Origin of the sequence: Ensifer sp. Root278, assembly GCF_001429285.1 — a bacterium.
Taxonomy (GTDB): domain Bacteria; phylum Pseudomonadota; class Alphaproteobacteria; order Rhizobiales; family Rhizobiaceae; genus Ensifer.
In genome coordinates, this window is sequence record NZ_LMJJ01000012.1 from 222155 (window position 1) to 278452 (window position 56298).

Below are 56298 nucleotides of genomic sequence, written 5' to 3' on the forward strand. Positions count from 1 at the left end.
ACGGCGACACCTTCAACCACTGCAAGACCATGTGGCGCAAATACGCAGTCAGCCGCGAGCTCTACCAGACCCGACGCATGATCGCCCGCACGCACGGGCTGCTGTGGGGTGCCTACCATCTCGCCCGTCCCGGCAATCCCGTCGACCAAGCAAACCATTTCCTCGACTACGCCGAGCCGCGCGACGACGAGTTGATGGTTCTCGATCTCGAGGGCATCGATGCCGAGAAATACATGTCGCTAGAGGATGCCGCGATCTTCGCCGGCCACGTCAAGACCCGCACCGGACGTTATCCGATCCTCTATACCAACCACATCACGGCCAAATATATCGCCGCGCACCGCGCCAAGCACCGGCTGCTGTCGCGCCTGCCGCTCTGGTACGCGCGCTACAAGCCGGATATCCGCCAGGTCTTCCCGATGGGCAATTGGGAAAGCTATGCGTTGTGGCAGTTCTCGTCCGGCATCAATTGCGGCAAGCGGCGTTGCCCCTACCGGGTGCCGGGGACGCTCGACGATATCGACGTGAATGTCGCTGCAATGTCGCCGCTGGCGCTGAAAGCGATTTGGGCGCAGGGTGCCTTGCTGCCTGAAAAGCCATTGCCGCTCGCCCTCGTCGCTCAAGCCGAGCAAGGGACGGGCATGCACGCGGTCGCACGGGCGACCGCAACGCTTAGCGAGCCGCTGCTTGTCAGCCGTGCCGGTGCCACGAGCGGCGCCGGCAGCGGCGTCGACATGTTGGTGACAGGCTCGATCGACTTCGCTCGCCACGAGCGCGCCCTACAGGTGGCGGTCGCCGCCGATGACGCGGCACAGGGCGGTTGTGGCAGCGCAGTTGCCAATGCCGACACGCTACGGCGCGTTGCAATCAAGCCTGCGCCCTGCAACACGCCCTGATCCTTCAGGCTTCGATCTGGACATCTCCCAGCGGCCGCGAGCAGCAGGCGAGGATGTAGCCCTCGTCGATCTCGTCATCGAGAATACCGCCATTGTGGTTCATCTCGACCTCGCCCGCGACCTTCATCACCCGGCAGGTGCCGCAGATACCGCCCTCGCAGGCAGCGCCGATCCTCACACCATTGGCACGCGCCGTCTGCAGGATCGTTTGGCCGGGTTTCGCCTCGACCTCCTTGCCGCTCATGGTGAAGGCGACCTTGGCCGCCTGAACCTCACCATCATCGCCGGCACCGGCGCGCACGGCGATCTCTTCCGCGGCAGGTGCTGCCGCCGGCTGGAAGCTCTCCTCGTGATAGCGGGCCATGTCGAAGCCGGCTGCCTTCAGCATCTCGCGCACACCGCGCATGAACGGTTCCGGACCGCAGCAGAACACCGTGCGCTCCTGGAAGTCGGGAGCGAGCAACGGTAGCTTGGCACCGTCGATGCGGCCGCGCAGGCCATGCCAGCCGTGACGCGCCTCGTGCCCCTCGACGATGAAGCCGAGGTTCAGCCCGGACATCTGTGTCGCCAGAACCTCGAGCTCCGAGCGAAACAGAAGGTCGTCCGGCCGGCGAGCACAGGAGATGAAGGTGACATCGGTCTCCGGCACGCAGTCGGCCATCCAGCGCGTCATCGACATCATCGGGGTGATGCCGGATCCGGCGGAGATAAACAGGTACTTTTCGCCGGGATGACGGACGAAGCTGAAATCTCCGAGCGGTCCAAAAGCCCGGAGCTTCATGCCCGGCTTCAGGTGATCGAACATCCAGCGGGTGCCGACGCTGTCGGCCTGCGCCTTCACCGTGACGGCAATTGACAGCGGTCGCGATGGCGTCGACGACAGGGTGTAGGTGCGCATGACCGGTTCGTCGGCGACCGGCAATTCGAGGGTGACGAACTGGCCGGGCAGATAACGAAACCAGGCGGGCTTCTCCGCACGGAAGGTGAAGGTCATGACATCGGCGGTTTCGACAACCGCCGATGTGCATTCGAGCATCTGCTGCCGGTCGATCCAGACATGCAGTTCGTCGAAATGATGGAAGGAGGACGCCATCTGCATGTCAGGCGACCTTTGAGAGCGGAGCCGCATCGCCCTGCAGGCGCTGCTCCATGAACTTGCAGTACCATTCGACGAACTGCATCACGCCACCCTCGTGCTCCGGCGAATACGGACCGGGCTCATAGGCCGGCGAGCGGATGCCGAAGGCATTTTCCTCGACGATCTGGCGATCCTGGTCGTTGGTCTCGGTCCAGACATGAGTCAGATCCTCGAGCGTGTAGTCGACACCTTCGACCGCGTCCTTGTGGACCAGCCACTTCGTTGTCACCTGCGTGAGTTCCGGCCCCAGCGGCAACACGCGGAAGGTGATGGCGTGATCCGAAAGCACGTGGTTCCAGGTCGTGGGGTAATGGAACATCAGGAGCGTGCCGATCTGCTTCTGCCTGACATCGGCCGACAGCGCCCTTTTTACGGCGGGCGCACCCGACATGGTGTAGCTTTCGGCATTATCGACCAGCGGCATGCGCGCGGCGCGGAACTGGCCGGTCGGCGACATCCGGAACTCGCTCGGCAGGCCCTCGGCCTCGCACTTCGCCCAATGGGCGGCAATCACCGGATCGTCCTTGGCGCCCTGCACCCCGGTCGCGGTCGGCGCTTCCGGATAGGTCCGGCAGAGTTCGGGGTGATTGGCGGCGCAGTGGTAGCACTCGCGGTTGTTCTCCCAGACGAGCTTCCAGTTGCCCTTTTCGATGATGGTGCTTTCGAAGGCGACCTTGGTCTCTCCCAGCCGGTGCGGCGCGAGGTAGGGGAATGCCAGCTCGCGGAAGGCGGCGAAATCCGCCGGCGTCTCCGACAGGTTGATGAAGATGTAGCCGCCGACCGTTTCGCAATGGATCTGCTTCAGGCTGTGGGCTGCCTTGTCGAAGTCTTCGCCCATCTGGCGTGCGAAGAGCAGCGAGCCGTCGAGCTCGTAGGTCCATTGATGATAGGGACAGACGAGCTTTGCCGAAGAGCCCTTGTGCTGCGTGCAGACGCGGGAGCCGCGGTGGCGGCAGGAGTTGTGGAGCGCGCGGATCGTGCCCTGGCGATCGCGGGTGATGACGACCGGATAGTCGCCGACCTGGACGGTGAAATAGTTGCCGGCCCGCGGGATTTCGCAATCGTGGCCGATGAACAGCCAATCCCGATACCAGATGTTTTCCAGGTCCTGCCGGTAATAGTCGGGGTCGATGTAGAAGGCCCGATCGAGGCTGTAGCCGTCACGCCGGCCCTTCAGCTTGCGAAGCATATCGGTCTTGGTATCCATGTCCTGTCCTCATGCGCCATGTTTCGGAGAGGCAGGACAGGAACCCGCATGGGCGCACGCCCATGCGTTTTAGGCTCCGATCCGGCTGCCCGCCGCAACCCGTTACGGTTATGTCTGTCAAGGCTGGTTTCCGGGCTCAGGAGCCGTCCTTCGAAGGACCAGCCCGGCGCCTTCCCGGACGGAAAACCGTCCAGTGGCCTTTTGCCGAGGCTTTCGCTCCACCACCGTTGCGGGGGCAGCGCCGGGATTTGACCGGCTTCCCAATTCTCCGCCTTCCCCTTTGGAAGACGACACCTTGAGTAAGGATATGTAAGCGCGGAAGGCGCCTCGGCAGGCGCCGGATAGCGACATTCAATTCCAGAATGACGACACGATCGAAACCGCCTTTTGGAAACGGATGCGAGAATTTTTCACTTTATAAACATATAGATAGATCAAAAATTGGGCAGATGCCGTCTTTTGTGACTGACATGACGCAGACACAGGAAGGCTTCGCCCGTTTGCGACATTCCCATGAATGTGCAGGGGCATCTTCCGCGAACGAAAGGAAATCCTTCATTAACCATAAGCCACTAGGCTTGCCGGCGGACGAAGATGTCCGGCAGGCAGATGGCACACTGACGATCATGGCAAAGTTCAGATATTACGACGCTGCGGCCGAGAAGCCGCCGGCGGTCATGCCGAAGACGGCCGTTCACACCGAGTTTCTGCGCACCGGCAGGATCAACCGCCGGCAATGGCTGCCGAGCGAGCGACGGTATCTGAGCTACGAAGAAGTCGCGGACAGGACCGGCAAGAAGCTCGCGACCGCCGGTGACACGACGCACAAGCGGATCAACGGCTTTCATGCCTCGATCCAGTTTCCCAAGCTGATTTTTCACCGCACGCTCGTCGGCAAGCCGCATCTCGGCTATTGCCATGTGACGGCGGCGCGGACGGCGGTCACGCCTTCCAAGGACATCACCTGGTCGTTCTACTTCGCCAATTTCTTCAGCGACCTTGGTGATGAGACGCATTTCTTCGACCGTATCCAGAGCGGCTATTCCCGCATGTATTTCGCGGTCGCGATCGAGCCGAACGCCGAAGACGGACAGATGGTCATCAACCGCAACGTCCGCGACAACGGGCTCCTCTTCCGCACGGACGACCCCAAGGTTGCTCTCAAGAACGTGCTGATGCTGGGTGCCCGGGACTCCGCGCTGCGCCGCATTATCCGCAGTCTCTGAGGCAGCAACCGAACGCCCCCAAAAAAATCGTTCTGTTTTCCCGGCACGTCCGTTAAGGAAGCGTCGGAAAGGAAACGGCATGGCAGAGATCATCGACACAGGCAGGGAACCGGACCGGGCGATCGAACGCGCCTGCGCCGTTCTTGCCGAAGGCGAACCGGTCGCCATTCCCACCGAAACCGTCTATGGCCTTGCCGCCGACGCCACCAATCCCGATGCGATCAGCCGCATCTACGAGATGAAGGGCCGGCCGCGCTTCAATCCGCTGATCTCGCATGTCTCCGACATGGCGATGGCCGAGGCCCATGTGCGCTTCGACCCGATTTCCCGACGCCTGGCGGAAACCTTCTGGCCCGGACCCCTGACGCTGATCTTGCCGCAGCGGCCCGATAGCAGCGTGCATGCGCTGGCCTCGGCCGGCCTCGACACGCTTGGCATCCGCATGCCCGACGGCTTTTCGCGCCGGGTGATCGCCCGCTTCGGGCGGCCGCTCGCAGCGCCCAGCGCCAACACCTCGGGCAAGATCAGCCCGACCAGTGCGGTCCATGTCGATGCGGATCTCGGCGAAAAGCTGAAACTGATCCTCGACGCAGGCCCGGCCGAAATCGGCTTGGAGTCCACGATCATCAAGGTCGATGGCGACGAGATCCGGCTGCTCCGCCCCGGCGGCCTCGATGCCGCAGAAATCGAGCGCCTGCTCGATCGTCCGGTGATCCGACCGGAAACGGCGGGAGCAACGATCGAGGCGCCGGGCATGCTGGCCTCCCACTACGCGCCCGGCGCGGCCGTCAGGCTCGATGTTGCCGATGTGCGTGCGGGCGAGGCCTTGATCCGCTACGGCGGCGGCCGGATCGCCGGCGAGGAACAGGCGGCCATCGTTCTCGATCTCAGCCCGACCGGAAATCTTCACGAAGCGGCAGCCAATCTCTTCGACTACATGAAGCGGGCCGACGCCAGCGGCGCTGCGACGATCGCCTTCGGGCCGATCCCTTCGGAAGGATTGGGAGAAGCGATCATCGACCGGCTGCAGCGTGCGGCGGCGCCGCGAGGGTGAGATCGCGTGCGGCTTCTCCTCCGCACCCCGCCCTCACCGGACGGCCGCGATTGCGGTTATGATCGCAGCCGATAGGAACCGAGGATCGTGTCTTCAGATCGACCGATCCGATAGCGCGCTCAAGCGCAGTGCGAAGGCAGACTCATGACGACCCTTCCCTCTCCTGAACTCATCGCCTCCTTCGTCGAGATCGTCGGCAGCGCCAATGCGCTCACCGCCGAAGCGGACAAGGCGCGCTATCTCGTCGAATCCCGCGGGCTCTTTCGCGGCACGACGCCGATGGTGCTTCGCCCCGGTTCGGTCGACGAAGTCTCTCGCATCATGAAACTCGCCAGCGCGACCCGCACCGCGATCGTACCGCAGGGCGGCAACACCGGCCACGTGGCCGGACAGATCCCGCGGGAAGGCAAAGCGGACATCGTGCTTTCGCTCGAACGGCTGAACCGGATTCGCGACGTGGATCCGGTCGGCAACGTGATCGTCGCGGACGCCGGATGCATTCTCGCCGACATCCAGAAGGCGGCGGACGATCACAATCGCCTGTTCCCGCTGTCGCTCGGATCGGAAGGCTCCGCGCGTATCGGCGGCAATCTCTCCACCAATGCCGGCGGCACGGCGGTGCTCGCCTATGGCAACATGCGCCAGCTCTGCCTCGGCCTCGAGGTCGTGTTGCCAACCGGCGAAATTTGGGACGGGCTGCGCCGGCTGAAGAAGGACAATACCGGCTACGACCTGCGCGACCTCTTCATCGGCGCCGAGGGCACGCTCGGCGTCATCACCGGCGCGGTGCTCAAGCTATTCCCGAAACCGCTTGGACATCAGGTAGCCTTCGCCGGTGTCGGCAGTGTGGAGCATGCGCTCGCTCTCTTCGAAAAGGCCGCCAGCCTTTGCGGGCCGGCGCTGACCGGCTTCGAGCTGATGCCGCGCCTCGGCGTCGAATTCACGACGAAACATATTCCCGGCGTTCGCGACCCGATGGACACCGTCCATCCTTGGTACGCGCTGATCGACATCTCGACCTCGGATTCGGCCGAAAGCGCCGAGCGCATGGTCAACGACCTCCTGGAACAGGGCTTTGCCGCCGGTCTCGTCGAAAACGCCGTGATCGCCGCCAACGAGACGCAAGGCAAGGCGCTGTGGCATATGCGCGAAAGCATGTCGCCGGCGCAGAAACCCGAGGGCGGCTCGATCAAGCACGACGTCTCAGTGCCCGTTTCCAGCATTCCTGCCTTTATGAAGGAGGCGGACGCCGCCGTCATGAAGGCGATCCCAGGCGCGCGCATCTGCTCTTTCGGCCACATGGGCGACGGCAACATCCACTACAACATTTCGCAGCCGGTCGGCGCCGACAAGCAGGCCTTCCTCGATCGCTGGCGCGAGATCAACGCGATCGTGCACGGTATCGTTCTGAGATATAACGGCTCGATCTCGGCCGAACACGGCATAGGCCAGCTGAAGCGCGACGAGCTCGCAGAAATCCGCGCACCGATCGAGATCGAGCTGATGCAACGGATCAAGCACGCCTTCGATCCGGCGGGCATCATGAACCCTGACAAGGTGCTGCGCGCCGACCGGTGAAGCGGGCAGTCTTCTGCGGCAGGCTTAAGCACCTGCCGCAAAGGGCTCGCTGCACTTTACGCAACCTGACTCAGCGACCGCCTGCGCGCAACTGCGAGAGAGACAGGAGCGTCTCGGCGCTGACGCCGCCTCCGCCGCTACCGCTGAGGATCGCCAGCCCCGGTGATACGTCCGTGTTGTTTTCGACGTCATAAAGTGCCGTGAACCGCTGCAGGAGCTTCTCGAGCTTCCCGGGATCCTGCAGATCCTTGATGTTGACGACGCGCTCGATATAGGCGGCCTGCGCCTCGATCTTGGCGTTCTGCAGCCCCTCCGGCATGCTGTAGGCCGTCTTGATAACCTGGAACAGGGCGGTCTCGGCCAGGATGTCGTAAGCCGTGTTGATCTCCGGGGCCTTGCGCTTGAAATAGAGCGCCAGGCGAACGCCGCCGTTGTCGGCGCCTTCGGACTCCTCGAGCGACTGATTGAGATAGAGGTCGACCGTGGTGATCAATCCGCGCCGGGTCTGGATCTGGCCGGCCTCGCCCCGGACGATCTTGCCGTCTGTGTCGAAGTTGAAGGAGGCGACGATCCCGCGGTACTTCAGCCCGTTCGGATCGGTATTGATGAAGCTCTTGGGATCGTCCAGGTTGGACGTGAACATGTCCTTGAGGTATTCGGTCTTGACCGTTCCCGGATCGATGCCGGACCCGACGAGCACGAAATCGACCAGCCGCCGGTTCGCCAGGAAGGCGTCGAGCGTCTCGATCTTCTCGATCTCGGCCGTGTAGTACTTGGCTTCCTCCTGCGCCTTGACCTTGGCGACCTTCTTCTCTTCATCCGTGCCGAACCGGGACTTGGCGATCACATAGGCCTTGGCCGTATTCATGATGTCGGCTTCGCTCTGCGCCAACTTTGGTGCGCCGAGCGTGCCGTCCGGATTGAAGTTGAATGCCTTTACCAGCTTGACGTAGCGCTCATCGCGCAGCGTGTTGGCATAGCTTCTGGGATCGTTGAGGTCGCTGGTCAGAATCCGCTTCAGCGTTCGGCTGCTCAGATCCTCATTATCGAGGCCGAAGGCGCGCAGCATGAATTTCTTCATGTCATTGTTGGCGAGCAACTCGTCGACCGATTTCATCGTGCCGATCAGGAGTTTGAAGCGTTTGACCAGCGCTTCGTCCTCGGCATCACTCTTGTCGTTGTAGCGCACCATGTAGCCGTCGGACGTCGTCTTCATCTGGTCCGCATCCTGCGCGGTCTTGCCGGCTGGCAGCGTACCGTCAGTCTGGAAGTTGAAGGCGGCAAGCATCTTCTTGTAGGCGGCGTTGTATTCGCCGCCATATTTGTTGACGTAGCTCTCCGGGTCGTTGATGTCGCTGGTGAGGATGTTTTCGACCGTAGAGGGCATCGTCGTCGCGGACGGCAAGCCGAAGGCGGTGATGATGTAGTTGAGCAGGCGGTTATCGGCGATCAGGTCCGAGACCTTGGTAATGCTGCCGATCTTCTGTTCGTAGTATTCCTTGTTGAGCAGCGCCCCGGCGCCGGTCAATCGTGCAGCGCCCGACGGTGTGACGCCGGGCCGCAGGAAGACATAGGCCTCGTTGAGCAGCGCCTTCTGTTCGTCGCTGATCGCCTTCTCACCGGCAGGCACGCTGCCGTCGGCATTGAAATTGAATGTCGAGGCGAGCTGGATATAGATATCGAGACTGCTGATCTGCCTGGCAAGCGTGTTCACCTCCAGGGAGAGCTGCGTCTTCAGCGCCGGCGCCTGGTCGCGCGGCGGCAGCCGTGCATCGAGGTCGGTGACAATCGCGTTCTGCTCGTCGATCTTCGTCTGGATGGCAGGCTTGTCGGCATCGGGCGCCGCGGCCAGTTGGGCTGTCAGGCTGACGATCTGGGCCAGGGCCGTGTCGCGCGCGCCGAGATCCGTCAGCTGCTTGTTCGCTTCGGTCAACCGCGTCTTGGCTGCCGTCTGGCTGGCGGTCAAGGTCGCGGGATCGCTGGTCAACGCATTGCGAACTTCCGTGTACGAAAAGGTCTTCGGGTTCAGTCCGAACACGGTGAAGGCAAAGGAGCGCAGCTTTTCGTTGCCCAGGAACTGGTCGACATCGGTGACCAGATCCATGGCCGCGCCAAAATAGGCCATCTCTTGCCGCATGACTGTATCGAGATCGTTGATGCGGTCGTTGTAGAGGCCGATCAGCGCATCCTGCTGTGCGCTGGTTTGAGCCACCGCGGTTGCCGAACTGAAGTTGAAGGCCTGCGCAAAATTGCGGTAGCGTTCATCCGTGAGACGGTTGGCAAAACTGTTATCGTCCTTCAGGTCACTTTCCAGAACCTTGCGCATGAAGGCCTTGGCATAGGTCATGTCCTCCAGGCCATGCGCCTTCATCGCGTAGGAGTAGAGCCGGTAGTCGTCGAGGAACGCCTCGACGGTTTTCACGCGGTCGATGTTTTCCCGGTAATATTGGGCCTCGCGCGCGATCTGCGGCTGCTGGGCAACACGATTGAGGCTGCTGCGCAAATCACGCGTGATGCGACTATAGTCGAGATAGGTCGATACCATGCCTGGCCCCGTCGGTTACCCATGGGGCGGCCGAACCAACCCCGAAACAGAATTCTGACGCGTCATGATTGCAGCACTGGCTTGTGTGTGGCTTTTCGCCGGCCGCCGGCAGGCCGCTTGTTGCGTCCGATCGGAACAAGACCGTCCGACCCGTTGACGAAACGGAAACCCTGAGCGGTCGGCTTTTGCTAACCATCGAAAAACGCAAAGTTTTCTTAACCGCGATTCTTAAGCCGTTCGGAAAGGGGGGCGCCTATTCTCAGCCCATAGAGGACGAAAAGGTCCCGACGAGAAGACCGGAAACGGCTCTCAAGGAAAAACAAGGGCGATTGAAATGCGCAACACACTCTCTCAACCCGCATGGGTCGAAAACACGCTCCGTCTTGATCCGAAGCGCTTTCCACAGCAGGCAAGCTACGCCTTGCGCGGTCACACGGGGAATGTCACGATCAGCCTGGACGAGCGTGGCGCAGTTCTGCGCAAGGTGCTACCATCGAGCGGCCTGCCGCTTTCGATCGCACTGCCGGCGCGGGCATTCAAAGGGGTCGCGGCTCGCGCGATCGATCACGGCGACGGAGACGTTACAGTGACGCTGGAACTTCATCACGACGACCCGGACCTCTGCGTTCCGCTGCTCGTCGCACACGACCTGTCCGACATCGCGGCCGACTGGCGCGCCTGGGCGGAGGCCTATCGCATTCCCATGCTGATGGTCGAAGCGGATGGCGTCGCAAGGCCGCTCGAAGAGCATCTCGGCGATGTGCGCACCGCGCCGGTCAAGCCGCGGCGCCGCCACTCCTTCTTCGCCGAGCGCCGGCCGCGTTTCCTCGTGCGCCGTTCCACCGGCACGCTTGGCGTTCACATGAAGATCGACGGGCGCGAGATCATCGCCCGCAGCTAATCCGCAGCAGCACCTCCAGCGCGACAGCCGGCCGTTCCCTGCGGCCGGCTGTTGTCGTTTGATCTCCGCGCTGGCGATTTTGGGGCTGCCGATTTTGGGATGCCGTTGCGGACGGCAAGCCATTTCACAGGTTTTCTGGGATTGCTCGAGATGTTCCCACGGAAACAGCTCCGCCGCCTTCTTCGTGCCATATCGGGTTCATAGCCAAGATCACGAAAGAAGGAGAAACCTGATGCGCAAGCATATCGTCGCCGCCGTTGCTGTCATCCTGTCCAGCTTCCGTGCGCGTCACGAGGCGAAGGAGCGCAAGGCCGCCCGCGAGATCAGCTGGGCCTGAAGCTTCTGCGGCCCGCCACTACAGCGCCGCGCGTCTTTTCAGACGCGCAAAGGTCGCTGTAGCACTTTCAGGGCTGCATGTTTTTACCCTTAAACCGGCTAGGATTTAAGGAAACATGCAGAAGCGGGACGGACCGAATGCATGAAGAGGATCCTCCGCCGCGACGGAGGATTTTTCATATCAGGCGAACAAGAAACGCCAGCACCAGGCCGACAAAGATGATCAGGCCCACGACCCCGTTGAACTTGAACAGCGCCAGGCACTGTGCCGGATCGTGGATGTTCAACACCAGGATCTGATAGGTCAGCATCGCCGCGGCAATCAGAAGTCCGATATAGGCAATGGTGCCGGCACCGGCAGCCACGAAGGACAGCAGCAACAGCAGCGTCGCGATGCCATAAAGGCCGATCAGCCACGGTCGCGGATTTTCGCCGAACCGCCTTGCCGTCGAACGCACGCCGATCAGCTCGTCGTCCTCTCTGTCCTGGTAGGCGTAGATCGTGTCATAGCCGATCGTCCAGGCAATGGCCGCACCGTAGAGCAGCACGGCTGCCAGCGACAGCGTGCCGAACGCGGCTGCCCAACCCATCAGCGCGCCCCAGGAGAAGGCGAGGCCCAGGAAGAATTGCGGCCAATCGGTAAACCGCTTAGCAAAGGGGTAGATCGCGACGATCGCCAGCGACAGGATGCCGAGCACGATCGAGAACGTGTTGAACTGCAGCAACACGACAAGGCCGACGAGCGCCTGCAGCACCATGAACACTTTCGCCTGAAGACGCGAAACGCGCCCCGACGGAAGCGGCCGCGAGCGGGTGCGCGCAACCTCCATATCGATGTCGTGGTCGACGATGTCGTTGTAGGTGCACCCCGCGCCGCGCATGGCAATCGCGCCGGCGGTGAACAGGAAGCAATGATACAGGAAGCGGCCGAACGAGAATTCTTCGGTGCCCGCCGCTGCGCCCGTCGCCAGCGCCACGGACCAGAGGCAGGGCAACAGCAGCAATTGCCAGCCGATCGGACGGTCCCAACGGGCAAGCTGGGCATAGGGCCAGAGCGCGCGCGGCAGGACGCGATAAACCCAATTGTTGGACGGCGCGTCGTGGACGCGGCCGGAATCGGCGGAAAACGTGTTCATGCCCCTGTTTGACGCCGCAGGTCCGGCCGGTCAAGCGGCGAGATCGCCGCGGCGCCCAACCAGCGAACGTCAGGGAAGAGTGAAGTCGAAGCGGTAGGTCGCCGACAGACCGACCAGGACCTGGTTGCGGCTCCCGCGCTCTTGAACGAGGCTGGAATCGGCAGCAGGGCCAAGCAAGCGCCGATACTCGGCATAGGCACTCGTCTCAAGCTTCTCCGTTGCCTGCCAGGTGATCGCGGCACCGACGCCGGCGGATCCGACGCCGCCATGTGGACTGTAGGTGCTGAGCCCGGATGCAGCCGACTCGCGATCGTTTACGCCGTAGTAGGCCGAGTAGTAGCCGCTCGTGGCCGCACTCAGGCGCGGGCCGCCGGAGATGCGGACATTGCTGCTGACATCGGTGAAGGCGTCGGCCGCGACGTCTGCGACGACGCCGTGGTGGCTGCGAATGCCCTGGCGGACTTCGGCGCGCACCCGCAGCCAGTCCGTCGGATAGACCTCCGCAAAGCCGCCGACTTCACCGCCGAACTTGATCGGATCGAGGCCCTTCAGGTCGCTGGAGGTGCTGGCGTCGCGCTCGAAGATCAGCTTGCCGACGAGACCGGCACGGAAACTTCCCTGGTCGACGAGCGCATAGGACATGTTGTCGTTGCGCGAGGAGAAGCGGACCGAGCTGCCGGCCTTGCCGAGCGAGATCAGGGGCGCGGCCTGGAACATGCGCTTCGAGGCGCCTTCATACTTCGGGCCGAGGAAGCCGGTGGCACCGACCTTCAGATACCAGTCGCCGGACCAGAAATACTGGCCGTCAGCGGCAGAGGCGGCGTTGGCCGACAGCAAAAGGGTTCCAGAAAGGAGGACGAGAGAACGGATACGCAAGAAACAACTCCGGAAGAATCATTCGCCGGGGCGAAGTTTGACCGTGCCGCTGCGCCGAAGGAGGGAGGTGGGCAGGAACGACACGAGGGCGGTTTATTGCGGCTTGTTCCTACGATTCCGTTAACCAGGTCAATTCAACCTTCCTTTGCCATACCCGGTTGGCGAACCCCGGTCACTGGCCAAGATAGGTCTTGAGATAGACGCTCGGCGGGCTGCCGAGCATGCGGCGAAACATGGTGGTGAAGGCCGCGACATTCTCATAGCCGGCATCAAGGGCCACATTGGTGATTGGCTCGCCATCGGCAAGGAGCGGCAAGGAAGCGAAGATACAGGCCTGTTGGCGCCAGGTGACAAAGCTAACGCCCGTCTCCTTGCGGAAGAACCGCGTGAATGATCGCCGGCTGAGGCGCATGCGATCCGCCCACTGGTCGATGCTCGCTGCCGCCGATGGCGCCTGCAGGAACTGTCGGCACAGCGCCGCGAGCTTCTCGTCGCGCGGAAACGGCAGGCCGAGCGGGCGTTCCTGCAGTCGGCCGATTTCTTCCAGAAGCAGATCCGTGACCAGTTGTTCGCGCCGCTCCGACATCGTCTCGTTCTCGACGCTGACGAGCGCATCGACAAGGCTGCCGGCGAGCGGATTGATTTCCATGACCATCGGCCGTTCGGCGCGCAGCAGTTCCGGCGCGAAGTAGATCGAGTGCATGCGCACGTCACTGATCATCTCGGCCGAGTGCTCCATACCGGCCGGGATCAGCAGGGCATGGCCGGGCGGAACCATCCACCGCCCGCGCTCGGTGCGCATCAGCACGACGCCGCCACGCGCCCACCAGAGCTGCGTGCGCGTATGGCTGTGGAAGGGAACCAGAAGACCGGCGCTATAGTCTCGTCCGAGCGCCAGCACCGGGGCGTTTCCCGTCTCGACCCAATCGAGGTTCCGGAAGTGATCGTCATCGGGAAGCTGCGGCAAGGGATATCGGCGGATCGGCATTTGGCCCACTCACGAAAGAAATCGACCAGATCACAAAAGCAGGCCAATCGCAACCTCAGTACAGATAGCCCTTGCCGCATACAACCTTCGAGACGGCAAGGAATCACCCATGTCTACCGTGACCTCAACTTCCGGGATTTCGCCGGAAAAGACGGCTTTCTCCGTCATCCTGGCCGTCAGCTTCTGCCATATGCTGAACGACATCATGCAGTCGCTGCTGACCGCGCTTTATCCGCTGCTCAAGGCGAACTATTCGCTCGATTTCGTGCAGATCGGCCTCTTGACCTTTACCTTCCAGCTGACGGCGTCGATGCTGCAGCCGGCCGTCGGCATCATCACCGACCGCTGGGCGCTGCCCTATTCGCTGCCGCTCGCCATGCTTTCGACCTGCAGCGGCCTGATCCTGCTGGCAAATGCGCATGACTTCTGGGTCCTGCTGGTGGCAGCGAGCCTGATCGGCATCGGTTCGGCGATCTTCCATCCGGAATCGTCCCGCATCGCCCGCCTCGCCTCCGGCGGTCGCCACGGATTGGCGCAATCGCTGTTCCAGGTGGGCGGCAATGCCGGCAGCGCCATGGGTCCGCTGCTTGCCGCCTTCATCGTCATTCCCTTCGGTCAGGGAAGCCTCAGCTGGTTCTCGATCGTCGCGATCATCGGCTTCTTCGTGCTCTCCTGGGTCAGCACCTGGCATGTGCGCCATCGCCGCACCACGATGAGCCGGCCGGCGCCGAGCCGCGCCCTTCCGCTGCCGAAGGGGCGGGTCATGTGGGCGGTCGCCGTGCTCGTGCTCCTGACCGCCACCAAGAACGTCTACATGGCGAGCATCTCCAGCTACTTCACCTTCTTCGTCATCGAGAAGTTCGGCATCGACGTGCAGCAGGCGCAGCTCATGCTGTTCCTGTTCCTCGGCGCGGCCGCGGCCGGAACCTTCCTCGGCGGTCCGATCGGCGACCGTTACGGCGCCCGCTTCGTCATCTGGTTCTCGATCCTTGGCGTCATCCCCTTCGCCTTGCTGCTGCCCTATGCGAACCTCTTCTGGACCGGCGTCCTGTCGATCATCATCGGCCTGATCTTCTCCTCGGCCTTCTCGGCGATCGTCGTCTTCGCCCAGGAGCTGGTGCCGGGCCGAGTGGGGCTGATCGCCGGCGTCTTCTTCGGTTTCGCCTTCGGCTTCGGCGGCATGGGCGCGGCCGTGCTCGGCATCTTTGCCGACCGGCAGGGCATCGAGTTCGTCTACACCATCTGCTCCTATCTGCCGCTGCTTGGCATCCTCACGATCCTGCTGCCGAAGATCCCCGCGCGATAGGCTCTTCGCGCCGAAATCGCTTCCGTTTTCACCGGGCGCCGCCATGCGGCGCCCGGTTTTCGTCTTGCGCCACAAGCAGCACGCGACACCCCATCCCCGTCGCAGCCCCACGTAATCATTCATCAATTTTTGCGCGCTACGGTCGTCTGACGGGCTTGGGCAGGGGTATAGAATGCAGGGGCGAACGGCGATTCCGGCCTTTCTGGCGACGTTGCTATTTGCAACGGCGGCACCGGCCGAGACCCTGAACCTGCTGATCTGGGAATCCTATATCGACCAGAAGATCCTTGATCGCTGGACGTCGATAACAGGCGTCGCGGTGCACCAGGTCTATTACGATAGCGGCGACACCCGCGACGAGGTGCTGGCCGACCCGAACAGCCGCGTCGACCTGGTGGTAACCGGCGAAAACAGCGCCGCCCTCTTCGGTCGCAAGGGCGTGCTCGAAAAGCTCGACGAGACCAACGTCGCCTCGCTGCGGGACTATGACGAAAGCTGGCGCAAGCGCTGCTCGGGCCGAGGCCTGCCCTATCTTTGGGGCACGATGGGCATCCTCTACCGATCGGACGTCGTTCGGGAGGCGCCGGCCTCCTGGCAGGATCTCATGCGTCCAGCCCCGGCGCTCGCGAAGCATGTCGCCATGTACGACGACCACAACGAGGCCTTCGTCGCGCCGCTGATGCTGCTCGGCCAATCGATCAACACCAACGACAGCGCCACCTTGAAGGCCGCCTTCGACCTGATGAAGGAACAGGCGCCCTCGGTGCTCACCTACGAATATATCATCAGCTCGATCCAGAACCCGACGGTCAGCAAGGACATCTATATGGCGCTGGGCTATAGCGGCGACCAGCACGTGCTGAACGACAAGGCAGGTACGCCCGGCGTCTGGCGCTACGCCGTTCCCAAGGAAGGCACGCTTTCCTGGCTCGATTGCATGTCGGTCGTCGCCAAATCGCCGAACAAGGACCGCGCGCTCGCTCTCCTCGACTATCTCGGTTCGCCGGGCAGTGCTGCCGCGAACGCGCTGGCGCTCAACATGCCGACGGCAAGCCGGGCAGCCTATGCGCTCCTGCCGGAAGAAGTCCGCGCCGACCCCGCCATCTACCCCTCACCCGACATCCTGGCCAAGAGCCAGTATCAACAGGAACTGTCCACAGAGTCGGTGCAATTGCGCCGACGCATCATCAGCACATTGGCGAACTTCCAGTGAATCTCGGCAAACGCGCGCTCATCCTGATCTTCCCCGTCGTTCTCGCTGGCTACCTGCTGGCGGCAGTCTCGGTCCACGTCACGCAGAGCCGCTCCATCCGCGCGCTCGAACACGCCAAACTGTCGCAGCGCCTGGAACATGCGGCCGCCGTGTTCCAGAACGAGATCGGCCGCAGCAAGGGCTTCCTCAATGCGCTCTTGAACGGCAACTCGCTGCGCCAGTATGTGTCCGAAACGGATGAGAACTACCGCGCCAATGCGCTTGGTGTCAGGCTGCAGGAAAGCATCAAATCACTCCTGGACGACCCGACGGGCTACGTGTCGCTGGCGCTGCTGACTTCCGATCTGAAGACGGACTACTATTTCGAAAACAGCTGGGACCCCTTCGCCCAGATCGACGAGGCCCAGCTCAACCTCGCCCGCCGCTTGATCCGCGAAGACACGCTCGCCGACTGGACCTATCTTTACGAAGCGGGACAAAGACCACGCATCGTTTATTCCTTCTTCCTCGATCCGGTCGCCTTCACCCGGCCGCTGCCGAGCAAGAAATCGAGCGCTCTGCTCGTCCAGGTCGCGATCCAGCCGGACCGCTTCCTCGACATGCAGCAGGCACTGAAGAAGGAATACGGCTCCGACATCGTGCTCCAGCCCTGGCCGCTGGCGATTACCGAAGACCTTTCGGCAAGCGTTCATCTCGGGCCCTCGCTCTATGCGACGCTCACGGTTTCGAGCGAACATTTCGATGCGCTGTTGGCCAGGCAGAAGATCCTGCTGGCGCTCGGCGCCGTGGCGATGAGCCTGTTCTCGATCTGGCTGATCATCATGCTGATCCGCCGCTTCATTACCGACCCGATCGCAAGCCTCGACGCCAACGTGATGGCGGTGATGGTGGGCGCGCGCGACGAGATCCGCGACATGGAGGAGAAAGGCGAGATCGGGCGGCTGACGGAAAATATCCGCGAATTGCATCGGCAGTCGGTGCAATCGCTGAAACTCGTGCAACGCAGTTCCTGGACCGACACCCTGACCGGCATCAGCAACCGCGGCCATTTCAACGCACTTGCCGCCGGCGCCGTGCGCGAGGCAATCGCCGCCGGCGAGAAGTGCAGCCTGCTGTTTATCGACATCGACAACTTCAAGTTCGTCAATGACAAGCACGGCCACGAGATCGGCGACGAGCTCCTGAAGACGCTGTCCGTCCGTATCGGCGAGCGCGTCGATGCGATCACCGAGCGGCGCGGCCAGAAGCCGGCCATTCTTGCCCGCCTCTCCGGCGACGAATTCGCCGTTTTCGTGCGATCGCGACCCGGCGACGGAACGGTCCGGGAAATTTCGGCCGCCATTCTGGGATTGTTCGAGGACGGCTTCGAAGTCTCCGACAAGCGCTACCCGGTGACCGCAAGCATCGGCGCGGCGATCTGCCCGGACGATGCGACCAACCTTGCCGAGCTGATTTCGAATGCCGATGCCGCGATGTATCAGGCGAAGACCAGCGGCAAGAACCGTTCGGCCCGTTTCTCGCGCGCGCTTCACGATAAGCGCACGCGGCTGCGCCAGATCCAGGACGAGCTGCGCGCGCTCGATCCGGACGAACAGTTCCATCTCGTCTACATGCCGATGGTCGACACCGAAGGCCGCGTCACCGGCTGCGAAGCGCTGCTGCGCTGGTACTCGCCCGTCCTCGGCAATGTTACCCCGGATGAATTCGTGCCGATCGCCGAAAGCTCCGGTCTCTTCACCAAGATCGACTGGTGGGTGATCAACAAGGCGATGTCCGATTGCCGGCAGCTCAAGGCGCTGTTCGGCCCGGAAACGGTGCTGGCAATCAACATCTCCTCGGCCGAACTGCACTCCAAGGCGATTGCCGACCATTTCTCTGACTGCCTGGAGCGACATGGGCTGGAGGCGCGTTCGATCGAGATCGAGCTCACCGAAACCTTCGCCGTCAAGTTCAGCGACCAGCTTCGCCGCAACATCGACGCCCTGCGCCAGAATGGCTTCCGCCTTTCGATCGACGATTTCGGCGCCGGCTACACGTCCGTGCAGCAGATCATCGAATACACGGCCGATACTATCAAGCTCGACCGGGCGCTGGTCTCGAACCTCACCGCGTCGCAGTCGCTGCCGGTGCTCAAGGCGCTCATCGCGCTCTGCCACGCCAAGGACGTCGCCGTCGTCGGCGAAGGCATCGACACGCCAGAGAAGCTCTCGATGCTGACTGCAGCCGGTTGCGATCTGTTCCAGGGCTATCTCATCAGCAAGCCGCTGCCGATTGAAGATCTCGGCATCTGGGCGCTGACGCGCACCGCCCGCTACGCGCACGACGAAGGGCTGGATGACGTACAAACTCGGCAGGCCATCGCCTGAACGGTGGCGATTGCGGGAATCGCTGCCTGGACTCCCATTTTCCCTTGACCTTGCCGCCCTGCCGTCCTAACCGCAGCGCAGCAATTTCGGGATATCGGGGGCTGCAATGAAGGTTCTTCTCATCGGATCGGGTGGGCGCGAGCACGCCCTTGCATGGAAGATTGCGCAGTCTCCCAAACTGACGAAGCTCTATGCGGCACCGGGCAATCCCGGCATCGCCGAAGAAGCCGTCATCGTCGCGCTCGACACGGACGATCATGCGGCCGTCGCCGATTTTTGCCGCAAGGAAGCGATCGATTTCGTCGTGGTCGGTCCTGAGGGCCCGTTGGTCGCCGGTCTCGCCGACGTCCTGCGCGCAGCCGGCATCGCCGTCTTCGGCCCGTCTGCCGCCGCCGCCCAGCTCGAAGGCTCCAAGGGCTTCACCAAGGATCTTTGCGCCCGCTATGACATTCCGACCGGCGCCTATGGCCGCTTCACCGATGCCGAAAGCGCCAAGGCCTATGTGCGCGCCCAGGGCGCGCCCATCGTGATCAAGGCCGATGGCCTGGCAGCCGGCAAGGGTGTCACCGTCGCCATGGCGCTCGATGAGGCGCTCGCTGCCGTCGACGATTGTTTTGCCGGCGCCTTTGGTGCTGCCGGCGCCGAAGTGGTGGTCGAGGCCTATCTCGATGGTGAGGAAGCAAGCTTCTTCTGCCTGTGCGACGGCAAGACCGCGCTGGCGCTTGCCTCCGCGCAGGATCACAAGCGCGTCGGCGACGGCGATACCGGGCCGAATACCGGCGGCATGGGCGCCTACTCGCCCGCTCCGGTCATGACGGCCGAGATGATCGAGCGCACGATGAAGGAGATCATCGAGCCGACGATGCGCGGCATGGCGGAAAGCGGCCATCCCTTTTCCGGCGTCTTCTTTGCCGGCCTGATGATCACCGCCAAGGGCCCGGAGCTAATCGAATACAATGTCCGCTTCGGCGACCCGGAATGCCAGGTGCTGATGATGCGGATGAAGAGCGATCTGCTGCCGCTGCTCTATGCCGCGGCGACCGGCACGCTCGCCGGCATGGTGGCCGATTGGCGCGAGGAGACGGCGCTGACCGTCGTGATGGCCTCCAAGGGCTATCCTGGCAGCTACGCCAAGAACACGCCGATCACCGCCCTGCCCGTGGCCTCGGCCACCACCAAGGTGTTCCACGCTGGCACAGCGATGAAGGATGGCGCCCTGGTCGCGACCGGTGGCCGCGTGCTCAACATCACCGCAACAGGCGCAAATGCAGGCACGGCCAAGGACAGAGCCTATGCGGCGGTCTCGGCCGTTTCCTGGGACAACGGCTTCTACCGGCACGATATCGGCTGGCGTGCGGTTGCACGCGAGAAAGCGTGATCCGGAGCGGAACTCATTTCCGGATCATTCTATTTTTACCAATTCTCCTGACGGGAAAGTAAGGGAGTGCGCATATTCTCGCCGCTAACAATTGCGGGAGAAAGCGTATGCGCCTGTTGCTGATCACCACCGTCCTCGGGCTTGCCGCCGGCAACGCAGAGGCGTCGTCGATCGAGGCGCTCGCGTCGCGCACGACCGACAACGCCAGTGTCGCCACCGTCTCCTGCGCCGCGTGCCCGCCGCTGCAGTCGAAGAAGAAGGTGACCTATGTGGTACCCACGATCGCTGCGGGCGACGAAACGGTCGAGCTCAAGAAAATCAACGGCGAGATGAAGATGGTGCGCACCGAAGCCTGGCTCGGTGGCTCCCCGGTCGTCTTTGTCAGCAAGCCTTCGCAGGAGATCATCAAGGCGGCTTCCGCCGACAGTGATGCCTCCCCGACGGTCGTCGTCTCGACGAATGCGGACGACCAGAACCCGGTGGCGGACGACGCGAAGATGATCGCGATCGACCAGACCGCAAAGACCGCCGCGGTCACGCCGATCGGTGCCTCCATGGGCGGCTCAGTTGCACCGCCGACCGAAGACGGCTCACAGCAATTTGATCCGTCCACCCTCGAACTTCGGCTAGACTGATCTCCTATCGGGAAAGTTCCCTGCCCCGCTCAGCTGTCCCCTGCATGCAAGGCTGACGGGCGTTTCGCTGCACAGCGAGAGATTGCGCCCCTGAGAGAAGCAGGGGCGCAATCTTTTATTATGGGCCTTCCAATCCTTCGATCCGCGCGACCAGCGCCTCGATCTGCCTGTCCGAATAGACTTCGATGCCATTGCCGGCGAGCAATGCTGCCGTCACACCCTCGCCCGGATGGCGAGCGCCGGAAAAGCTGCCGTCATAGACGAAGCCGGATCCGCAGGACGGGCTGCCATCAATCAGCAGCGCAAAACGACAGCCGGTTTCCTTCGCCAGCGAAAGCGCGTTTTCGGCGGCCCGCACGAAGTCTTCGGTCACGTCGCGGCCGGTGATCTCCACCACCCTCGCCTCGCCTTCGAGCACATCCTTGCCGACGGCGCCTGAAGCAATTTCCGCTGGCGGGCGCGGCACCGGCATGCCGGCAGACATTTCCGGACAGATGGTCACGAGACGGCCTTCGGCGCGCCAGCGATCGATCGCCGGATGAAGGAGCGGTTTCGACTGACCGTCATAACGGACGGCATGGCCCATGAGACAGGCGCTGACGAGGATCTTTGCGGGCATATGCCTTCCTACTCCGAGGCGGGATGGTCATCAAGCGCGATCCCGACCCTACAGCGCCGCGCTGCATGAATTCGTCCTCAAATCGAGGTCGATTTGAGACATGCAGTGAGCAGCCACGCGCGTCAGATCCAGCGATCGTTTTCCGCCGTGCGTTCGCCGCCCTCATGGCCGGTGTTGAGGGTGCCGCGCGGCTCGATCAGCAGCATCTTCACCTCGCGCTCCGCATAGGGCTTGTGCTCGACGCCCTTCGGCACGACGTACATCTCTCCTGGCCCAAGCGTCACCGACCCGTCGTGGAAATCGATGCGCAGTGTACCTTCAAGCACGATGAACGCCTCGTCGGTATCCTTGTGATCATGCCAGATGAAGTCGCCCTCGATACGCACGATCTTGAACTGATAATCATTGAGTTCGGCAATGACGCGCGGCTGCCACTGATCCCTGAAGAGCGAGAGTTTTTCGGCGAAATTGATCGGCTTGTGGGTCCTCGTCGCGGTATCCATCGGCTGTCTCCATCTGCGTGATGGAGACAGGTTATAGGTCGCCTCACGGCGACCCGCTTGAACGTTTGTGCGGGAGCAACAGCGGATGCTTCCGGAGCCGGCAGCCGACCTTTTCGCCTTAGCCTGCGATCTTGGAGAAGTCCGCGACAGTGCCGGTTGCCGAACGGATCAGGCCAAGCAGCGCCAGCCGGTTCGCTCGGATCGCGGCATCGTCATCATTGACCAGCACGTCGTTGAAGAACTGATCGACCGGCTCGCGCAGCCTTGCCAGCGCTTCCATCGCCGAACGGAAGTCTTCCTTGGCGATCGCGTTGCGCGCTTCGCCCGAACCGGTTTCGACCGCCTGGTGCAGCGCCTTTTCGGCATCGAGACGAAAGAGGCCGGCATCGACGGCGTCGGCGACAGTCGTTCCCTTCTTCTCTTCGGCCGCGAGAATCTGCGTTGCACGCTTGGTGCCGGCCAGGAGGTTGCGGCCTTCCTCGTCGGTGATGAAGGCCGTCAGCGCCTCGACGCGGCGGGCAATCATCAGTAGGTCGTCCGAATCCGACGTCAGAACCGCGTCGATCAGGTCGTGACGGGCGCCGAGATCGCGCAGATAGACCTTGAGCCGGTCATGGAAGAAGGAGAGCAGATCGGCGGAAACGTCGCCTGCAAGCGCCGGCTTCTGTGCTCGGAGAGCAACGAGCGCGGCTTCGAAGGCCGGGAGCAACGCCAGGCGCGCCTTGCCTTCCAGGATCAGGCGGATAACGCCGAGTGCCGCGCGGCGCAGCGCATAAGGGTCCTTCGAGCCGGTCGGCTTTTCGTCGATCGCCCAGAAGCCGACGAGCGTGTCGAGCTTGTCGGCAAGCGCGACGGTCACCGCCACCGGATCGGTCGGCACGCGATCGGACGGGCCCTGAGGCTTGTAGTGATCCTCGAGCGCATCGGCGACCGACTGCTCTTCGCCTTGAAGCAGCGCGTATTTGTGACCCATGATGCCCTGAAGCTCGGGGAATTCACCGACCGCTTCGGTGCGCAGGTCCGCCTTGGCGAGCACCACGGCGCGGTCGACGAGCTTCTGATCCGCGCCGATCACCTTGGCGAGTTCAGCGGCCAGCGCCCGGATGCGGGCGACGCGTTCGCCCTGCGTGCCGAGCTTGGCGTGGAAGGTGACGTTCAGCGCGTCGAGCTTGGCCATGCGCTGGTCGAGCGGCTTCTTGAGATCGAGAGCGAACTTTTCCGCGGACGCTTCCAGCGTTTCGAGATCCGGCAGGTTGCCCTGGTCGCGGTGCCAGAAATGGGCGGCGTCCGAAAGGCGGGCGCGCACGACCTTGCCGTTGCCGTGCACGATCTCTTTACCGCCGTCCTTCGCCTCGATGTTCGAAACGAGGATGAACTTGTTGGAGAGCGTTTCGGCGCTAGGTGCGCGGGTGACGAAGCACTTCTGGTTGGTCTTGATGGTCAGACGGATGATTTCCGAGGGAATTTCGAGATAGGCATCCTCGAAGCTGCCCATCAGCACCTGCGGCCATTCGACGAGGCCGGAGACCTCTTCCAGGAGACCCTCGTCCTCGACGAGTTCCAGCCCGTTGGCGAAAGCGACGTTACGCGCATCGGCAAGGATCATTTCCTTGCGGCGCTCGCCATCGAGAACGACCTTCGCCTTTTCGAGCTTCTCAGCGTAGTCGGCAAAGCGCCGAACCGTAATCGCCTCAGGCGCGTGGAAACGGTGCCCATAGGTAACGTTCGAGGCGACGATGCCGTCGACTTCAAACGGGATCACATGGGTTTCCTCGGTTTCCGAGCCGAAGGTGCAGACGATCGACTGCAGCGGGCGGACCCAGCGAAGCGCACCGGGCTTTGCCGACGCCGCGCCGGAGCGCATCGGCTTCGGCCAGGGGAAATTGCGGATGATGCCGGGCATCGCCTCGGCGATGATCTCTTCGGCCGGACGGCCCGGCTTGACGATGTGAGCGACATAGAAATCGCCCTTCTTCGGATCGCTGTGGACATGCGCCTCGCTGATCGAGGAGAGACCGGCGCCACGCAGGAAGCCTTCGATCGCCTTCTCGTTGGCGTCGGTGCGAGGGCCCTTGCGCTCTTCGCGAATATCGGCGGAGCGGGCGTTGAGGCCACGGATATCGAGCGTCAGCCGGCGCGGCGTCCAGTATTCGCGCGCACCCTCATAGGTCAGGCCCGCCTCGACCAGGGCATCGGTCAGCAGCTTCTTGAGGTCGCCGGCCGCCTTGCGCTGCAGGCGGGCAGGAATTTCCTCGGAGCGGAGTTCGATAAGAAGATCGGGCATGGGAGCGACTTTTTCTGTTCCTGACGGTTGCGGCGGACTTAGCAATCTCTGGCAAGAATGTCACCAAGCCCGTCGATGAATTTGGCGGGATGCCTGCGTTTGGGGCCGGTTTCACCAGCCGCCACCGCCGCCACCGCCGCCACCGCCACCGGAGAAGCCGCCGCCGGTCGAAAAGCCTGACGATGACGATTTGGGCGGGGGTGGCAGGGACGAGGTTATCGTGTCGGCCATCGAACCGGCAAATCCGCCGATACGGTCGCCGAAGGTGCTCGAGCCGAAGCCGTCGCCGTGATACCAGCTCGGTTGATAGGCGACCGCCGCCGCCGCTCCCGCCGCGGCGGCGAGCAGCCATCGATCGAAGGTCTCTGTCCACGGTTTCTCGACGCCGAGCGCTACCGCATAGGGCAGAAGCGTCTCGAAATGCCGGGGCGACATTTCAGGCGCGCCCTGCATGTTCATCCGGTCCTTTTCGGCGAGCGTCATGTACTGCCTAAGCCCGTCGATACCATCCATCATCCGCGTGCCGAGCGGCGTCGGCGCACCCATCAGGAAGAAGAACAACACGTTGACGAGGACGATGGCGCCGATCACGAACAACAGCGGCAACTCATCGGTTTCGGCTGCCGAGTAGAAGACGGCTGCGAGGATCGCCGAGAAGATCGTGAAGGCCACGAAGCCGATGAAGGCGACCACCACGATCGACATGATCCGGCTCATCAGGCTCTTCTCACGGCGCAGCGACTTGCCGAATGAGACGGCGAGGATCGACACGAAGAAGGCGATGAAGACGGGAACGATTACCAGCGGCAGGCTGTCTTCGCTGAGATCGCCGAAGAGGAAGACCGCCGCGACCGCCAGGACCGACAGGACGACCCCGGCGACGATGTAGCCGCTGTTTGCCAGGTAGTACTTGCCGCGATGCTCGCGCTCCATGGCATTGCGAAAATCCGCACCGGTCGCCTGCACTCGTGTGCCATGAGCGCGATCGATCGTGAGCGTGCCGCCGGCCGCATTGACCGCCTTCATGACGGCCGCTTCGCCGGTCGGCAGTTTTTCGTTGCTTCCCTTGCCGGTGGCGGCGATGACGATGGCGTTCTTGAGATCTTCGAGAACCACGTGGCCCTTGACCGCGAGGTTGAGTGCTGCCGCCGACAGTGCGGTCCAGCCTTCGCCGGAAAAACCCTTGTTGTCGATGTAGTTGACCAGCGCCGGCGAGATGCCTTCCGGCGGATCCCAGCGCGGCACCATGACGCCGCGGTCCGGGTCACGCCCGACCCGCAACCAGGCCTGGCTGTAATAGATGAGGACGAGGACGAGCCCGGCACCGGCGATGACAAGCGCGAGGTGGTCACGCAGCCACCAGGCGTTCTCCTGGCTGGAGGACGGCCTGATGATGCTGCCCTTCGGCATCTTGATGGCGATCGTCAGCCCTTCGCGCGGATCGAGACGGCGGGTGGTGGCGAAAAAGATCTCGCTGCCGTCCCGCGAGCCTCGGGCGTCCTTGCCGGTCGCGCCGTAGCCGCCGGTGAAGAAATCGAGTGCTTCCACCCTAACGCCTTCCGGCAGGGTCACCGTGGCGCTCGCCTCGTCGATCGGGAAGTCCCACTCCGTGCCGGTCACGTTCCAGTAGAGTTCGTCGTGATCGTCGAAGAAACGGATCTGCCGGCCGGTCTCGTAGGTGAACTGGAAGGTATGCTCACCCGGGTCCAGAAACACCTCGGCAGAACCGGTGTAGATGCGGACGCCGCCGCTGATCGACTCCGTGCGGTAGGGCTCCTCCTCGCCATCGCGCTCGACCGATAGCAGCTCGAAGTCGACCTTGCTGCGCTTGCCCTTCGCATCGGTGAAGGTCAAAGGCAGGTCGCGATAGATGCCGCGGCGGATCTTGTTGCCCTCGACCGTCGCCGTGATCGTCTCCGTCACGGTCATCGTGCCGTCCTTGGCGAGGTCGATGACGGAGCGATAGGCGGAGAAGACCTCCTCCGCCCGCCCGATGCCCGCCGTCGCCAGCAAAAGAACCAGAATGGCGAATGCGGCAGCGAGACGGGCCATGCGGATCAAGCTTTCTTCCGGTTGAGGGTCAAGTTCCGGTTGGGGGTCAAGGCGCGGCGATTTGATAAGTTAGAGCGGGATGCGGGCGGAAAACCGCATACACTTTTCCTCATCCGCTCTCGATCACGGCCGGTCGCCGGTGAATTCGACGCCGAGGGATGCGAGCGCGTCCCAATAGGCCGGATAGGTCTTGGCGACGCAGCCAGGGTCCTCGATGGTGATGCCGCGGATCTTCAGGCCGGCAAGCGCGAAGCTCATGGCGATGCGATGATCGGCAAAGGTGTCGATCGATGCCGGCAGGGTCTGGCCGGCAAGACCCGGGTCGGACGAGACGATGAGGTCGTCGCCTTCCTCATGCGCAAGACCCGGCCGGATCGCTGTCAGGCCCAGCGACAGCGCGCGCACGCGGTCGCATTCCTTGACGCGCAGATTGGCGAGACCGACGAAGCGTACCGGCGTGTTGTTGAAGGCGGCGAGCACCGCAATCGTCGGGATCGCGTCTTGCATCTGCGAACCGTCGATGACAGCAGGCAGGTTCGGGAAGCTTGAGATCACTGCATGAGCGCGCGCATCTGGCTGGGAGAAGGCTGTTGCCGGGACGCCGAGATCGATGGCGCCGCCGGTCAGCACTTCCGCCGCCCAGAGATAGGTTGCAGCCGACGCGTCAGGCTCGATGACATAGTCCGCCGCACGATAGCCGGTCGGGGCGACCTGCCAGACGGACGGGCTCACCTGCTCGACTTCGGCCCCGAAGGCGCGCATGGCGGCAACCGTCAGGTCGATGTAACCACGCGCGCCGATCTCGTCGCCGGCAAGCTCGATGCTGACAGGCCCCTTGGCGCCCGGAGCCGCCATCAGCAAGGCAGAGACATACTGGCTGGAAAGGCCGGCATCGATGACGACGCGGCCGGCCGGAAAGCCGCCGGTGCCCTTGACGGTGACCGGCGGGCAGCCGGTCTCGGAGGTAACCTCGACGCCGAGGGCGCCGAGTGCTTCGACCAGCGGCTTGATCGGGCGCTTGCGCATATGCTGGTCGCCGTCGACGACGACTGTGCCATCGACGAGAGCGGCCGCCGCCGTCAGGAAGCGCGTCGCCGTTCCGGCATTGCCGAGGAACAGCGGTGCAGCCGGCGGGAGCAGCTTGCCCGTGCTGGTCACGACGAATGTGGTTTCATCCGGCTCGCTGACCTCGACACCCATCGCCCTGAGTGCATCCGCCATGTAGCGGGTGTCGTCGCTCTTCAAGGCACCCGTCAATCGGCTCGTGCCTTTCGCAAGGCCGGCCAGCAAAAGCGCGCGGTTGGTGATCGACTTCGAGCCCGGCGGGCGCACATGGCCGCGAAGCGGATGGTCGGTCGGCAGGATGGTCAGCTTCTTCATGGTATCGGTGGTCATCGAATAGGTCTCTTGATGCGAATGAGCTGCGGCGGGAGCCCGCGGCCGGGATGTTCGTGGCGATCGGAACCGCGGATGGGAAAAGCTCAGAACTTGACCTGCGGCACCGCGCGATCGGCTTCGTTGGTGATCTCGAAATAGCCGGCTTTGACGAAACGGAAGGCGTTGGCGATCAGGTTCGACGGGAAGCTCTCGACCTTGACGTTGAGATCGCGGGCAGCGCCGTTGTAATAGCGGCGCGACATCTGGATCTCGCCCTCGATCGTCTCCAGTGAGCGCTGCAGTTCGGCGAAATTCTCGTTGGCCTTCAGATCCGGATAGGCTTCGGCAAGCGCGAACAGCTTGCCGAGCGCCTGGGACAGCGCGCCTTCGGCCTGCGCTCGCCCCTCGACATCGCCTGCAGGCACCGCTTGCGCCCGGTTGCGCATGGCGATCACCTCTTCGAGAGTCGACTTCTCGTGCGCCGCGTAGCCCTTCACGGTTTCGATCAGGTTGGGGATGAGATCGGCACGACGCTTCAACTGCACATCGATGCCGGACCAGGCCTCCTCGGCGATCTGCCGCGCCTTGACGAGACCGTTATAGACGAAAACCAGATACAGGATCACGACGACGGCGATTGCCAGACCGATCATAGGGTGCCCTCCAAAATTGCCCGGCCGAGATTAGCACCGGCTTTCAAGCTGCAAAGGCCTTTCTACCGCAATTGCGCGGAGAAACGCACTCCTCCCCAACTGTCGCTTCAAACGGAGACAATGCGCATTCCCCCTCGTGAACACAGTGTTCGCGTGCGGCGTCCAATCCCTGTTCCAACGGGAACGGCAGCATTGCTGACCTTCAGCCATATTCCAATCCAGAGAGCAACTCCTGGAAAACGAAGCTAAGGTCATGAAAACGTTCGCACCCCTCATCAACGCAATCGCCTTCACGGCGCTTTTCGTTGCCTATGCGAACGTGTCCATCGCAGAGGAAAAGCCGGTCGGTGTTCGTCGCGCCTTACAGACCTATGCGGGTCAGATCTACACCGGCGCCTACCCCACCCTGGACCAGGCCAACAACGCTGCCGCCATCGTCAATGTTGTTTGATCACGCAAAGATACGGCCGGCGATATGCTCGGCGGCCTCATTGGCGCCAAGCGTCGTCACATCGATCTCGACAACCGCATGACCATTGCCCCGCAGCAATCTGTGTCTGGCCCTAAGGTCCAAAAGGATCGCAGGATCGGTCAGCTTGTGTTGCTTTGACCGTCCGGCCCTTGTCAGCCGCTTGAGATTTTCCTCGACATCGCAATCGATGACGACCGCAACGAAGCGGGCGCCGCGCAGGCGCGCAAGCTCGGCGTAGTCTTCGAAGGCGCGGGTGTCGGAGGCGTCATCCGAGAGCGCATCGGTAAAGACGAAGGATTGTTCCCCTGGCGCCCTCGCCAAATGGTCCAACACACTCTCACGGATCGCCGCGCGCAGCGATCGATAGAGCGGTGTGCCCCGCGCAAACAGCGCCTCGGCCGGATTGATCAGCGTGTGGTTGTCGGCAAGCCGCGCGCCCAGCCTTTCGGCCAGATGGCGCGCGATCGTCAGCTTGCCGGTTCCCGGCCAGCCGTTGATGTGAACGACGAGGCCGGACGGTTGCGTGATCAAGCCGCGTCCCGGTTGAAGTTCGCGCCGCCAGCGTCGGTCAGCAGGAAGGCTTCGCCGCAGGCCTTGGCCAGCGCTCGGACGCGCAGGATGTAGCTCTGGCGTTCGGTGACCGAGATGACGCCACGGGCATCGAGCAGGTTGAACACGTGGCTCGCCTTGATGCACTGGTCATAGGCGGGGAAGACGCATTTGTGCAGCTGATTGTTGCTGTGATCGCCTGGTGCGCCGGCGGCCAACAATGCCTGGCACTCCGCTTCGGCATCGATGAAGTGCTGATGCAGCATGGCGGTGTTGGCGTATTCGAAATTGTAGCGCGAATATTCCTGTTCCGCCTGCAGGAAGACGTCGCCATAGCTGATCTTCTCGGCGCCTTCGCGGCCGTTGAAATTCAGGTCGTAGACGTTGTCGACGCCCTGCACATACATGGCGAGACGCTCGAGACCGTAAGTCAGTTCACCGGAAACCGGCGAGCATTCGATGCCGCAGACCTGCTGGAAATAGGTGAACTGCGACACTTCCATGCCGTCGCACCAGCACTCCCAGCCGAGGCCCCAGGCGCCGAGCGTCGGGCTTTCCCAGTCGTCCTCGACAAAGCGGATATCGTGCAGCAGCGGATCGAGGCCGATCGCCTCCAACGAGCCGAGATAGAGCTCCTGCAGGTTGGACGGGTTCGGCTTCAAGAGCACCTGGTACTGATAGTAGTGCTGCAGGCGGTTCGGGTTTTCGCCGTAGCGGCCGTCGGTCGGGCGACGCGACGGCTGCACATAGACGGCACGCCAGGGGCGCGGACCAAGCGCGCGCAGGGTCGTTGCCGGATGGAAGGTACCGGCGCCCACTTCCATGTCGTAGGGCTGCAGGACGGCGCAACCCTTGTCGGCCCAGTAGTTGTGCAAAGTCAGGATCAGGGCCTGAAACGAGCGCTTCGGGTTCATATGATCGGGCAGAGTGGTCATGGATCGCGTCCGGATTTCTTCATAAAAATTGAGCCGGACAGGTGCCACGCCTGATGAGAAGGGTCAAGCAACTACAGCGCCGGCCCGCCAATTAGACGCGCCGGAGCCTCCGCGCCCTTTGATCTCGCTACTCGTCGTCGCGTTTCAGCCTGTACTCACCGGTCTCCGGATCCTGGACCAGCGTGCCCTGCGCCCCGGTCCGCTCCTCGCGGCGGGTCTGTTCACGCTGGCGCGTCAATTTCTGCGCATCGGCCACGAACTTGCGGTAGCCGAGCCAGAAGACGAAACCTGCAATCAGGAGCAGGATGAGTTGCGGCATTTTTCCTCCAAGGACATCACGCGTGAGCCAGGGCGCTTCCGATCAAATTCAGTCGTCGAAACGCCCTATCTCATGTTCTACGCAATTCCGGATGCGAAACCGTCGTACAATTTCGCTGGAATTGCTTGGGCTCAAAGCCCGAACCGCGCCCACAATGCCCTTTCCTCGATTGCTTCGGCAAGACCCGCTGCCGCCGACGCCGCCAAGGGCTCGACAAGGGCGCCGGCAACGGCCGTGCCGGTCTGCCGGCGGCCGAAAAGGCTGCGCACCGGCTGGATGAGTTCGAGCCGCGCCTTGTCGCCGTAACGCTTCTTCACCTCGCCGCGCAGATCGCCGAGACCGTCGATTAGCCCCAGTTCCAATCCGCGCCGGCCAGTCCAGAAAAGGCCGGAGAAGATATCCGGATCATCGGCGAGCATCTGTCCGCGACGCGCCTTCACCATCTGGATGAAGGTATCATGGATGTCGAGCTGCAGGTTCTTCAGAAACGCGATGTCCTGCTCCTTTTCCGGCTGGAACGGGTCGAGCATCACCTTGTTTTCGCCGGCGGTATAGACGCGTCGTTCGACGCCGATCTTCTTCAGCAGCTCCGGAAAGCCGAAACCGCCGGAAACGACGCCGATCGAGCCGACGATCGAGGTCGGATCGGCGATGATCTCATCGCCGGCGAGTGCGATCATGTAGCCGCCGGACGCTGCAACGTCCTCGACGAAGATCAGGACGCGCTTCTTCTTCTCCTGGGCGAGGTCCCGGATACGCTGATAGATCAGGCGCGACTGCACCGGGGAGCCGCCGGGCGAATTGACGGAGATCGTAACCGCAGGCGCTTCCTTGATTGCAAAGGCCTTTTCCAGAAGCGGTGCCGCCGTTGCCAGGTTGAGCGCCGGCCGGAATTGCCCGCCGCCAGCCATGATCGCACCGTGAAGCCGGACAACGGGGATCGTCACGCCTTCCCTGCGAAATCGCCTCGGCAACAACCGTCTCAGGAACGCCTTCATTTCAACTCCTGCCTACTGGATCGCTTTGGAGCAGCGTGAGGAAAACGGCATGGCACCTTTCCTCATGCCGCTCCGATGGCCAAATGTATTGGCCCATCCATGGCATGTATGCACTGCCACGACAAACGCAATGCCGCATACGGTAAATCAGCGGCGGCGATAGGCGGCACGACCGTTGTTGAGATCGTCGACATGATCAGCGAAGCGATGCCCCTCCTCATGCATGACGAGTGGCGCGCGCAACACCAGCCGCTTGCGGCTCTGCTTGATCGCCGTCACCAGGATGCGCACGGCGTTTTCGCCGACGCGCGGATGCAGCGCCGTGATCTCGATGCCGCCGAAGCGGCGGCCGCAGGCGGCGATGATCTCGGCGATCGATTCCGGCCGGGCAATCAACGACAGTTGCCCGCCCGGCTTCATGATCGCGCCAGCCGTCTTCACCCAGACCTCGAAGAGCCCGTCGCTCATCGCATGGGCCTCAGCCTTGAGGCTGTCCGGCGTCTTGCGATCGGAAGCGTCGTTGAAGGGCGGATTCATGATCACGTGGTCGAAGCTGTCATCCGCCAGACCCGCCGCGACACGCGCCTTGCCGGCAAGCGAGACATCGGCCTCCAGCACCGAGACCCGCGAAGCAAAGCGGGCATTCTCAGCCAGCAGCAGGCTGCGACGGGCATACTCCGCCATGATCGGTGAGCGCTCCACCAGCACCACCTCCGCAGCTGCGATCCGCGAAGCGACGGCCATGCCGGCGGCGCCCGCACCGGCGCCAAGATCGGCGATGCGGCAGGGATGATCCGAGGAAACGAGCGATGCCAGCAGCATCGCGTCCATGCCCGAGCGATGTCCCTGCCCCAGCGGCTGAACGACATGGAACTTGCCGCGATGGAAGGCATCGACGGTTTCGGTTGCGGCCGCCAGCACTGGGTCCGAGTTCACGACCGCAACTCCGCCTCGAGCCCGGCGTCGATCAATATCCGCCGCGCGGCTTCCGCGTCCTCGTCCGCGACCAGAAAACGGCGGGGCAGCAGGCCGAGCGAGCCTTCCAGAATGCTCATCCCCTGATCGGCGATGAGACTTGCGATGCCGGCATCCTTCATCAGGCTCTCGGCAAAGGAGAGCACGACGGCATCGTTGGTACGGATCAATTCCTTCATCCGGCGGTTTTTCCTGTCCTATTTCAGCAAGCGGGACAATTCGCCTCTTGCCGCACGGGATACCCCTTCCTATTGTCGAAAGCGACAATGAAAACAGGAGTCCCGGTGTGGGCGTAGTGATACCGCTGGAAGACAGCAAAAACAAACAGGCGTCCGTTAAGCCGCTCGTCGACCTGACAGCGCCGGACATGGAGCGCGCCAACCAGCTCATCCTGTCGAAGGCCGGTTCCGACGTTCAGATGATTCCCGAAGTCGCCAACCACCTGATTTCTTCCGGCGGCAAGCGCCTGCGCCCGATGCTGACGCTCGCCTCCGCCTCGATGTTCGGCTATGAGGGCGACGCCCACGTCAAGCTCGCCACCAGCGTCGAATTCATGCATACGGCGACGCTGCTGCACGACGATGTCGTCGACGAAAGCGACCTTCGCCGCGGCAAGTCCACCGCGCGCACGATCTGGGGCAACCAGGCGAGTGTTCTTGTCGGCGACTTCCTGCTCGGCCAGGCCTTCCGCATGATGGTCGATGTCGGCTCGCTCGACGCGCTCGACGTGCTCTCGACGGCTGCTTCCGTCATCGCCGAAGGCGAAGTTCTCCAGCTTTCCGTCGCCAAGAACATGGAAACGACCGAGGACGATTATCTCCAGGTCATTCGCGCGAAGACCGCGGCACTCTTTGCCGCTGCCGCCGAAGTTGGACCGATCGTCGCCCAGACGAGCAAATCCGACCGCAATGCGCTGAAATCCTACGGCATGAACCTTGGCCTCGCCTTCCAGCTCGTCGACGACGTGCTCGACTATGGCGGCTCGTCGAGCGACCTCGGCAAGAATGTCGGCGACGACTTCCGCGAAGGAAAGATCACGCTTCCGGTGATCCTGTCCTACCGCCGCGGAACGGCAGAAGACCGGGCCTTCTGGCGCGAGGCGATCGAAGGCGGCGACAGCAGCGATCAGAACCTCGAAAAGGCGCTCGGCCTGATCAAGCGCTACGGCGGCTTGAGCGACACCATCGCGCGCGCCCAGCACTACGGCACGATTGCCCGCGATGCGCTGGCACCGCTGCCGGCGTCCCCCTGGAAGTCGGCGCTCACGGAAGTGATCGACTTCTGCATCGACCGGGTAAGCTGACGGGACCTCAACCCTACCGGGACGACCGACAGGATTTTCTTGCCGCATTGCGCCAAAAAAGCCATTCTGTTCCTCAAGAGTTGCGCTGGGCTATATGTGGCTGACTCCGGAAACAACCCTCAGTGGTGCGCAAGACCGAGCAATCGGCACGAAAGGTTTGACATGCGGCAAATGACGATCCTCCGCCTCCTTAGCGGCGCAGCACTGCTGGCTCTCGCCGCAGTCAGCGGCAGCCACCAGGCCTTCGCGGAAGACAAGGTCGCCGCTGTCGAGGAAAGCGAACCCTTTGACATCAAGACGGTGAACACTTTCGCCGGCGCCTTCCTCGCTGCCCGCACCGCCGATACGGACCGCGACTTCGCGTCCGCCACCGAGCTCTACAAGATCGCGCTGCAGTTCGAACCAAACAACAACGACGTCAAGCAGCGGCTGATGATCACCCTGCTGATGGCCGGCCAGTTCGATGAAGGCGCCAAGATTGCCGAGCAGCTGAAGTCAGACCCGGCCGTCGAGCGCATCACCACCGTGATCCGCGCGATCGAAGCGATCCGCAAGCGCGAGTATCGCAATGCGCAGAAACTCCTGAACTACCAAGGCCCCAACGATCTCGACCGGCTGATGAACGGCCTGCTTTCCGCCTGGGCGAAGTTCGGCCAGGGCAAGCCGAAGGAAGCGCTGGCGCAGATCAACGGCCTGGAAGGCCCCGACTGGTTCCGCGTGTTCAAGAACTATCACGCCGGCGCGATCGCGGTTGCCGCGGGCGACAAGCAGACCGCACGGACCAGGCTCAACGATGCCATTCTGGATCGGGAAGGCGGAAGTGCTGCGCCTGACACCTTCATGCGGGCGGTCGAAGCGCTGGCTCGTTTCGAGGCGCGCGAAGGCAACAAGCAGAAGGCGCTCGATACCGTCGCCGTCGGCGAGAACATGGTCAACAACTACACGCCGCTGCAGGCGCTGAGGACCGACATCGAGAACGGTGTTCCGCAAGAACAGCAGGTCAAGAATGCCAGCCAGGGCGCTGCGGCCGTGCTCTTCTCGATTGGTGCTGCGCTCAATCGCGACGGCGCCGAGGATATCGTTTCGCTCTATCTGCAGACCGCCCGCCGGCTCGACCCCGACAGCGCCGACATCCTCGTGATGCTCGGCGGCATCGCCGAAAACCTGAAGAAGCCGAACGAGGCGATCGAACTCTACAAGGCTATCCCGGAGACCTCGCCGATGCGGCGCGTCTCTGAACTGCAACTCGGCCTGAGCTTGGCCAGCATCGGCAAAGTCGACGAAGCGAAGAAGCACCTGAAAGCGCTGATCGACGTCGATCCGAAGAACATCCGCAACTATCTCGCCTATGGCAGCGTGCTCTCCGACGCCAAGGACTACAAGGAGATGGGCACGCTCTACGACCAGGCCGTCGAACAGATCGGACCGGTGCCGAAGCGCAGCGACTGGACCGTGTTCTTCCAGCGCGGCATTGCCTACGAGCGCCAGAAGCTTTGGGACAAGGCCGAACCGAGCTTCAAGAAAGCGCTGGAACTCAACCCGGACCAGCCGCAGGTTTTGAACTATCTCGGCTATTCATGGGTCGACATGAACATCAATCTCGACGAAGGCCTCGAGATGATCCGCAAGGCGGTCGAACTGAAGCCCGACGACGGCTACATCGTCGATTCGCTCGGCTGGGCCTATTTCCGCATGAACCGCTTCGACGATGCGGTGGTGGAACTGGAAAAAGCGGCTGAACTGATGGCCGGCGACCCGACGATCAACGATCACCTCGGTGACGCATACTGGCGCGTCGGCCGCAAGCTCGAAGCGGTGTTCCAATGGACACAGACGCTTGAGCTGAAGCCCGAGGAAGCCGAGATCCCGAAGATCAAGGCGAAGATCGAAAACGGCCTGCCGCCGCTGAAGGAAGAGGTTCCGGCCTCCGCCGATGCCAAGGAAACCGCGCCGAAGAAGGTGACCCCGGAAGCGGAAGCGCCGGCGCCGGACAAGAAGTCCTGATCGATCCATGATTGATGACGGCATCGCGGGCTTCACGCTGACGCGCGCGGCGCCCGCAAAGATCAATCTGGCGCTCCACGTCGTCGGCCAGCGGGCCGACGGCCACCACCTTCTCGAAAGCCTCGTCACCTTTGCCGATCGCGGCGACCGGATCGGCTTTGCATCGGCAGACGCCGACCTCTTTACCGTATCGGGGCCCTTTGCCGCAGAACTGCCAATGGATGCCAGCGCCCAGGGCGGCAATCTGGTCCTAAAGGCGCGAGATGTCCTGCGTGAGGAACTGCGGTCCCGCAACCTCGCCGCTGCCGGCCCTGTTCATCTGCATCTCGAAAAGAATTTGCCCCTCGCTTCCGGCATCGGCGGCGGTTCCGCCGACGCGGCGGCGACGCTTCTTGGGCTTCTCCAACTTTGGCACGCCGCGATCGAACCCTCCCGCCTCGATGCAATGGCATTGGCGCTCGGCGCCGACGTACCGATGTGCCTCGCCGGCATTCCTCTCGTGGCGAAAGGCATCGGTGAGGACATCACGCCGCTTGCCGACCTTCCATCCCTGCCCCTCGTACTGGTCAATCCGCTCGTTGCCGTTTCGACGCCGGTGGTGTTCCGGACGCTCGCGAACAAGACCAATGCGCCGCTCGTTTTGCCTCAGGCTTCGGGAACGCTCGACGCGTGGCTGGCGGCAATGGCAACGATGCGCAACGATCTGCAGCCGCCGGCGCAGCAGCTGCAGCCTGTCATCGGCGACGTCTGCCAGTCGCTGATGGAGGCCGGGGCCCTGCTGGTTCGGATGTCGGGCTCAGGCGCCACTTGCTTCGGCATTTTCGACAACGGTGAGCGTGCGGCTGCGACAGCGCGTACTCTTTCGGAGGCGCAGCCCGGCTGGTACGTTCTCGCCTGCAACACGATAGGAAGAGGCAAGTAGAATGGCTGGCATCGACGAAAAACGCCCCTTCGTTCCCGTCGGAATTGCTGTCCTCACGGTGTCCGACACCCGCACGCTCGCCGACGACAAATCGGGCGACACGCTGGAGGCGCGGGTGCGCGACGCAGGTCATCGCCTGGAAGCGCGCGCGATCGTGCCGGACGATCGGGCGCAGATTTACGACCAGGTGAAGGCCTGGACGCTCGAACCGACGATCGACGTGGTGATCACGACCGGTGGCACGGGCTTCACCGGCCGGGACGTGACGCCGGAGGCGCTGGAGCCGCTGTTCGAAAAGCGCATGGACGGCTTCTCCGAGGTTTTCCATCGGATCTCCTACGAGAAGATCGGCACCTCGACGATCCAGTCACGCGCAACTGGCGGCGTTGCCAACGCCACCTTCATTTTCGTTCTGCCCGGCTCACCCGGCGCCTGCCGCGATGCGTGGGACGGCATATTGAAGCAGCAGCTCGATTACCGGCACATGCCCTGCAATTTCGTCGAGATCATGCCCCGGCTCGACGAGCACCTCAAACGCGGTTAAGCCCGGATCCTCCACGTCCCATCGCACTTTCGGCCCGTCTGTTACCTTTGGAACTGACAGCCATTTTTCGTGCCTTTAGCGTCCGATCATCAGCCCACCGAAGATCGGACGCCGCACGTTTCTCTTCAGGCTGCAAAGACGCCTCCCCGCCGATATCCCCGGGCGGGGAGAACAAGGGGATACGACGTGCAGCCAGAATGCTGCCCGGTAAGAAATTTACCAGACAAGGTCATTTGAGAGCCACCTTGAGGTGCCGTCCCCTGGGACTGGCACCTTTTTAGTGCACAGCGATCAGGAGCGTCCCGGCGTCGGCTTGCTTTCGGTGACGACCCAGGCCGGAACGAGCTCCGTCGAGAGTTTGCGGACCGCCCGGACATTCGTCATGTCGCCGAGGCATCGATTGCCATCGGCCGCTGCGAGCGCATCATGTTTGTTCACCAGGAAACCCGTTTCCAGCGGCTTTCTTCGCCGGATCAGGCGGCGGAAGAACGGTTTGCGGTGCATTCTGGAATCGGAGAAGCGCGCGGGCGCCCTGTTGAGCGAGACGTATTCGGCAAGCTCGTCGATCCACCGGCCGATCGGACGGGCACCGGGTTCGAGCAGCATCAGCCATTCGCCGCGCGCCGAACGCACGACGTCGCCGAGATTCCAATCGACGTGAAAGCGGCAGCCGGCCGCTTCCGCCACACGCGACGAGCCGTCCGTGGAGCCGTGATCGAGGACAATCACATCACTGACGAGGCCCTCCACGGCGCCGGCGACGAGCACCGACAGCGTCTGCACCAGCTCGGCTTCGTTGTCCCGCGTTTCCATGATGATCGTCAGCATAGCCCGTCCTACCGCATCACACTCACAATTGCTACATGCACTGCTGGCTTGGCTGAAAACCAAACCGGGGAGCACGAAACTCCAAACGTACTGCTCCCGCTTTTTGTTCTTGAATTGTTCTCGTATTCGAGATAGGAAAATAATCAGAACAAAACGGGATCAAAGGTCTGATTCCGGGGAGATTCCAATGAACGAGCTGTCTCAGATCAGGCAGGGTGCGCTTGCGCCCGCCAATACGGCAGATGTCGCCGAAGCGATGATGAGCGCAACAGGCTTGCGGATCGATATCGACCGCCGCCGCGGACGCGGCGCCGGGCTCAACACGTCCGGCCGCTTCGAGCCGCAGGCGCGGGAAAGCTTCGACGACGGCTGGGAAAGCCTGGAAGATCTGCCCCCCTTTAAGACCGAAGTCCAGGTCGAGAAGCCGCGGACGGTGATCACCCGCAACGAATCTCCCGATATCTCCTTTGACCGTTCGATCAACCCCTATCGCGGATGCGAGCACGGCTGCATCTATTGTTTCGCCCGCCCCACACACGCCTTCATGGGCCTGTCGGCGGGTCTGGATTTCGAGGCGAAGCTCTTCGCCAAGCCGGATGCCGCGCGGCTCCTGGAGCGCGAACTGGCGCGACCGGATTACAAGGTCAGGCCAATCGCCATCGGCACCAACACCGATCCCTATCAGCCGATTGAAAAGGAATGGCGCATCATGCGCCAGATCCTCGAAGTGCTGAGGGACGCCAACCACCCGGTCATGATCGTCACCAAATCGGCGATGGTCACCCGCGATATCGACATTCTCGCGCCGATGGCCGAGAAGGGACTGGCGCGGGTCGGCATTTCAGTCACCACGCTCGAGCGCAAGCTGGCGAGGACAATGGAGCCCCGCGCCGCAACGCCACCCAAGCGGCTGGAGGCGATGCGTGCCATTGCCGAGGCCGGCATCCCCGCCGGGGTTCTCGTCTCTCCGATCATCCCGGCGCTCAACGACCATGAGATCGAGCGGGTTCTCGAAGCGGCAAGGACGGCCGGTGCGACGGAGGCGAGCTATGTGCTGTTGCGCTTGCCGCTCGAAGTCAGCCCGCTGTTTCGTGACTGGCTTCTGCGCAACTATCCGGACCGCTACCGCCACGTCATGTCGCTCGTCCGCTCCATGCGTGGCGGCAAGGACTATGACGCCGAGTTCGGCAAGCGCATGAAAGGCGCCGGCCCCTATGCCTGGCAGATCGGCCGCCGCTTCGATCTCGCCACCAAGCGCCTCGGCTTCAACCCGACACGCCGCCAGCTTCGCGACGATCTGTTCGTGCCGCCGCTCGGAACGGGGGTGCAGCTCTCGCTTCTTTGAAGGTTTTCCGGAATGGCCTGCGTGATGGCTGTTCCGGGTTTGTGGCCAGCGATAGGCACCGAGGATGCCCGGGCAATGGGGGAGTTTTCGTCACCGCCCCTCAGGCAAGCCGGTGTGAACGCTAGAAGGTCGCAAAACAGTTCCGGTGCCCCGCCCCCGCCTGGGGCATCGGCCATCCCCCCGTCCGCCGCCGCACTCGGACCTGGGGGCTTGAAGAGAATCGGTCGATCATGCGAATTAGACTTATGTCTCGCAGGTCGTCCGATTCTCCCCTTTTTCCCGATATCATCGAAGCACCCGATTTCAGTTTTGAACTCTCGGCAAGAGGTGATGGATTTTGGCCGGTCGCCGGCGCCGATGAAGCTGGTCGCGGCCCGCTCGCAGGACCGGTCGTAGCGGCTGCGGTCATTCTCAATCCCGACGCCATTCCCGAGGGCCTCGATGACAGCAAGAAGCTCAGCGCGCAGGCGCGCGAGAAGCTGTTCGACGAAATCCTCGCGACATCGGAGGTATCGATCGCCTCGGCCTCGGCCGGCACGATCGATGCCACGGATATCCGCAAGGCAAGCCTGGAGGCGATGCGACGCGCAGTGGCGGGTCTTCCCTCGACCGTACGCTTCGTACTCGTCGACGGCCGCGACGTGCCGCCCGGGCTTTCATGCCATGCCAAGGCAGTCGTAAAGGGCGACGCACGGTCGCTATCGATCGCCGCCGCTTCGATCGTCGCCAAGGTTACGCGCGATCGTATGATGGCTCGCGCCGACCTCGCGCATCCCGGCTACGGCTTTGCGCTCCATGCCGGCTACGCGACCGTAACCCACCGGCGCGCCATAGAAACGCAAGGTCCCTGTGCCCTGCACCGCATGAGCTTCCGGCCCCTGCGGCAGGATTAATGGCGGCTGAACGGTTCTTGGGAGCGCCGATTCTAGCTCGCCAGCTTGCAGAAGAAATCTTGTCTGACTCAGCAGCGCGTGCCCATAGGGCCACGCGCCGATGAATATGCGCGCGTAAAGTTTTATCGGCGTCACCGGCGCCTCGCGAGGCGCCCGCCGTGAAGCGGGGGCATGCGCATTGTTGTCTCAGCGATCGCCCAGCGTATCGCCGGCAAGCCAGTGCCTGCAGCCAAACCCGGTGCATGGCCCAAACAAAAAGCCCCGCACAGGGCGGGGCTTTTCAAATCCGGAATGTCCTGAGGCTTAGTTCAGGCGTGCCTTGACTTCGCCAAGCGCCTTCGTGAACAGATCACTCTGTGCACCGGCGTCGGCCTTGGCGGCGACGACCTTCTCGGCAGCGGCAATCGCCAGATCGACGGCAGCGGAACGGACGGCGTTGATCGCGTCGCTTTCAGCCTGCTTGATCTTCTGCTCCGAGAGAGCCGTGCGACGGGCAACGTATTCCTCGGTCTTCTGCTTGGCTTCCGCCGTCAGCATTTCGGCTTCGCGCTGAGCGGCAGCGACGATACCGGCAGCTTCCGCTTCGGCATCCTTACGCTTGCGCTGGTACTCGGCGACAAGGCTCTGTGCTTCTTCGCGCAGACGCTTGGCTTCGGTCAGCTCGTTGCCGATCTTTTCGGCGCGGGCGTCGAGCGCCTTGCCGATCATGCCCGGAACCTTGAGATAGGCGATCAGGACGAAGAACAGGATCAGGCCGACGAGGGCATAGAAGGTCGCATCAAGATGCATGGTTCAGTGCTCCTCAGTTACCGGCCGATGCCTTGACGGCAGCGGTGATCTCGGCCTTGGTGACGGTTCCACCGATCAGCTGCTTGACGACAGCGGTCGCGGTTTCCTCAGCGATGGCGCCGACGTCAGCCAGTGCCTTTGCCTTGATGTCGGCGATGCGGTCTTCCGCAGCCGAAATCTTCTTGGCGAGATCGGCTTCGACGGCCGTGCGGTCTGCATTGGCCTTGGCCTTTGCGGATTCGCGAGCGTCGTCAGCGATCTTGTGACCCTTGGACTTGGCCGTTGCCAGATCCTGCTCGTAGGAAGCGATGGCCGCGTCGGCTTCGCCCTTGAGGCGGGACGCTTCATCGAGATCCTGAGCGATCCGATCGTGACGGGTTTCGAGAATTCCGCCGATACGCGGAATGATGACCTTCGACATCAGGATATAGAAGAGGCCGAACGTGATCGCGAGCCAAAGCAGCTGCGATGCGAAATGGGTCGAATCGAAGGGCGGGAACACGCCGGAGCCAGCCTCGCCTTCGTGGGCCACACCCGTTTCGGTGTGCACCTCACCGGCCGCAGCGGCATCGTGTGCTTCGGCGCCTTCAGTGGTGGTTGACTGCTGGGCATAGGCCGCGGTCACAAACATGCTCACCTCCAGGTGCACTCAAGAATATGCGCGGCCGCGGCCGTTTGACGGGCCGCGGCCAAAACTCCAGCCGATATTAGACGGCGAAGAGGAGGAGCAGGGCTACGAGCAGCGAGAAGATGCCCAGAGCTTCCGTAACGGCGAAGCCGAATACGAGGCGGCCGAACTGACCGTCAGCAGCCGACGGGTTGCGCAGTGCGCCGGACAGGTAGCTGCCGAAGATGTTGCCGAGGCCGAGAGCCGTGCCGGCCATACCGAGGCAAGCGAGACCTGCGCCGATGTACTTTGCTGCTTCCGCTTCCATGTTTGAACTCCTTCGAATGGTGTTGCGGCTTAGGATTGCGCTTCCGGCGGAGGGCCGGCCGAAAGCAAGCGACTGTTATTCCTTAGTGGCTTCCGGGATGGACAGCGTCGTTGAGGTACATGCAGGTCAGTACCGCAAAGACATAGGCCTGGAGGAAGCAGACGAGGAACTCAAGACCGGTGATGGCGACGGTCATGATGAGCGGCAGGATCGCGCCACCGATGCCGAGCGCGCCAAGGGCGCTGAGCGACGTGACGAAGCCTGCAAAGACCTTCAGCGTGATGTGGCCGGCCAGCATGTTGGCGAAAAGACGGACCGAGAGGCTGATGGGGCGGGAAAGGAACGAGATGATTTCGATCGCGACGACAAGCGGCAGAAGCACGCCAGGAACACCATGCGGCACGAAAAGCTTCAGGAAACCGAAACCGTGCTTGTAGAAACCATAGAGAATGACGGTACCGATCACAAACAGCGCCAGTGCGAAGGTGACGATGATCTGGCTGGTGATCGTGAAGAAGTACGGGAACATGCCGAGCAGGTTCGCCGTCAGGATGAACATGAACAGCGAGAACACCATCGGGAAGAACTTCATGCCGCCGCTGCCGGCGCCTTCGCGCAGCATCGAGGCGATGAACTCGTAGGACATTTCGGAGACCGACTGCATGCGGTTCGGGATCAGACCGCGCTGCGACGTCGTCAGATACAGGAAGCCTGCGGCAGCACCCACGGTCGCGACCATGAACAGCGACGCATTGGTGAAGGAAAAGTCAATTCCGCCAATCTCGATCGGGACAATCTTGTTGACCAGGAACTGGTGGGTCGGATCGTTTGACACCGCGCTTCTCTTTCGTTCTGCCCGCCCAAGAGCGGAAACCGTTTTCTTCGGGACAACGCCTCAGTGGGCGTCTCCGTCCTTCTTGTCATCCTCAGGGCCGCCTCTTCCAGCTTCCGGTGTTGCCACCATACCGGCCGAGCGCAGCACATTCAGCACGCCAGCGCAGAAGCCAAGAAGCAGGAGGATGATCATGCCCCACGGCCCTGTACCCGCAAAGTGGTCCAAAAGATAGCCCAGAAACGCGCCGACAACGATGCCGGCGATGAATTCGCTCGACAGCTTCATCGCCGCCGCATAGCCCTTACGGCTTTCGGCGGCACGGGCCTCCGCTGCATCAGACGTATGAGGCTTCTTGGCCTCAATCTTATCGCCGAGCTGCTTCAGCCGCGCTTCCAGACTTTCTTCAGGTTTCTCCGCCACGTGGCCACTCCCTTGCCGTCCCGATCGGGTCTCAGACCGCGATTTCGGTCATACAATAGGCCATCGTTCAAGCCACGTTTCGGCCCCATTTGAAGTCGCGCGCAACATAGTTTTAGGCACCCGCATAGTCAAGGCATGCGGGCAGCTTGACCGTGGACAATATTATTACGATAATTCAAATAGTTAGAATTGCAAAGCACGATCCGCGACAAGGTTGTCGCAGGATTCCTGCACTCTGTCGGCTGGAATCTCGGTTCTACGGGTTAGACAGGAAAAGACGGCGGAATCGCGCCAGGCGCCGATCAACTCCAGCCGCCGCCATAGGTCCGGTAGAAGATGTGCATACCGATCTTGCCGACCCGCTTCATCGTCTTTGCCCAGGGCGGATTGACGTAGGTCGCATGGTAATGGGTGGCAGAGCCCACTTCTGGCAGCCAGATCTTGCCGGCCGTGACCGCCATCGCGACTTCCTTGGCCATTTTCCAGTGCGAGCGCGAATAGATCAGGTCCCGGATCATGTCGCAGGCGAAGGAAAACTGGCAACGGTTGCGCCAGGTCTTGTTCTGATAGACGACGCCGCAGATGGTTTTCGGATAGGTCGGATTGCGGACGCGATTGAGAATCACTTGAGCGACGGCCGCCTGGCCCTTGAGCGACTCGCTGCGCGCTTCGAAATAGATGCCTTCGGCCAGGCAGGCCTGCTCTTCCTTGCTGAATACGGCCGAGGGCAGCACCGTTGCCGCCCAAGCGTGGTCGTCAGGCGCGATTTCGGGAATGAAGCGGCCAGCGTTCTTGTCCTCGCGCAGGATCGAATCGAAGGGTGATTCACGCGCATAGTCCGGCTCGGGCCGGACGTAAGCAGTCGCAAGAATGTCGGGCTTGTCGTTCGTCACGAGCTTGGCCAGCATCGGCGAAACGCCGGGATCCGCCTTTGGCGGCTTCTTTCCATAGAAGGCCGTGGCGATCTCGATCTCCTTGCCCTTGATGCGCGCCTTGGCGAAGACCATTTTCTCGCCCTCCTCGAAGCGCGGCTCCGTGAGGGAACTCGTGCGCTGCAGGATGGAGCCGGCGCTGAAATCCTTGGGCGGCGTCATCGGCGTGACGGCGACGATGCGTCCCTTCTTGTCGCGGCGGTTGATACGCTCTTCGTCTGGCGTGCCGGAATGCTTGGTCTCGGACGTGAGTGCGACATGGCTGCCGTCGGGCATGTTGATGCCGGCGCCGCCATCGAGCGCGCCCGTCGTGATCGGATCGGCAAAGACCATCTCGACTTCGTGGATCGAGCCCGCCGGCGACGGCGTCATGTACATGCGCCAGCGCTCACCGCCACGATTGATGCCGGAGAGAAAGGTCGCGAGATCCGCATAGGCCGCAACGGAAGGGAAGCCGAGATAGAGCGCGAGGCCGATGATTGCAGGCGCCATCCACGTGGACACGTTCAGGCGAGACTTTTGACGCAGGTTCCGACTCTTACGCACCAACCGACTCCACGCAACGCTTGACGAACGGCACGGCTTTGCCCGCGCCGGCAAGAAGCCAGCGTCGGAGATTCCGCGCGGGAAGCTAAGACAATGAGGCGGCCGGACACCCCGCCGGAGCCGCTTCGTTCGAGCTTTGAAAATGAAGCATTAACCTTGATGTTTAGTTAATGCAGCCTCGCTGAAGAACACGGCCGTCATAACGCGAACGGAGCCGCCCCGGCCGGGTACGGCTCCGCTTTATCCGACTGTGTGCGCGAAGCCCCTGCCCGGTACACCAGGTTGAGGGACGCAAGGATCAGATGATGACGTGCGAGCCGAGTTCGACGACGCGGTTGGTCGGCAGGCGGAAATAGTCCGAGGGGTCGATCGCCGCATTGGCCAGTGCGATGAACAGCCGGTCCTGCCAATGGGGCATGCCGGATTCGGCATCGGGCACGAGCTTGCGGCGACCGAGATAGAAGGAGGTCGACATGATGTCGAACTTCAGCCCCGATTTGCGGAAAAGGCCGAGCGCCTGCGAGACGTTCTGCGTTTCCATGAAGCCGAAGCGCATCTCGAGCAGCGTGAAGCGATCCGAAAGCGGCTGCATGCTCACCCGCTCCGACTTCGGCACTTTCGGTGTATTGGCGGTACGGATCGTCAGAATGAAGTTCTGATTGTGCAGCACATGATTGTGCTTGATGTTGTGGAGCAGTGCGGCCGGGGTCGATTCCGGATCGCTCGTCAGGAACACGGCCGTGCCGGGAACGGCCACCGGTGCATGCTCGCTCTTGCGCTCGATCGACTTGATGAAGCTCGCAAGCGGAATGTCGATGTGGCGCGTCTTGGCGTGCAGGATCTCGGTTCCGCGCCGCCAGGTCCACATGATGACGATGAAGGTGGCGGCGATCAGCACCGGCACGTAACCGCCGTCGTGGATCTTCAGCATGTTGGCGCCGAGGAAGATGAACTCAAGCCCAAACAGCGGCAGCAACACCGCCGCCGCCCAGAGCCCGGACCAATTCCAGCGCGTGCGCAGGAACTCGAACGAAAGCACCGTCGTCACCACCATCGCGCCGGTGACCGAGATGCCGTAGGCGGTGGCGAGCGATTCCGACGAGCCGAAGACGAAGACGAGCGCCATGACGCCGAACATCAGCAGCGTGTTGACGTTCGGAAGATAGATCTGACCCGTATGCGTCTCCGACGTGTGGAAGATCGCCATGCGCGGCAGGAAGCCCAGGTGGATCGCCTGACGCGTCAGCGAAAAGGCCCCTGTTATCACTGCCTGGCTGGCAATAATGGTCGCCGCCGTCGCCAAGATGACGACCGGTAGCAGCGCCCATTTCGGGAACATCAGGAAGAACGGATCGGACATCGCTTCCGGGTTCTGCAGCACGAAGGCACCTTGCCCCAGATAGTTGAGGGTCAGCGCCGGGAAGACGACCAGGAACCAGGCCCATTGGATCGGTCGGCGACCGAAATGTCCGAGGTCGGCGTAGAGCGCCTCGGCACCCGTCACCGTCAGGAAAACGGCGCCAAGGACGATGATGCCGACATAGCCTTCATTCAGCATGAAGCTCACGGCATAGTAAGGATTGAAGGCCTTGAAGATCGTCAGGTCGTCGGAAATGTGGACGAGGCCGATCCAGCCCATCACCAGGAACCAGACCAGCGTGATCGGCCCGAAGAAGTTGGAGACGGCCGCCGTTCCCTTTGACTGCACCGCAAAGAGCATGAGCAGGATGACCACTGCGATCGGAACCACGTATTCCGACAGCGCCGGCGTCACCAGCTTCAGACCTTCGACCGCCGAAAGAACGGACAAGGCCGGCGTGATCATCGCATCACCGATGAAAAGTGCTGCACCCGCGATCCCCATGAAGAAGAGGATCGATGCGTGCCCGTTGGCGGACTTCATCAGAAGAGCGAGCAACGACAGCGTGCCGCCCTCCCCCTGGTTGTCGGCGCGCAGCAGGAACAGCACGTACTTGATCGTGACGATAATCGTCAGCGTCCAGATCATCAGCGAGATCAGGCCGATGATCTCCACGTCGGTCACGCCGTCGTGGGAAACCGGGCGCAGCGCTTCGCGAAAGGCATAGAGCGGGCTGGTGCCGATGTCGCCGTAGACGACACCGATCGAGCCAAGCCCGAGGATCAGCAGGCGTCGCAGATCCTTCGGCTCGTGGGAGGGGGCATGCGGTTGGGTCATGCAAACCTACTGGCGTTCACAGCCAGCCTTTCCAGCGGAAAAAGAAAAAGGGGATGACGGCCGATATCACCATCGCCGCAATCGCCCAGGGATAGCCGAAGTGCCATTCCAGTTCGGGCATAACGCGGAAGTTCATGCCGTAGACCGAAGCGACCAGGGTCGGCGGCAGCAGGACGACCGATGCGATCGAGAAAATCTTGATGATGGCGTTCTGCTCGACGTTGATCAGACCCAGCGACGCATCAAGCAGGAAGGTGATGTTGCCGGAAATGAAACTTGCGTGCTCGGAAAGCGACTGGATGTCGCGGGAGATCGAACGGCAGAGTTCGCGCGTGTCCTTGTCTTCCTGCACCTCCGGAACAGTGTAGACGAAGGTCAGCAGGCGCGAGAGCGAGGCAAGGCTGTCACGCGTCTTGGCGACGAGGCGATGATGGCCAGCGACATCACGCAAGCGCGCCTCGAGATAATGCGGCGAGCGGCGCTTGCCTGCAGCCTTGTCGCTGAAGACGTCGATCGACAGATCGTCGATCTTGGTGACCGCCTGCTCGAGAATCTCGGCGGTTCGGTCGGCGACCGTTTCCAGAAGCCGGGTCAGGACAACCGCGCCATCGCGGCAACCGCCCGGGAAGCGATGCATCGATGTCTTGAAGAGGGTGAACGACCGGGGCTCGGCATAGCGGATGGTCACAAGCCGGCCACCCGACAGGATGAAGCCGACATCCGTCAGTCCGGGGATATCCGTATCCGAACGGAACACCAGTGACGCCGTCATGAACACGGCACCCTCCTCGACATAGAGGCGGCTCGACGGTTCGATGTCCTTCAGATCGTCGCGTGTCGGGATGGAAATGCCGAGAAGCTTCTCCATCATCAGGTCTTCTGCCTTGGTGGGCTCGACCAGATCCAGCCAGATGACATCGGGACGCAATTTTTCGGGTGGTTCGGCCGGTGTCAGAACGACGGCTGTCCCATCGGCGCAATAGCCGGTGATCATGCGACCGTCCTCGTCATGCGAAGCTGACAGCGCCGCCCGTCTTCTGAGACGCGCAAGGGTCGCTGTAACACATTGAGCGGCTGCATAATTTTATCCTTAAATCGATTCCGATCTAAGCAATCATGCAGCGTGCCGAACCGCGAAGGCGAAAGGTCGTGCGCCACAAAATACCCGCAATAGAGATCCATCGGATGGAGCGTTCCGCCAGTCAGGACAAAGTCTTCAACTCAGTCATCGCGCGAGGCCAAAATCTCCGGCGAGCGGGCGTCAAGTTGGGCACCTTCGCAAGTGCGGCAAGGCATATGGCGCAACGCAAACGCAAAATCAATGCCCCCTTGCAATCCGGCACGCGGGCATGTGCCGCCATACCGGCACCACCCTACCGCATGTTTGCTTAAATCAAAATCGAATCAAGGGCAAAACGATTCGGTGCCGAGCGTCACGTCATGCCTGACGTGCAAAGTCGCTGTAGCGCCTTGAATTGCGGCCTGTTCCGGAACAGGCGTAACCGCGGCCCGGAAAGACCAGACAGCCTTCCCGGAAACCGTCACTCGAAGACAATGGTCGGCGCGGCGCGGCTCTTGTCCTGCTGCGCGGCGGATATCTGATCCCAGACCTTGGTGGCGATATCGCGATAGACACGCGCGATCTCACCGCTCGGGTCAGACGCGACGAGTGGTGTCCCGGCGTCCGACGTTTCGCGAATTCCCATGGTCAGGGGCACTTCGCCGAGGAACGGGACGCCGATGCGCTCGGCTTCCTTGCGCGCACCGCCATGGCCGAAGATATCGTAGCGCTTGCCGGTGTCGGGCGCGATGAAATAGCTCATGTTCTCGACGATGCCGAGAACCGGGACTTCTACCTTGCGGAACATGGCGAGGCCCTTGCGGGCATCGATCAGCGCCAGATCCTGCGGCGTCGAGACGATGACGGCGCCGGCGAGCGGCACCTGCTGGGCCATGGTGAGCTGGGCGTCGCCCGTGCCGGGGGGCATGTCGACGACCAGCACATCGAGATCGCCCCAGGCGACTTCCCGCAGCATCTGCAGCAGGGCCGACTGGATCATCGGTCCGCGCCAGATCATCGCCACTTCCTCATCGACGAGGAAGCCCATGGACATGACCTTGAGACCATAATTCTCCATCGGGCGGATAAGGCGCCCTTCGATCTGTTGCGGCCTTCCGGAAATCTTCAGAAGGCGCGGCATCGACGGGCCGTAGATATCGGCATCGAGCAGGCCGACCTTCAGGCCGTTTGCCTTCAGCGCCAGCGCCAGGTTGACCGAGGTCGTCGACTTGCCGACACCGCCCTTGCCGGAGGCGACGGCGATGATGGCGCCGACGCCCGGAATTCCAGCCTTGGCCGGCGGGCCGCCGGCGGGACGCGGCGCATGGGAATGGCCGGCATGAGGCGCTGCCGAGGGCTGCGGGCGCTGCACCGGGGCGCCGGCGGGCGCCGCCTTGCGGTCGGCGGTCAGTGCAACCATGGCCGCCGTGATCCCCGGGATGTCGCGCACGACGCGCTCGGCTGCGGCCCGCATCGGCTCCAGTTCCTTGGCGCGCTCGGCCGGCACGGTGATCGAGAAATAGGCCTTGCCATCGGAGATGAAGACATCAGACACAAGTCCGAGGTCGACGATGTTGCCTTCCATGCCCGGGCCACGCACCGTGCGCAGCTTCTCAAGGACCACTTCTTTCGTGACTTCCGGCATCGCGCCCTCTCATTCTTCTGTTATCCCTTAGATAGTCGAGGCGGGGCGCTTCGCCAATGCGACATAACGGAAAAAGGAAGGGCCACCGTCCACCCCGGTGTCCGTACATCCGGGATCACCTTGAGGCGGGCAGTGGCCCTTTCGATCGCGACCTTCGTGGGCGCTGTCTTCTTTTTAGTCCCCTCTGGACATGCCGATAGAAATGCAGGATGCGTGCCAGATTCAAATTCGGCAATAATAACAAGCAATTTCAAATAGATGGATGATTTCTCAACGCCTGATACGGCTGGGGCATCTGCTCAGATTCTGAGCAACTCTCTGCAAAACGTCCAAGGATGGAGCAATTCGGCTGCGGTGGTGGGCGATCTCAGCGGCATAGGAACGCAGGCGCGGCGATTGCTGCAGCCTTCGTGATCGCAACGGAGACGGAGGGCAAGCGAGAAGAGGCAAACGGCCTTCGACGCCGGGAGGGCTAGCTGATGTAGCCCTTCTTCATCGCCTTCACGACCGCCTGCGTGCGGTTCACGGCGTCGAGCTTCTTGGTCACGTGATTGAGGTAGTGATTGACCGTATGTTCGGAGAGCCCGAGGATGCCGGCGATCTCGGCACTGGTCTTTCCGGCCGCCGTCCAGCTCAGGCACTGAATCTCGCGCTCCGAAAGCGCCGCGCCGCTGCTCTTCCACACAGAGCCGATTTCGGCGAGGCGATTGTAGACATGGATCGCAATCATCTGCAGCTCCATGGTCACCGTCATCGGCAATTCGACCAGCGGGCCCATGAGAATGACCGCGCCGCGGCCGCCCTCGGCGTCATGAACAGGGAAATAGCTTGCCTGGAAGATGCCGTTCTCGCGCAGCATCGCGATGTACTCGGCCGCCGTCTCCGGTTTGCCGCCCTCGCCTTCCCAGGCGTCCAGCGTCACCTGGAACGGCGTCGTCGTCTCGCGCAGGCGGCGCACGCCGGTGCTGAAGCGCAGCATCGACAGGCTATCATATTTGTTCAGCAGTTCCGCCGGCATATTAGAGATGACCGTGCTCGCAGCCAGCCGCTCCACGTCGATCGAGGGGATCGAGCAGATCAGAAAGGTCTTGAAGCCGAAGACCTGCGTAATCCGCCGCATATAGCGGATGATATCGAATTGGGTCTCAAGCTTTGCGATCTCGGACGCGAAATCACCGCCCCGGGGCAGATCTGCGTCAGTCATCCCGGTCGTCATCGTATCCTGCATTCGCGCGTTCCATGGCATTCATCAAGTATCAAATAGACCGAGCGGCCTGCCAATGCCAACAGATGATCGAGATTCCCTGCTTCCTCGGCCCAAAAGTCTGTGTATTTCTCTCGCGAAGCGCAGGCAGTGCCGTTCGCTTCAGGCGCAGCCGGCACCGATCTCAATTGATGAGACCAGCGCGCATGGCCTTCGCGACGGTCTGGACGCGGTTGACCGAATCCAGCTTGCGCGTCGCACGGTTGAGGTAGTGGTTGACCGTATACTCGGACAGCGCCAGGATTTTCGCCATCTCACTGGTGGTCTTGCCGGCAGCCGCCCAGCGCAGGCACTCCACCTCGCGGCGCGAAAGACTGCCCGGCCCGCGCCGATCGCGGTCGCGAACTTCCATGTACTTGCTATAGAGCAGGCCCGCCCACAGATTGAGTTCCTGCAACTCATCGTTCGAGACGACGGAACGATCACCGCCAAAAGCGATGGCCGCGCGATGGCCGCTCGCATCATGTACCGGCAGATAGAGGCCACGCGGCATGTTCGCCTGTTCAAAGACACAAATGGCCGCATCGCCCTTGCCGTCGGACCGACGGCGCGCCAGCTGATGCGCGTCATAGGTGAAGGGAATGGTGCTGCGGCGCAGGCGCTGGATCACCGGGCTGCCACTAATCAGGCCAGCGCTGTCATACCCCTGCAAGAACGCGGTCGGATAATTGGTCATAAGTGCATTGGCCGTCAGGCTGCTGCAGCCCGTCTCCGGAACTGCAAGAACCAGAAAGCCGCGGAAGCCATAGGCATCCGCTACCTGGGCGATCACTCGCCGAAAGTCTTCTTCGCAACAGATTGGCCCCCTGATGCTCCGCCCATCAGGAAGCGTCAACGACGACAAATTCGCGCTGAAATCGATCATCTTCCGCCCTTCTCCACATCCGGCGCCAAAGAAAGGCCGGCCGCTGACGCCGCATGAAGACCACGTCAATAATTCTATAAATACCAAAACCAAACCAGACTAAGACCATCCACGAACCTGAGTCTGATATATTAAAGCTATCGAGCTTGACGCGCCGCGTCCAGTCGATGTTTCTAATTTACCGTAAAGTGAATTCAAGGTCCACCACGTCCGGGCCCAAGCCGGATCGCGGCCTCCTCGGCAATCGCCCGAGCCGCTTCGCGCACAGGTGCCGCCCAAGCCACCAGTTGCTCCATGCTCACCCTGTAGGCCGGCCCCGTCACCGATATCCCCGCCGCAAGCTCGCTACCGGGGATAGCAATGGGTGCAGCCACGCAACGAATTTCCGCTTCATGCTCCTCGCAATCGAAGGCATGGCCGTCGCGCCTGATCTCTTCGACTTCCGCCAGCAGCGTGGCCGCCGAACGATGCGTGTGCGAAGTGAAAGGGTGAAACGCCGTTCTCGCCAGCACATGCTTCAGCACCGGCTGCGCCAGCAAGGACAACGCCGCCTTGCCGATGCCGGTGCAATAGGCGGGCGAGGCCTTGCCGATCTGCGAGCTCATGCGCACCGTCTGACGGCTCTCGACCTTGTCGACATAGACGATCTCCGTTTCGCGCAGGATGCCGAGATGCACGGTCTCGCCGGTCAATTCGTGCAGGCGCTGCAGGTGCGGTTCGGCAACGTCGCGAAAGCGGTTGGCCGACCAGGAACGATAGGCAAGCGTCAGCAGCCGGAGGCCGGGCTCATAGGAGAGATCCCGGCGCTGAATGAGCAGCCCTTCCTCGACGAGGTGGCTGAGCAACCGGTGCAATGTGCCGCGCGGCTGGCCGGATCGGGCAAGAATATCGGTAAAGCGCTGCGGGCCGTCTGCCGTGACCACCGCTTCCAGCACGGCAATCGCCTTGCCGAGCGTGCCGGTACCGGCCTCCCCTCGCCCCTCGTCCGCCACCATCATGTCGTTTGTCATCGTCGTTCGCTTGTCTTCAAGTGGCGTCGCGTCGCGCGCCTGATCTTGACAAGATAGACGCTTCGACACGATAATTCCACATACTAAAATCAAGTTCCAAATAATGGAACAAGTCATAGGCTTAGAACGGTCTTACGAGGGAATGCGGGACATGCCGGCGCCCAAGGCACAATTTCACGATTTGCGCGACCGCTGCGTGCTGGTAACCGGCGGCGGCTCGGGCATCGGCGCGGCCCTGGTCGAGGGTTTCGTGCGCCAGGGCGCGCGGGTCGCCTTCGCCGATATCGACGAGCGGGCAAGTGCCGAGCTCGTCGAACGGCTTGCTGATCAAACGGGCTACAAGCCGCATTTCATCCCCGGCGACCTGCGCGATATCGAAGCGGTGCGTCATACGGCGGAAGCGGCGGCGGCATCGCTCGGTGCGATCCATGTGCTCGTCAACAATGCGGCGCGCGATGATCGCCAGGCATTGGAAGCCGTGACTGAAGAGATCTGGGACGAAAGCCAGGCGGTCAATCTCAGGCACCTCTTCTTCATGAGCCAGTCGATCGTGCCACACATGCGGCAAGCGGGCGGCGGCTCGATCGTCAATTTCTCCTCGATCGCCTTTCTGCTCAACATGGGCGAGATTCCAGCCTATGCCACGGCGAAGGCCGGTATCGTCGGTCTGACCAAATCGCTCGCCGGCAGGCTCGGGCCCGACAATATCCGCGTCAACGCAATCCTGCCCGGCATGATCGTCACCGAACGGCAGAAGCGGCTGTGGCTGAACGACGTGGCGATCGCCGAGATGCAGGAAAGGCAGTGCCTGAAACGCAGCCTAACCGCCGACGATCTCGTCGGGCCCTGCCTTTACCTCGCGTCGGACTGCTCCGCGGGCATGACGGCGCAAACAATGATCATCGATGGAGGCGCACTGTGATGACGGCAGCCTATTATGCGGCAGTCGACTGGGGAACGACGAGTTTCCGACTGTGGATCATCGGCGAGGATGGCTCGGTGCTTGCCGAACGCCGCAGCGGCGAAGGCATGACGACCGCCAGCAAGGCCGGTTTCCACACGATCCTGGAACGCCACCTCGCTGCCGTCGACGCGCCGAGCCACCTGCCGGCGATCATCTGCGGCATGGCCGGCGCCAAGCAGGGCTGGGTCGAGGCCGGCTATATTGATACCCCCGCGGCCCTTGCCGACATCGCTTCCCATGCGGTTGCGGTGCCGGATCGCGATCGTGACATCCGCATCCTGCCGGGTCTCGCGCAACGCGACATGCGGCACCCGGACGTCATGCGCGGCGAGGAGACGCAATTGCTCGGCGCTGCCGGCGAACTCGGCCGCGGCCGACACCTCGTCTGCATGCCGGGCACGCACAGCAAATGGGTTCGCCTCGAAGACGGCGCCGTTAGCGGCTTTTCCACTTTCATGACCGGCGAACTGTTCGACGTGATTTCGAAGCACTCGATCCTCAGCCACTCGATCGCAGATGCCCATGCGTTTTCCGGCGATCACCCTGCCTTCGCGGCGGCGGTAGCCGAGGCACGCACCAATCCCGCCTTGGGGACCAGCTTGGTCTTCGGCGCGCGCGCCGGACAATTGCTGCACGGCGCCAGTGCGACCGACGCCAAGGCCTTGTTGTCGGGCACGTTGATCGGCCTTGAGATCGCCGGCGCGCTGGCGTCAGCCAAGACGATCGACAGCATCTGCCTCGTGGCCTCCGGTTCACTCGGTACACTTTATCAAGCCGCGCTTGAAAGCCTCGACCGCCCGCTTCGGGTCGTCGACGCCGACACGGCAGTCCGCGCCGGCCTTTCGACCGCCGCCCAGGCGATCTGGCCTCTCTGAACGAAAGACAAGCTCATGACCCGCATTCCCTTCCCGCCGATGAAGTACCCGCTGATCGCGATCCTGCGTGGCCTCAAGCCCGAGGAGACCGAAGGCGTCGTCGGGGCGCTGATCGAAACCGGCTTCACTGCGATCGAGATCCCGCTGAACTCCCCCGATCCGTTCCGCTCGATCGAGACGGCGGTGAAAATGGCACCGGAAAATTGCCTGATCGGCGCCGGCACGGTGCTGACGACGGCACAGGTGGAGCAGCTTGCCGATGTCGGGGGCCAATTGATGGTCAGCCCGAACGTCGAACCGGCGGTGATTTCGCTTGCGGCACAGAAGGGCATGGTTACCATGCCCGGCGTGCTCACCCCGACCGAGGCGCTTTCGGCCGCGGCAGCGGGCGCGACCGGCCTCAAGTTCTTCCCGGCAAGCGTGCTCGGGCCATCGGGCATTACCGCGATCCGCGCGATCCTGCCGCCCGACCTCGAGATTGCCGCCGTCGGTGGCGTTTCCGATGCCAACTTCGGCGACTACGCCAAGGCCGGCATTCGCAGCTTCGGCCTCGGCTCGAGCCTCTACAAGCCGGGCATGAGCGGCGCCGAAGTCCGCGAACGCGCCGTCGCAACGATCAAGGCCTATGACGCCGTCTACGGAGCACGCTGATGAGCGATACCATTCCTTTTTCCGGCAGCATCCTTTGCGAATCGCCCTCGATTCTCGGGGAAGGCCCGACCTATGACCCCGTCAGCGGCACCGCCTGGTGGTTCAACATCAAGGGCCAGGAACTGCATGAGCTACATCTCGAAACCGGCCGCAAGACTGTACATAACCTGCCATTCCTCGGCAGCGTGCTTGCCGTCATCGATCCATCCCGGCAACTGATTGCCTCCGATCAGGGGCTTTTCCTCAGGGATACGCAGACAGGCACCTTCAGCCTCCTGACCACGCTTGAGGACAAGCCCGGCAATCGCTCGAACGACGGCCGCGTGCACGCTTCCGGTTCGCTGTGGATCGGCACCATGGGCCGCAGCGCCGAGAAGGGCGCCGGCGCGATCTATCACGTCGCCGGCACGAAGGTGACGAAGCTCTACGACAGGATCACCATTCCCAACAGCATCTGCTTTTCGCCGGATGGGACCATCGCCTACTTCGTCGACACCGACATCAACCACCTGATGCGCGTCGATATCGATGCCGAGACCGGGCTGCCGAAGGGTGAACCTAGCCTGCTAGTCGACAGTAGTGGCGAAGCCGGCGGCATCGACGGCTCCGTGTGCGATGCCGATGGTCTGATATGGAATGCCCGCTGGGGCAGCGGCACGGTCGATGTCTACAGGCCCGACGGTGCGCGGATCGCGCGCTATGCGATGCCGACAACGCAGCCGAGCTGCACGGCCTTCATCGGGCCGAGGGCCGACCGCCTGCTGGTGACATCCGCCTGGCAGGACCTGGACGAGGCAGCGCGTGCGGCCGATCCGCATGCCGGCAAGACCTTCGATCTCGGCATCAGCGTCAAGGGCCGGTTTGAGCCATCGTTCCGCCTCTGAGCGGAAGCGCGACTAACCTCTTGGCGAAGCGCCAATAAAAAGTCATACAATTCGGCCACGCGTTTCATCGCA

At 62.5% G+C, this 56298-nt stretch carries 52 protein-coding genes and 1 riboswitch (1 of these 53 running past the window's edge); of the genes, 21 read left to right on the top strand and 31 right to left on the bottom strand.

Going from position 1 to position 56298, the window contains the following annotated elements; genetic code table 11:
• A protein-coding gene (locus tag ASE60_RS12605; RefSeq protein WP_082615826.1) for a GH25 family lysozyme crosses the window boundary here: on the top strand, positions 1-896 show its 3' portion. The gene continues 256 nt to the left of window position 1, outside the view; only the last 896 of its 1152 coding nucleotides appear in the window; its start codon lies off the left edge, out of view; its stop codon occupies positions 894-896.
• Between the two features lie 4 nt (positions 897-900).
• Here the strand turns inward: ASE60_RS12605 and ASE60_RS12610 are convergent, their stop codons facing one another.
• A complete protein-coding gene (locus ASE60_RS12610) occupies positions 901-1995 on the bottom strand; it encodes a hybrid-cluster NAD(P)-dependent oxidoreductase (protein ID WP_057250745.1) in 1095 nt (364 codons plus the stop codon).
• 1 nt (position 1996) lies between these two features.
• Complete coding sequence (locus tag ASE60_RS12615) at positions 1997-3241, bottom strand: aromatic ring-hydroxylating dioxygenase subunit alpha (protein ID WP_057250748.1); 1245 nt, start codon at positions 3239-3241, stop codon at positions 1997-1999.
• A 103-nt stretch (positions 3242-3344) separates the two neighbouring features.
• Positions 3345-3554, bottom strand: a riboswitch (cobalamin riboswitch).
• A 313-nt stretch (positions 3555-3867) separates the two neighbouring features.
• Here ASE60_RS12615 and ASE60_RS12620 point away from each other — a divergent pair.
• The 3 genes from ASE60_RS12620 (at position 3868) to ASE60_RS12630 (ending at position 7099) form a co-directional block, all read left to right on the top strand.
• Positions 3868-4467 carry a DUF6656 family protein gene (locus tag ASE60_RS12620; RefSeq protein WP_057251094.1) on the top strand — a complete coding sequence of 200 codons (600 nt, stop codon included), beginning with the start codon at positions 3868-3870 and terminating at the stop codon, positions 4465-4467.
• Between the two features lie 79 nt (positions 4468-4546).
• Positions 4547-5521, top strand: coding sequence for an L-threonylcarbamoyladenylate synthase (locus tag ASE60_RS12625; RefSeq protein WP_057250750.1), 975 nt, complete (start codon positions 4547-4549; stop codon positions 5519-5521).
• Positions 5522-5665: 144 nt separating this feature from the next.
• A complete protein-coding gene (locus ASE60_RS12630; protein ID WP_057250752.1) occupies positions 5666-7099 on the top strand; it encodes an FAD-binding oxidoreductase in 1434 nt (477 codons plus the stop codon).
• 70 nt (positions 7100-7169) lie between these two features.
• On the opposite strand, the gene ASE60_RS12635 is transcribed toward ASE60_RS12630, so the two are convergent.
• Positions 7170-9644: a DUF1217 domain-containing protein gene (locus ASE60_RS12635; RefSeq protein WP_057250754.1), complete on the bottom strand. Its 2475-nt coding sequence runs from the start codon at positions 9642-9644 to the stop codon at positions 7170-7172.
• 334 nt (positions 9645-9978) lie between these two features.
• Here ASE60_RS12635 and ASE60_RS12640 point away from each other — a divergent pair, with 334 nt between their 5' ends.
• On the top strand, positions 9979-10545 hold the full coding sequence (locus ASE60_RS12640; protein ID WP_057250756.1) for a DUF6101 family protein: 567 nt from the start codon (positions 9979-9981) through the stop codon (positions 10543-10545).
• Between the two features lie 512 nt (positions 10546-11057).
• Here the strand turns inward: ASE60_RS12640 and ubiA are convergent.
• The 3 genes from ubiA to ASE60_RS12655 form a co-directional block, all read right to left on the bottom strand.
• The gene (gene ubiA / locus ASE60_RS12645; RefSeq protein WP_057250759.1) at positions 11058-12017 is read right to left on the bottom strand and encodes a 4-hydroxybenzoate octaprenyltransferase; all 960 of its coding nucleotides are present in this window, start codon (positions 12015-12017) and stop codon (positions 11058-11060) included.
• Between the two features lie 69 nt (positions 12018-12086).
• Positions 12087-12893: a MipA/OmpV family protein gene (locus ASE60_RS12650; protein ID WP_057250761.1), complete on the bottom strand. Its 807-nt coding sequence runs from the start codon at positions 12891-12893 to the stop codon at positions 12087-12089.
• A gap of 172 nt (positions 12894-13065) precedes the next feature.
• Positions 13066-13881: a helix-turn-helix transcriptional regulator gene (locus ASE60_RS12655; RefSeq protein WP_057250763.1), complete on the bottom strand. Its 816-nt coding sequence runs from the start codon at positions 13879-13881 to the stop codon at positions 13066-13068.
• A 109-nt stretch (positions 13882-13990) separates the two neighbouring features.
• Between ASE60_RS12655 and ASE60_RS12660 the strand changes: the two genes are divergently transcribed.
• The 5 genes from ASE60_RS12660 to ASE60_RS12680 all read left to right on the top strand — a co-directional run bounded on the left by ASE60_RS12660 (position 13991) and on the right by ASE60_RS12680 (position 20779).
• The gene (locus ASE60_RS12660; protein WP_057250765.1) at positions 13991-15187 is read left to right on the top strand and encodes an MFS transporter; all 1197 of its coding nucleotides are present in this window, start codon (positions 13991-13993) and stop codon (positions 15185-15187) included.
• A gap of 172 nt (positions 15188-15359) precedes the next feature.
• Positions 15360-16400, top strand: coding sequence for a spermidine/putrescine ABC transporter substrate-binding protein (locus ASE60_RS12665; protein WP_057250767.1), 1041 nt, complete (start codon positions 15360-15362; stop codon positions 16398-16400).
• Complete coding sequence (locus tag ASE60_RS12670) at positions 16397-18766, top strand: bifunctional diguanylate cyclase/phosphodiesterase (protein WP_057250769.1); 2370 nt, start codon at positions 16397-16399, stop codon at positions 18764-18766. Before ASE60_RS12665 ends, ASE60_RS12670 begins: the two co-directional genes overlap by 4 nt.
• Before the next feature lie 106 nt (positions 18767-18872).
• The gene (purD, locus tag ASE60_RS12675; RefSeq protein ID WP_057250771.1) at positions 18873-20144 is read left to right on the top strand and encodes a phosphoribosylamine--glycine ligase; all 1272 of its coding nucleotides are present in this window, start codon (positions 18873-18875) and stop codon (positions 20142-20144) included.
• 107 nt (positions 20145-20251) lie between these two features.
• Entirely contained in the window at positions 20252-20779 is a 528-nt protein-coding gene (locus ASE60_RS12680) for a plant virulence effector HPE1-like domain-containing protein (RefSeq protein ID WP_057250773.1), read from the top strand.
• A gap of 118 nt (positions 20780-20897) precedes the next feature.
• Here ASE60_RS12680 and ASE60_RS12685 read toward each other — a convergent pair whose 3' ends face one another.
• The 6 genes from ASE60_RS12685 to ASE60_RS12710 form a co-directional block, all read right to left on the bottom strand.
• Positions 20898-21398 (bottom strand): DUF523 domain-containing protein, encoded by a 501-nt coding sequence (locus ASE60_RS12685; protein WP_057250774.1) that lies wholly within the window; start codon positions 21396-21398, stop codon positions 20898-20900.
• Positions 21399-21520: 122 nt separating this feature from the next.
• Positions 21521-21901, bottom strand: coding sequence for a cupin domain-containing protein (locus tag ASE60_RS12690; RefSeq protein WP_057250776.1), 381 nt, complete (start codon positions 21899-21901; stop codon positions 21521-21523).
• A 118-nt stretch (positions 21902-22019) separates the two neighbouring features.
• Positions 22020-24185, bottom strand: a complete 2166-nt coding sequence (gene glyS / locus ASE60_RS12695; RefSeq protein WP_057250778.1) for a glycine--tRNA ligase subunit beta — start codon at positions 24183-24185, stop codon at positions 22020-22022.
• Positions 24186-24296: 111 nt separating this feature from the next.
• Positions 24297-26237 carry a DUF2207 domain-containing protein gene (locus ASE60_RS12700; protein WP_057251095.1) on the bottom strand — a complete coding sequence of 647 codons (1941 nt, stop codon included), beginning with the start codon at positions 26235-26237 and terminating at the stop codon, positions 24297-24299.
• Positions 26238-26360: 123 nt separating this feature from the next.
• Positions 26361-27632, bottom strand: coding sequence for a 3-phosphoshikimate 1-carboxyvinyltransferase (locus ASE60_RS12705; protein ID WP_057250780.1), 1272 nt, complete (start codon positions 27630-27632; stop codon positions 26361-26363).
• A gap of 86 nt (positions 27633-27718) precedes the next feature.
• Positions 27719-28267, bottom strand: coding sequence for a LemA family protein (locus ASE60_RS12710; RefSeq protein WP_057250782.1), 549 nt, complete (start codon positions 28265-28267; stop codon positions 27719-27721).
• 253 nt (positions 28268-28520) lie between these two features.
• Between ASE60_RS12710 and ASE60_RS12715 the strand changes: the two genes are divergently transcribed.
• Complete coding sequence (locus ASE60_RS12715) at positions 28521-28718, top strand: hypothetical protein (protein ID WP_057250783.1); 198 nt, start codon at positions 28521-28523, stop codon at positions 28716-28718.
• Here the strand turns inward: ASE60_RS12715 and ASE60_RS12720 are convergent, their stop codons facing one another.
• The 6 genes from ASE60_RS12720 to ASE60_RS12745 form a co-directional block, all read right to left on the bottom strand.
• A complete protein-coding gene (locus ASE60_RS12720; protein WP_057250785.1) occupies positions 28719-29270 on the bottom strand; it encodes an AAA family ATPase in 552 nt (183 codons plus the stop codon).
• On the bottom strand, positions 29267-30223 hold the full coding sequence (locus ASE60_RS12725; protein WP_057250788.1) for a glycine--tRNA ligase subunit alpha: 957 nt from the start codon (positions 30221-30223) through the stop codon (positions 29267-29269). The genes ASE60_RS12720 and ASE60_RS12725 overlap by 4 nt, the downstream gene beginning before the upstream one ends.
• A 127-nt stretch (positions 30224-30350) precedes the next feature.
• Entirely contained in the window at positions 30351-30542 is a 192-nt protein-coding gene (locus ASE60_RS12730) for a hypothetical protein (RefSeq protein WP_057250790.1), read from the bottom strand.
• Positions 30543-30673: 131 nt separating this feature from the next.
• Positions 30674-31540, bottom strand: coding sequence for a S49 family peptidase (locus ASE60_RS12735; RefSeq protein ID WP_057250793.1), 867 nt, complete (start codon positions 31538-31540; stop codon positions 30674-30676).
• Positions 31541-31687: 147 nt separating this feature from the next.
• Positions 31688-32461, bottom strand: coding sequence for a tRNA1(Val) (adenine(37)-N6)-methyltransferase (locus ASE60_RS12740; RefSeq protein WP_162261291.1), 774 nt, complete (start codon positions 32459-32461; stop codon positions 31688-31690).
• Positions 32462-32472: 11 nt separating this feature from the next.
• Positions 32473-32694 carry a DUF2007 domain-containing protein gene (locus tag ASE60_RS12745; RefSeq protein ID WP_057250796.1) on the bottom strand — a complete coding sequence of 74 codons (222 nt, stop codon included), beginning with the start codon at positions 32692-32694 and terminating at the stop codon, positions 32473-32475.
• A gap of 107 nt (positions 32695-32801) precedes the next feature.
• Here ASE60_RS12745 and ASE60_RS12750 point away from each other — a divergent pair, with 107 nt between their 5' ends.
• The 4 genes from ASE60_RS12750 to moaB all read left to right on the top strand — a co-directional run bounded on the left by ASE60_RS12750 (position 32802) and on the right by moaB (position 37288).
• Complete coding sequence (locus ASE60_RS12750) at positions 32802-33818, top strand: polyprenyl synthetase family protein (RefSeq protein ID WP_057250798.1); 1017 nt, start codon at positions 32802-32804, stop codon at positions 33816-33818.
• A 162-nt stretch (positions 33819-33980) separates the two neighbouring features.
• The gene (locus tag ASE60_RS12755; protein WP_057250800.1) at positions 33981-35822 is read left to right on the top strand and encodes a tetratricopeptide repeat protein; all 1842 of its coding nucleotides are present in this window, start codon (positions 33981-33983) and stop codon (positions 35820-35822) included.
• Between the two features lie 7 nt (positions 35823-35829).
• On the top strand, positions 35830-36744 hold the full coding sequence (locus ASE60_RS12760; protein ID WP_057250802.1) for a 4-(cytidine 5'-diphospho)-2-C-methyl-D-erythritol kinase: 915 nt from the start codon (positions 35830-35832) through the stop codon (positions 36742-36744).
• Position 36745: 1 nt separating this feature from the next.
• Positions 36746-37288 (top strand): molybdenum cofactor biosynthesis protein B, encoded by a 543-nt coding sequence (gene moaB, locus ASE60_RS12765; RefSeq protein WP_057250805.1) that lies wholly within the window; start codon positions 36746-36748, stop codon positions 37286-37288.
• A gap of 291 nt (positions 37289-37579) precedes the next feature.
• On the opposite strand, the gene ASE60_RS12770 is transcribed toward moaB, so the two are convergent.
• On the bottom strand, positions 37580-38116 hold the full coding sequence (locus ASE60_RS12770; RefSeq protein WP_057250807.1) for a hypothetical protein: 537 nt from the start codon (positions 38114-38116) through the stop codon (positions 37580-37582).
• 187 nt (positions 38117-38303) lie between these two features.
• Here ASE60_RS12770 and ASE60_RS12775 point away from each other — a divergent pair, with 187 nt between their 5' ends.
• Positions 38304-39461, top strand: coding sequence for a PA0069 family radical SAM protein (locus ASE60_RS12775; RefSeq protein ID WP_057250809.1), 1158 nt, complete (start codon positions 38304-38306; stop codon positions 39459-39461).
• 245 nt (positions 39462-39706) lie between these two features.
• Positions 39707-40354: a ribonuclease HII gene (locus tag ASE60_RS12780; RefSeq protein WP_057250811.1), complete on the top strand. Its 648-nt coding sequence runs from the start codon at positions 39707-39709 to the stop codon at positions 40352-40354.
• A gap of 303 nt (positions 40355-40657) precedes the next feature.
• Here the strand turns inward: ASE60_RS12780 and ASE60_RS12785 are convergent, their stop codons facing one another.
• From ASE60_RS12785 to ASE60_RS12840, 12 genes are all read right to left on the bottom strand, one after another.
• Positions 40658-41143 (bottom strand): F0F1 ATP synthase subunit B, encoded by a 486-nt coding sequence (locus ASE60_RS12785; protein ID WP_057250812.1) that lies wholly within the window; start codon positions 41141-41143, stop codon positions 40658-40660.
• 13 nt (positions 41144-41156) lie between these two features.
• Positions 41157-41774, bottom strand: coding sequence for a F0F1 ATP synthase subunit B (locus tag ASE60_RS12790; protein ID WP_057250814.1), 618 nt, complete (start codon positions 41772-41774; stop codon positions 41157-41159).
• Between the two features lie 76 nt (positions 41775-41850).
• Complete coding sequence (locus ASE60_RS12795) at positions 41851-42078, bottom strand: F0F1 ATP synthase subunit C (RefSeq protein WP_025426100.1); 228 nt, start codon at positions 42076-42078, stop codon at positions 41851-41853.
• Positions 42079-42160: 82 nt separating this feature from the next.
• Positions 42161-42913, bottom strand: a complete 753-nt coding sequence (locus ASE60_RS12800) for a F0F1 ATP synthase subunit A (protein ID WP_057250816.1) — start codon at positions 42911-42913, stop codon at positions 42161-42163.
• 60 nt (positions 42914-42973) lie between these two features.
• Positions 42974-43333 carry an AtpZ/AtpI family protein gene (locus tag ASE60_RS12805; protein WP_057250817.1) on the bottom strand — a complete coding sequence of 120 codons (360 nt, stop codon included), beginning with the start codon at positions 43331-43333 and terminating at the stop codon, positions 42974-42976.
• A 302-nt stretch (positions 43334-43635) separates the two neighbouring features.
• Positions 43636-44757, bottom strand: a complete 1122-nt coding sequence (locus ASE60_RS12810) for a cell wall hydrolase (protein WP_057250819.1) — start codon at positions 44755-44757, stop codon at positions 43636-43638.
• A 352-nt stretch (positions 44758-45109) separates the two neighbouring features.
• Positions 45110-47008, bottom strand: coding sequence for a potassium transporter Kup (locus tag ASE60_RS12815; protein WP_057250821.1), 1899 nt, complete (start codon positions 47006-47008; stop codon positions 45110-45112).
• A 16-nt stretch (positions 47009-47024) separates the two neighbouring features.
• Complete coding sequence (locus ASE60_RS12820) at positions 47025-48002, bottom strand: magnesium transporter CorA family protein (protein WP_057250823.1); 978 nt, start codon at positions 48000-48002, stop codon at positions 47025-47027.
• A 547-nt stretch (positions 48003-48549) separates the two neighbouring features.
• Positions 48550-49713 (bottom strand): Mrp/NBP35 family ATP-binding protein, encoded by a 1164-nt coding sequence (locus ASE60_RS12825; RefSeq protein WP_057250825.1) that lies wholly within the window; start codon positions 49711-49713, stop codon positions 48550-48552.
• A 472-nt stretch (positions 49714-50185) separates the two neighbouring features.
• Positions 50186-50941, bottom strand: coding sequence for a LuxR family transcriptional regulator (locus ASE60_RS12830; RefSeq protein WP_082615827.1), 756 nt, complete (start codon positions 50939-50941; stop codon positions 50186-50188).
• 160 nt (positions 50942-51101) lie between these two features.
• Positions 51102-51842: an autoinducer binding domain-containing protein gene (locus ASE60_RS12835; protein WP_057250829.1), complete on the bottom strand. Its 741-nt coding sequence runs from the start codon at positions 51840-51842 to the stop codon at positions 51102-51104.
• Between the two features lie 194 nt (positions 51843-52036).
• Positions 52037-52852, bottom strand: a complete 816-nt coding sequence (locus ASE60_RS12840) for an IclR family transcriptional regulator (protein ID WP_162261289.1) — start codon at positions 52850-52852, stop codon at positions 52037-52039.
• Positions 52853-53003: 151 nt separating this feature from the next.
• Between ASE60_RS12840 and ASE60_RS12845 the strand changes: the two genes are divergently transcribed.
• Genes ASE60_RS12845 through ASE60_RS12860 form a run of 4 tightly spaced genes read left to right on the top strand, consistent with a single transcriptional unit; the run spans position 53004 to position 56226 of the window.
• Complete coding sequence (locus ASE60_RS12845) at positions 53004-53774, top strand: SDR family oxidoreductase (RefSeq protein ID WP_057251097.1); 771 nt, start codon at positions 53004-53006, stop codon at positions 53772-53774.
• Complete coding sequence (locus ASE60_RS12850) at positions 53774-54691, top strand: 2-dehydro-3-deoxygalactonokinase (protein ID WP_057250831.1); 918 nt, start codon at positions 53774-53776, stop codon at positions 54689-54691. The genes ASE60_RS12845 and ASE60_RS12850 overlap by 1 nt, the downstream gene beginning before the upstream one ends.
• A gap of 15 nt (positions 54692-54706) precedes the next feature.
• Complete coding sequence (locus ASE60_RS12855) at positions 54707-55342, top strand: 2-dehydro-3-deoxy-6-phosphogalactonate aldolase (RefSeq protein WP_057250833.1); 636 nt, start codon at positions 54707-54709, stop codon at positions 55340-55342.
• Complete coding sequence (locus tag ASE60_RS12860; protein ID WP_057250835.1) at positions 55342-56226, top strand: SMP-30/gluconolactonase/LRE family protein; 885 nt, start codon at positions 55342-55344, stop codon at positions 56224-56226. Before ASE60_RS12855 ends, ASE60_RS12860 begins: the two co-directional genes overlap by 1 nt.
• Positions 56227-56298: the final 72 nt, after the last annotated feature.

What these genes read in the sequence shown, in the direction of transcription:
- ASE60_RS12610 (WP_057250745.1), bottom strand. Translation starts at nt 1,995, where the DNA reads ATGCAGATGGCGTCCTCCTTCCATCATTTCGACGAACTGCATGTCTGG.
- ASE60_RS12615 (WP_057250748.1), bottom strand. Translation starts at nt 3,241, where the DNA reads ATGGATACCAAGACCGATATGCTTCGCAAGCTGAAGGGCCGGCGTGAC.
- ASE60_RS12620 (WP_057251094.1), top strand. Translation starts at nt 3,868, where the DNA reads ATGGCAAAGTTCAGATATTACGACGCTGCGGCCGAGAAGCCGCCGGCG.
- ASE60_RS12625 (WP_057250750.1), top strand. Translation starts at nt 4,547, where the DNA reads ATGGCAGAGATCATCGACACAGGCAGGGAACCGGACCGGGCGATCGAA.
- ASE60_RS12630 (WP_057250752.1), top strand. Translation starts at nt 5,666, where the DNA reads ATGACGACCCTTCCCTCTCCTGAACTCATCGCCTCCTTCGTCGAGATC.
- ASE60_RS12635 (WP_057250754.1), bottom strand. Translation starts at nt 9,644, where the DNA reads ATGGTATCGACCTATCTCGACTATAGTCGCATCACGCGTGATTTGCGC.
- ASE60_RS12640 (WP_057250756.1), top strand. Translation starts at nt 9,979, where the DNA reads ATGCGCAACACACTCTCTCAACCCGCATGGGTCGAAAACACGCTCCGT.
- ubiA (WP_057250759.1), bottom strand. Translation starts at nt 12,017, where the DNA reads ATGAACACGTTTTCCGCCGATTCCGGCCGCGTCCACGACGCGCCGTCC.
- ASE60_RS12655 (WP_057250763.1), bottom strand. Translation starts at nt 13,881, where the DNA reads ATGCCGATCCGCCGATATCCCTTGCCGCAGCTTCCCGATGACGATCAC.
- ASE60_RS12660 (WP_057250765.1), top strand. Translation starts at nt 13,991, where the DNA reads ATGTCTACCGTGACCTCAACTTCCGGGATTTCGCCGGAAAAGACGGCT.
- ASE60_RS12665 (WP_057250767.1), top strand. Translation starts at nt 15,360, where the DNA reads ATGCAGGGGCGAACGGCGATTCCGGCCTTTCTGGCGACGTTGCTATTT.
- purD (WP_057250771.1), top strand. Translation starts at nt 18,873, where the DNA reads ATGAAGGTTCTTCTCATCGGATCGGGTGGGCGCGAGCACGCCCTTGCA.
- ASE60_RS12680 (WP_057250773.1), top strand. Translation starts at nt 20,252, where the DNA reads ATGCGCCTGTTGCTGATCACCACCGTCCTCGGGCTTGCCGCCGGCAAC.
- ASE60_RS12685 (WP_057250774.1), bottom strand. Translation starts at nt 21,398, where the DNA reads ATGCCCGCAAAGATCCTCGTCAGCGCCTGTCTCATGGGCCATGCCGTC.
- ASE60_RS12690 (WP_057250776.1), bottom strand. Translation starts at nt 21,901, where the DNA reads ATGGATACCGCGACGAGGACCCACAAGCCGATCAATTTCGCCGAAAAA.
- glyS (WP_057250778.1), bottom strand. Translation starts at nt 24,185, where the DNA reads ATGCCCGATCTTCTTATCGAACTCCGCTCCGAGGAAATTCCTGCCCGC.
- ASE60_RS12700 (WP_057251095.1), bottom strand. Translation starts at nt 26,237, where the DNA reads ATGGCCCGTCTCGCTGCCGCATTCGCCATTCTGGTTCTTTTGCTGGCG.
- ASE60_RS12705 (WP_057250780.1), bottom strand. Translation starts at nt 27,632, where the DNA reads ATGACCACCGATACCATGAAGAAGCTGACCATCCTGCCGACCGACCAT.
- ASE60_RS12710 (WP_057250782.1), bottom strand. Translation starts at nt 28,267, where the DNA reads ATGATCGGTCTGGCAATCGCCGTCGTCGTGATCCTGTATCTGGTTTTC.
- ASE60_RS12715 (WP_057250783.1), top strand. Translation starts at nt 28,521, where the DNA reads ATGAAAACGTTCGCACCCCTCATCAACGCAATCGCCTTCACGGCGCTT.
- ASE60_RS12725 (WP_057250788.1), bottom strand. Translation starts at nt 30,223, where the DNA reads ATGACCACTCTGCCCGATCATATGAACCCGAAGCGCTCGTTTCAGGCC.
- ASE60_RS12730 (WP_057250790.1), bottom strand. Translation starts at nt 30,542, where the DNA reads ATGCCGCAACTCATCCTGCTCCTGATTGCAGGTTTCGTCTTCTGGCTC.
- ASE60_RS12735 (WP_057250793.1), bottom strand. Translation starts at nt 31,540, where the DNA reads ATGAAGGCGTTCCTGAGACGGTTGTTGCCGAGGCGATTTCGCAGGGAA.
- ASE60_RS12745 (WP_057250796.1), bottom strand. Translation starts at nt 32,694, where the DNA reads ATGAAGGAATTGATCCGTACCAACGATGCCGTCGTGCTCTCCTTTGCC.
- ASE60_RS12755 (WP_057250800.1), top strand. Translation starts at nt 33,981, where the DNA reads ATGCGGCAAATGACGATCCTCCGCCTCCTTAGCGGCGCAGCACTGCTG.
- ASE60_RS12760 (WP_057250802.1), top strand. Translation starts at nt 35,830, where the DNA reads ATGATTGATGACGGCATCGCGGGCTTCACGCTGACGCGCGCGGCGCCC.
- moaB (WP_057250805.1), top strand. Translation starts at nt 36,746, where the DNA reads ATGGCTGGCATCGACGAAAAACGCCCCTTCGTTCCCGTCGGAATTGCT.
- ASE60_RS12770 (WP_057250807.1), bottom strand. Translation starts at nt 38,116, where the DNA reads ATGCTGACGATCATCATGGAAACGCGGGACAACGAAGCCGAGCTGGTG.
- ASE60_RS12775 (WP_057250809.1), top strand. Translation starts at nt 38,304, where the DNA reads ATGAACGAGCTGTCTCAGATCAGGCAGGGTGCGCTTGCGCCCGCCAAT.
- ASE60_RS12780 (WP_057250811.1), top strand. Translation starts at nt 39,707, where the DNA reads ATGTCTCGCAGGTCGTCCGATTCTCCCCTTTTTCCCGATATCATCGAA.
- ASE60_RS12785 (WP_057250812.1), bottom strand. Translation starts at nt 41,143, where the DNA reads ATGCATCTTGATGCGACCTTCTATGCCCTCGTCGGCCTGATCCTGTTC.
- ASE60_RS12790 (WP_057250814.1), bottom strand. Translation starts at nt 41,774, where the DNA reads ATGTTTGTGACCGCGGCCTATGCCCAGCAGTCAACCACCACTGAAGGC.
- ASE60_RS12795 (WP_025426100.1), bottom strand. Translation starts at nt 42,078, where the DNA reads ATGGAAGCGGAAGCAGCAAAGTACATCGGCGCAGGTCTCGCTTGCCTC.
- ASE60_RS12810 (WP_057250819.1), bottom strand. Translation starts at nt 44,757, where the DNA reads ATGGCGCCTGCAATCATCGGCCTCGCGCTCTATCTCGGCTTCCCTTCC.
- ASE60_RS12815 (WP_057250821.1), bottom strand. Translation starts at nt 47,008, where the DNA reads ATGACCCAACCGCATGCCCCCTCCCACGAGCCGAAGGATCTGCGACGC.
- ASE60_RS12820 (WP_057250823.1), bottom strand. Translation starts at nt 48,002, where the DNA reads ATGATCACCGGCTATTGCGCCGATGGGACAGCCGTCGTTCTGACACCG.
- ASE60_RS12825 (WP_057250825.1), bottom strand. Translation starts at nt 49,713, where the DNA reads ATGCCGGAAGTCACGAAAGAAGTGGTCCTTGAGAAGCTGCGCACGGTG.
- ASE60_RS12830 (WP_082615827.1), bottom strand. Translation starts at nt 50,941, where the DNA reads ATGCAGGATACGATGACGACCGGGATGACTGACGCAGATCTGCCCCGG.
- ASE60_RS12835 (WP_057250829.1), bottom strand. Translation starts at nt 51,842, where the DNA reads ATGATCGATTTCAGCGCGAATTTGTCGTCGTTGACGCTTCCTGATGGG.
- ASE60_RS12840 (WP_162261289.1), bottom strand. Translation starts at nt 52,852, where the DNA reads ATGACAAACGACATGATGGTGGCGGACGAGGGGCGAGGGGAGGCCGGT.
- ASE60_RS12845 (WP_057251097.1), top strand. Translation starts at nt 53,004, where the DNA reads ATGCCGGCGCCCAAGGCACAATTTCACGATTTGCGCGACCGCTGCGTG.
- ASE60_RS12850 (WP_057250831.1), top strand. Translation starts at nt 53,774, where the DNA reads ATGACGGCAGCCTATTATGCGGCAGTCGACTGGGGAACGACGAGTTTC.
- ASE60_RS12855 (WP_057250833.1), top strand. Translation starts at nt 54,707, where the DNA reads ATGACCCGCATTCCCTTCCCGCCGATGAAGTACCCGCTGATCGCGATC.
- ASE60_RS12860 (WP_057250835.1), top strand. Translation starts at nt 55,342, where the DNA reads ATGAGCGATACCATTCCTTTTTCCGGCAGCATCCTTTGCGAATCGCCC.